50 protein-coding genes (1 of these 50 only partly in view) are annotated in these 57,671 nt (G+C 31.8%); 26 read left to right on the top strand and 24 right to left on the bottom strand.

The genetic code is table 11. From position 1 onward, the window contains the following. Window positions 1-1,038, bottom strand: partial view of a phosphoribosylformylglycinamidine synthase gene (gene purL, locus H3T96_RS07560; protein WP_144091966.1) — the beginning only. The gene continues 2,865 nt to the left of window position 1, outside the view; 1,038 of the gene's 3,903 nt are visible here — the first part of the coding sequence; the start codon lies at window positions 1,036-1,038; its stop codon lies beyond the left edge, outside the window. A gap of 710 nt (window positions 1,039-1,748) precedes the next feature. Between purL and H3T96_RS07555 the strand changes: the two genes are divergently transcribed. The 3 genes from H3T96_RS07555 to H3T96_RS07545 all read left to right on the top strand — a co-directional run bounded on the left by H3T96_RS07555 (window position 1,749) and on the right by H3T96_RS07545 (window position 6,937). Beyond that, entirely contained in the window at window positions 1,749-4,769 is a 3,021-nt protein-coding gene (locus H3T96_RS07555; protein ID WP_144091967.1) for a DUF2339 domain-containing protein, read from the top strand. 149 nt (window positions 4,770-4,918) lie between these two features. Next, window positions 4,919-6,313, top strand: coding sequence for a DUF3999 family protein (locus tag H3T96_RS07550; RefSeq protein ID WP_144091968.1), 1,395 nt, complete (start codon window positions 4,919-4,921; stop codon window positions 6,311-6,313). Between the two features lie 105 nt (window positions 6,314-6,418). Beyond that, window positions 6,419-6,937, top strand: coding sequence for an endonuclease V (locus H3T96_RS07545; protein WP_144091969.1), 519 nt, complete (start codon window positions 6,419-6,421; stop codon window positions 6,935-6,937). A 58-nt stretch (window positions 6,938-6,995) separates the two neighbouring features. On the opposite strand, the gene glnS is transcribed toward H3T96_RS07545, so the two are convergent. The 4 genes from glnS to H3T96_RS07525 form a co-directional block, all read right to left on the bottom strand. Continuing rightward, complete coding sequence (gene glnS / locus H3T96_RS07540) at window positions 6,996-8,672, bottom strand: glutamine--tRNA ligase (RefSeq protein ID WP_039125995.1); 1,677 nt, start codon at window positions 8,670-8,672, stop codon at window positions 6,996-6,998. Window positions 8,673-8,910: 238 nt separating this feature from the next. Next, complete coding sequence (locus H3T96_RS07535; RefSeq protein WP_144091970.1) at window positions 8,911-10,122, bottom strand: MFS transporter; 1,212 nt, start codon at window positions 10,120-10,122, stop codon at window positions 8,911-8,913. A 122-nt stretch (window positions 10,123-10,244) separates the two neighbouring features. Next, window positions 10,245-11,588 carry an ATP-binding protein gene (locus H3T96_RS07530; protein WP_144091971.1) on the bottom strand — a complete coding sequence of 448 codons (1,344 nt, stop codon included), beginning with the start codon at window positions 11,586-11,588 and terminating at the stop codon, window positions 10,245-10,247. Beyond that, window positions 11,585-12,313 (bottom strand): winged helix-turn-helix domain-containing protein, encoded by a 729-nt coding sequence (locus H3T96_RS07525; protein WP_086326337.1) that lies wholly within the window; start codon window positions 12,311-12,313, stop codon window positions 11,585-11,587. Before H3T96_RS07525 ends, H3T96_RS07530 begins: the two co-directional genes overlap by 4 nt. 158 nt (window positions 12,314-12,471) lie before the next feature. Between H3T96_RS07525 and H3T96_RS07520 the strand changes: the two genes are divergently transcribed. Genes H3T96_RS07520 through H3T96_RS07505 form a run of 4 tightly spaced genes read left to right on the top strand, consistent with a single transcriptional unit; the run spans window position 12,472 to window position 14,808 of the window. Continuing rightward, a complete protein-coding gene (locus H3T96_RS07520) occupies window positions 12,472-13,179 on the top strand; it encodes an MtnX-like HAD-IB family phosphatase (protein WP_144091972.1) in 708 nt (235 codons plus the stop codon). Between the two features lie 36 nt (window positions 13,180-13,215). Beyond that, window positions 13,216-14,049 carry a carboxylesterase gene (locus tag H3T96_RS07515; RefSeq protein WP_198248625.1) on the top strand — a complete coding sequence of 278 codons (834 nt, stop codon included), beginning with the start codon at window positions 13,216-13,218 and terminating at the stop codon, window positions 14,047-14,049. Beyond that, window positions 14,049-14,405 carry an EamA family transporter gene (locus H3T96_RS07510; protein WP_039125989.1) on the top strand — a complete coding sequence of 119 codons (357 nt, stop codon included), beginning with the start codon at window positions 14,049-14,051 and terminating at the stop codon, window positions 14,403-14,405. Before H3T96_RS07515 ends, H3T96_RS07510 begins: the two co-directional genes overlap by 1 nt. A gap of 1 nt (window position 14,406) precedes the next feature. After that, entirely contained in the window at window positions 14,407-14,808 is a 402-nt protein-coding gene (locus H3T96_RS07505; RefSeq protein WP_144091973.1) for a multidrug efflux SMR transporter, read from the top strand. A gap of 80 nt (window positions 14,809-14,888) precedes the next feature. Here H3T96_RS07505 and H3T96_RS07500 read toward each other — a convergent pair whose 3' ends face one another. The 3 genes from H3T96_RS07500 to H3T96_RS07490 form a co-directional block, all read right to left on the bottom strand. Continuing rightward, window positions 14,889-15,761, bottom strand: coding sequence for an arginase family protein (locus H3T96_RS07500; protein WP_086326335.1), 873 nt, complete (start codon window positions 15,759-15,761; stop codon window positions 14,889-14,891). Beyond that, window positions 15,758-16,807 carry a GNAT family N-acetyltransferase gene (locus tag H3T96_RS07495; protein WP_086326334.1) on the bottom strand — a complete coding sequence of 350 codons (1,050 nt, stop codon included), beginning with the start codon at window positions 16,805-16,807 and terminating at the stop codon, window positions 15,758-15,760. The genes H3T96_RS07500 and H3T96_RS07495 overlap by 4 nt, the downstream gene beginning before the upstream one ends. A 235-nt stretch (window positions 16,808-17,042) precedes the next feature. Beyond that, window positions 17,043-18,452, bottom strand: coding sequence for an aspartate aminotransferase family protein (locus H3T96_RS07490; protein ID WP_086326333.1), 1,410 nt, complete (start codon window positions 18,450-18,452; stop codon window positions 17,043-17,045). Window positions 18,453-18,617: 165 nt separating this feature from the next. Here H3T96_RS07490 and H3T96_RS07485 point away from each other — a divergent pair, with 165 nt between their 5' ends. From H3T96_RS07485 to gyrB, 7 genes are all read left to right on the top strand, one after another. Beyond that, window positions 18,618-19,367: a MipA/OmpV family protein gene (locus tag H3T96_RS07485; protein WP_144091974.1), complete on the top strand. Its 750-nt coding sequence runs from the start codon at window positions 18,618-18,620 to the stop codon at window positions 19,365-19,367. 125 nt (window positions 19,368-19,492) lie between these two features. Continuing rightward, window positions 19,493-20,401, top strand: coding sequence for a recombination-associated protein RdgC (locus H3T96_RS07480; RefSeq protein WP_039125985.1), 909 nt, complete (start codon window positions 19,493-19,495; stop codon window positions 20,399-20,401). 191 nt (window positions 20,402-20,592) lie between these two features. Then, window positions 20,593-21,699, top strand: coding sequence for a porin OmpA (ompA, locus tag H3T96_RS07475; protein WP_039125984.1), 1,107 nt, complete (start codon window positions 20,593-20,595; stop codon window positions 21,697-21,699). Window positions 21,700-21,855: 156 nt separating this feature from the next. Continuing rightward, window positions 21,856-23,214 carry a chromosomal replication initiator protein DnaA gene (gene dnaA / locus H3T96_RS07470; protein WP_039125983.1) on the top strand — a complete coding sequence of 453 codons (1,359 nt, stop codon included), beginning with the start codon at window positions 21,856-21,858 and terminating at the stop codon, window positions 23,212-23,214. 16 nt (window positions 23,215-23,230) lie between these two features. Then, window positions 23,231-24,334 carry a DNA polymerase III subunit beta gene (gene dnaN, locus H3T96_RS07465; protein WP_039125981.1) on the top strand — a complete coding sequence of 368 codons (1,104 nt, stop codon included), beginning with the start codon at window positions 23,231-23,233 and terminating at the stop codon, window positions 24,332-24,334. 49 nt (window positions 24,335-24,383) lie between these two features. After that, complete coding sequence (gene recF / locus H3T96_RS07460) at window positions 24,384-25,457, top strand: DNA replication/repair protein RecF (protein WP_144091975.1); 1,074 nt, start codon at window positions 24,384-24,386, stop codon at window positions 25,455-25,457. A 42-nt stretch (window positions 25,458-25,499) separates the two neighbouring features. Beyond that, window positions 25,500-27,911 carry a DNA topoisomerase (ATP-hydrolyzing) subunit B gene (gyrB, locus tag H3T96_RS07455; protein WP_144091976.1) on the top strand — a complete coding sequence of 804 codons (2,412 nt, stop codon included), beginning with the start codon at window positions 25,500-25,502 and terminating at the stop codon, window positions 27,909-27,911. A gap of 134 nt (window positions 27,912-28,045) precedes the next feature. Here gyrB and H3T96_RS07450 read toward each other — a convergent pair whose 3' ends face one another. The 3 genes from H3T96_RS07450 to H3T96_RS07440 are packed head-to-tail and all read right to left on the bottom strand — an operon-like array spanning window position 28,046 to window position 29,120. Next, window positions 28,046-28,699: a hypothetical protein gene (locus H3T96_RS07450; RefSeq protein ID WP_144091977.1), complete on the bottom strand. Its 654-nt coding sequence runs from the start codon at window positions 28,697-28,699 to the stop codon at window positions 28,046-28,048. Continuing rightward, complete coding sequence (locus H3T96_RS07445) at window positions 28,696-28,929, bottom strand: hypothetical protein (protein WP_144091978.1); 234 nt, start codon at window positions 28,927-28,929, stop codon at window positions 28,696-28,698. The genes H3T96_RS07450 and H3T96_RS07445 overlap by 4 nt, the downstream gene beginning before the upstream one ends. Before the next feature lie 29 nt (window positions 28,930-28,958). Next, a complete protein-coding gene (locus H3T96_RS07440; protein WP_144091979.1) occupies window positions 28,959-29,120 on the bottom strand; it encodes a helix-turn-helix domain-containing protein in 162 nt (53 codons plus the stop codon). Between the two features lie 139 nt (window positions 29,121-29,259). On the opposite strand from H3T96_RS07440, the gene H3T96_RS07435 reads away from it, so the two are divergent. The 11 genes from H3T96_RS07435 (at window position 29,260) to H3T96_RS07385 (ending at window position 36,970) form a co-directional block, all read left to right on the top strand. Then, entirely contained in the window at window positions 29,260-29,460 is a 201-nt protein-coding gene (locus H3T96_RS07435) for a DNA-binding protein (protein WP_144091980.1), read from the top strand. 213 nt (window positions 29,461-29,673) lie between these two features. After that, window positions 29,674-29,976, top strand: a complete 303-nt coding sequence (locus H3T96_RS07430; protein ID WP_144091981.1) for a hypothetical protein — start codon at window positions 29,674-29,676, stop codon at window positions 29,974-29,976. A 337-nt stretch (window positions 29,977-30,313) separates the two neighbouring features. Continuing rightward, entirely contained in the window at window positions 30,314-30,895 is a 582-nt protein-coding gene (locus H3T96_RS07425; protein WP_144091982.1) for a hypothetical protein, read from the top strand. Between the two features lie 155 nt (window positions 30,896-31,050). Further along, the gene (locus H3T96_RS07420) at window positions 31,051-31,443 is read left to right on the top strand and encodes a DDE-type integrase/transposase/recombinase (protein ID WP_144091983.1); all 393 of its coding nucleotides are present in this window, start codon (window positions 31,051-31,053) and stop codon (window positions 31,441-31,443) included. Between the two features lie 7 nt (window positions 31,444-31,450). Continuing rightward, window positions 31,451-31,684 carry a hypothetical protein gene (locus H3T96_RS07415; RefSeq protein WP_144091984.1) on the top strand — a complete coding sequence of 78 codons (234 nt, stop codon included), beginning with the start codon at window positions 31,451-31,453 and terminating at the stop codon, window positions 31,682-31,684. Continuing rightward, the gene (locus H3T96_RS07410; RefSeq protein WP_144091985.1) at window positions 31,671-32,219 is read left to right on the top strand and encodes a Mu transposase C-terminal domain-containing protein; all 549 of its coding nucleotides are present in this window, start codon (window positions 31,671-31,673) and stop codon (window positions 32,217-32,219) included. The genes H3T96_RS07415 and H3T96_RS07410 overlap by 14 nt, the downstream gene beginning before the upstream one ends. 10 nt (window positions 32,220-32,229) lie before the next feature. Further along, window positions 32,230-33,162, top strand: a complete 933-nt coding sequence (locus H3T96_RS07405; RefSeq protein WP_186279251.1) for a TniB family NTP-binding protein — start codon at window positions 32,230-32,232, stop codon at window positions 33,160-33,162. Between the two features lie 6 nt (window positions 33,163-33,168). Beyond that, window positions 33,169-34,461, top strand: coding sequence for a TniQ family protein (locus H3T96_RS07400; RefSeq protein WP_144091987.1), 1,293 nt, complete (start codon window positions 33,169-33,171; stop codon window positions 34,459-34,461). A gap of 161 nt (window positions 34,462-34,622) precedes the next feature. Continuing rightward, complete coding sequence (locus H3T96_RS07395; RefSeq protein WP_144091988.1) at window positions 34,623-35,117, top strand: hypothetical protein; 495 nt, start codon at window positions 34,623-34,625, stop codon at window positions 35,115-35,117. 31 nt (window positions 35,118-35,148) lie between these two features. Continuing rightward, window positions 35,149-35,841 carry a hypothetical protein gene (locus H3T96_RS07390; RefSeq protein WP_144091989.1) on the top strand — a complete coding sequence of 231 codons (693 nt, stop codon included), beginning with the start codon at window positions 35,149-35,151 and terminating at the stop codon, window positions 35,839-35,841. After that, complete coding sequence (locus H3T96_RS07385) at window positions 35,828-36,970, top strand: DUF262 domain-containing protein (protein ID WP_144091990.1); 1,143 nt, start codon at window positions 35,828-35,830, stop codon at window positions 36,968-36,970. The genes H3T96_RS07390 and H3T96_RS07385 overlap by 14 nt, the downstream gene beginning before the upstream one ends. Before the next feature lie 124 nt (window positions 36,971-37,094). Here the strand turns inward: H3T96_RS07385 and H3T96_RS07380 are convergent, their stop codons facing one another. Then, window positions 37,095-37,469 (bottom strand): hypothetical protein, encoded by a 375-nt coding sequence (locus H3T96_RS07380; protein ID WP_144091991.1) that lies wholly within the window; start codon window positions 37,467-37,469, stop codon window positions 37,095-37,097. 90 nt (window positions 37,470-37,559) lie between these two features. Between H3T96_RS07380 and H3T96_RS07375 the strand changes: the two genes are divergently transcribed. Beyond that, on the top strand, window positions 37,560-39,137 hold the full coding sequence (locus tag H3T96_RS07375; RefSeq protein WP_144091992.1) for a DNA cytosine methyltransferase: 1,578 nt from the start codon (window positions 37,560-37,562) through the stop codon (window positions 39,135-39,137). Window positions 39,138-39,425: 288 nt separating this feature from the next. On the opposite strand, the gene H3T96_RS07370 is transcribed toward H3T96_RS07375, so the two are convergent. The 12 genes from H3T96_RS07370 to H3T96_RS07315 form a co-directional block, all read right to left on the bottom strand. After that, the gene (locus tag H3T96_RS07370) at window positions 39,426-40,898 is read right to left on the bottom strand and encodes a VWA domain-containing protein (protein ID WP_144091993.1); all 1,473 of its coding nucleotides are present in this window, start codon (window positions 40,896-40,898) and stop codon (window positions 39,426-39,428) included. A gap of 118 nt (window positions 40,899-41,016) precedes the next feature. Further along, on the bottom strand, window positions 41,017-42,357 hold the full coding sequence (locus H3T96_RS07365) for a VWA domain-containing protein (RefSeq protein ID WP_144091994.1): 1,341 nt from the start codon (window positions 42,355-42,357) through the stop codon (window positions 41,017-41,019). Window positions 42,358-42,417: 60 nt separating this feature from the next. Continuing rightward, entirely contained in the window at window positions 42,418-42,900 is a 483-nt protein-coding gene (locus tag H3T96_RS07360; RefSeq protein WP_144091995.1) for a hypothetical protein, read from the bottom strand. A gap of 2 nt (window positions 42,901-42,902) precedes the next feature. Next, on the bottom strand, window positions 42,903-43,595 hold the full coding sequence (locus H3T96_RS07355; protein WP_086326301.1) for a hypothetical protein: 693 nt from the start codon (window positions 43,593-43,595) through the stop codon (window positions 42,903-42,905). Beyond that, window positions 43,595-45,217, bottom strand: coding sequence for an SUMF1/EgtB/PvdO family nonheme iron enzyme (locus tag H3T96_RS07350; protein WP_198248624.1), 1,623 nt, complete (start codon window positions 45,215-45,217; stop codon window positions 43,595-43,597). The genes H3T96_RS07355 and H3T96_RS07350 overlap by 1 nt, the downstream gene beginning before the upstream one ends. Continuing rightward, complete coding sequence (locus H3T96_RS07345) at window positions 45,174-46,397, bottom strand: ABC transporter permease (RefSeq protein ID WP_086326300.1); 1,224 nt, start codon at window positions 46,395-46,397, stop codon at window positions 45,174-45,176. The genes H3T96_RS07350 and H3T96_RS07345 overlap by 44 nt, the downstream gene beginning before the upstream one ends. Window positions 46,398-46,399: 2 nt before the next feature. Continuing rightward, window positions 46,400-47,116 carry an ABC transporter ATP-binding protein gene (locus tag H3T96_RS07340; RefSeq protein WP_144091996.1) on the bottom strand — a complete coding sequence of 239 codons (717 nt, stop codon included), beginning with the start codon at window positions 47,114-47,116 and terminating at the stop codon, window positions 46,400-46,402. 5 nt (window positions 47,117-47,121) lie between these two features. After that, the gene (locus H3T96_RS07335) at window positions 47,122-49,086 is read right to left on the bottom strand and encodes a vWA domain-containing protein (RefSeq protein ID WP_144091997.1); all 1,965 of its coding nucleotides are present in this window, start codon (window positions 49,084-49,086) and stop codon (window positions 47,122-47,124) included. 12 nt (window positions 49,087-49,098) lie between these two features. Further along, on the bottom strand, window positions 49,099-50,145 hold the full coding sequence (locus tag H3T96_RS07330) for a hypothetical protein (protein WP_144091998.1): 1,047 nt from the start codon (window positions 50,143-50,145) through the stop codon (window positions 49,099-49,101). A 131-nt stretch (window positions 50,146-50,276) separates the two neighbouring features. Continuing rightward, window positions 50,277-52,952 (bottom strand): putative virulence factor, encoded by a 2,676-nt coding sequence (locus H3T96_RS07325; protein WP_144091999.1) that lies wholly within the window; start codon window positions 52,950-52,952, stop codon window positions 50,277-50,279. Continuing rightward, window positions 52,949-55,975, bottom strand: a complete 3,027-nt coding sequence (locus H3T96_RS07320; protein WP_144092000.1) for a virulence factor SrfB — start codon at window positions 55,973-55,975, stop codon at window positions 52,949-52,951. The genes H3T96_RS07325 and H3T96_RS07320 overlap by 4 nt, the downstream gene beginning before the upstream one ends. 8 nt (window positions 55,976-55,983) lie before the next feature. Continuing rightward, the gene (locus tag H3T96_RS07315; RefSeq protein ID WP_144092001.1) at window positions 55,984-57,498 is read right to left on the bottom strand and encodes an SrfA family protein; all 1,515 of its coding nucleotides are present in this window, start codon (window positions 57,496-57,498) and stop codon (window positions 55,984-55,986) included. Window positions 57,499-57,671: the final 173 nt, after the last annotated feature.

The following is a 57,671-nucleotide window of genomic DNA, read 5'->3' as shown; positions in this document are numbered from 1 at the left end:
AATTCGTAAATTTGAAACGGAAAAACCAACTAATCCAGCTTTTGGTTTAGCGCCTTTTCCTGTTGCACCTTCGTCACGAATCTCCCCACCGCTACCCGTTGCTGCGCCCGGCCAAGGGGATATTGCTGTTGGGTGATTATGAGTTTCAACCTTCATTAAAATATCAGCATACTCCTGATGATAACTGTAAATTCGATTACCATAATCTGCAAAAAATCTGCCTACTTTAGAACCATCCATAACCGCAGCATTATCTTTATAAGCAGATGACACATAATCAGGTGTATTTTCAAAAGTGTTTTTGATCATTTTAAACAAAGATTTAGGTTGCTTAACACCATCAATAATCCAATCTGCATTAAAAATTTTATGTCGACAATGCTCTGAGTTTGCTTGAGCAAACATATACAGCTCAACATCTGTCGGATTACGATTTAATTTTTGAAAATTTTCAACTAAATACTCAATTTCATCAGATGCTAACGCTAAACCTAACTTAAGATTAGCCCTTTCCAGTGCTTGACGCCCTTGACCTAATAAATCCACAACAGTTACTGGCGCTGGTTCATCGACTTTAAATAATTGTTCAGCTTGATCAAAACTGGTTAATACGGTTTCCATCATACGATCATGAATCAACTCGGCAAATTTATCTTGCTGAGGCTGCGTCAAAGGCGAACTTGTTACAACATAATAAGCAATACCTCGCTCAATACGATGAATTTGAGTTAATCCACAATTGTGAGCAATATCAGTTGCTTTTGATGACCATGGGGAAATCGTACCGGCACGTGGGGTGACTAAAAAAAGTTGTTTGTTGGTATTACAATCTTTATCTATGTGAACAGATTTGGGACCATATTGTAATAACTTATCAAGTGTTAATTGTTGCTCAACTGTGAACTCACTAATTGAATCAATAAAATGGACAAATTGTGCTTCAAGGTTAATAACAGGAATGGATTTTTCATGACAAACAGATAGGATTTTACTAATACGAAATGCGGATAAAGCAGAAGAACCAGCTAAAATTTTCATACTAATTACTCTTTTTGAAACCAAAACAGGTAAAAAATAGAGCAATAGTATAAAAGAAACTGTACATTATGGCTATCTTAAAAACAGTTTATATTGAGTTGATAAAAAATATTAAATTACATAAATTTTTGATAAACACTGAATATAAAATATTAGAGAAATTCACAACATCATGTTTTAATTATTTTTATAAATAAACATTAACCCTTTATTCTACTTTATACATATTATTTAATTATACAGAACTAAACCCAAAGTAGTTGCAGTGTTAATCAACAAGATTCTATTTATATGTTAAATAAATTTCTACTAGACAAAGTTAGCCCTACCTAATTTACGACAAAGAAGTACACCTGTTTTGCTATTAGAAAATCTAACCTAAGTTACTCAATAAAAAAACATCGATTAATGAGAAAAAATACTTGATTTAAATGAAAATTTTTAGACAATCGAGAAAAAGAGGTTACTTTTGAAAAAGTGAAAATCGTAATCAAACATTGCAGATAATATTACTTGACCAGCTAAATAGATAGCACCATGATAGAAACTGATATCTAAAACACTACAAATTTAAAAAAATGATATCAAAATTAACTAAATATAAGTAAATTAATGCAAAAATATTAATTTGCTATAAAATAAAATACATATTACTGATAAAAACTATAAACAGTAATTATCATTTTTATGAATTATAAGGAAAATTTAAAGTGGAATTTATTGTTTTATTCCTCATTATTATCGCTCTGTTTATTGGAGTATTTGTTAATTTTTATAATTTAAAAGAACAAATTTGGGTATTACAAAATCAACTGACGGAATTACAAAAGCATCTTTTATCTTTTACGCAGCAACATTATGTATCAAATAAAGCTAATGTTGAAGAAGAAAGTTATACAGATCAAACATCTTCCAATCCTACAGTTAATAACAATCTTGATCCCCAAAACAAAAACAATTCTATTGAAATTAAACAAAGTACCGAAATAACTCAATCAATGATTAATACTCATTGTGATGAAACAGAAAACTTTTCGGAATCATTAATACCAGAAATAGAAGTAAAACAGCCTTTAAGTCACTGCCATCAAGAATCAACATTCTCAACTTTAGCATTTAATGAAAAAAATGATCAAGCTTTAGATGACTTAGTTAATCAAACTAATTTAGAACCAATAGCTGAAAAAGTAGTGGGTGTTGAACACAATGAACAATACTATGAAAAACAAACAGTTACGGAACAAGTGTCATCAATACCTATAACCAACTCAGATAGTCAACCTGAAATTAAAGAGGTGTCACAAGATACATTTAATTCAAACCATAAACAATCAGACGACAATGAAATCAATATCGGTTATGTTTTTTTCAATTGGTTAATTAAAGGTAATATCATTGCGAAAGTTGCAATTGTGATCCTGTTTTTAGGATTATCTTATCTATTTAAATATAGTATTGAGCATAACTACATGTCACCTGAAATCAGAATTTTAGGTGCCGTAATATTAGGTATTGGATTATTAGCTGCTGGATGGAAATTACGCTTAAAACGCCAAATTTATGCCCTTATTCTACAGGGAGGGGGGATTGCTGTTTTATATCTTACTATTTTTGCGGCTTTCAAGTTATATGAATTAGTTCCAGTTTTATTTACATTTGCTATTTTAGTTGTTATATGTTCTACCAGTATTTTATTTGCAATATTACAAAGAGCGATGAGCTTGGCAATTATTGCTTGTGTTGGGGGATATGTAACACCAATTTTATTATCTAACGGTTCTGGTAACCATATTGCATTATTTAGTTATTATTTAATGATTTCAGCAGCAATATTGGTAATCAGTATCACACAATCTTGGAGAAGTCTTAATTTATTAGGATTTTTATTTACTTTTGTCATCTCGTTAGTTTGGGGAATAAATAATTTTACCTCAGAATTTTATATTGAATGTCAAATATTTATATTTGCTAATTTAGTTATCTACGGGATTTTAGCTGTATTATTATCAGTCCGAAGCATACGTAGAGAAGAGTATCAAAATATAATTGATTTGCTGTTACTGTTTGGTGCACCATTATGTGGGTTTGGATTACAATATGCTATTACTCAACGGTGGGAATTTGGTCCTGCATTTTCATCATTAGGATTTGGATTATTCTATCTCGTTGGTGCCTATATTATTTTACATAAATGGAAATCACTAGCTAAAACAATATCATTATTTTGGCTAGCTATTGGGATTTCATTTATTACATTATCTATCCCACTTGCACTTAGCGCCAATTGGACCGCTTTATTATGGATGTTTGAAGGAACAGCCATTACTTGGATTACGCTATCTCAAAAATATTACCGAACAGCTTTATTTGGTGTATTAATCACGTTACTAGGTATCATTTCGGTATTGATATCTTTAGCATATAATCAAATAACCCCAATATTATTCACTTTACTTTCAGGAATAAGCAGTATTATTTTATTTATTAATGCTTGTTTGTGGCATTACTATGGACAAAAAACTGAAATAACTAGAGTGATAAAATTATCTTATTTATCTATTTCTATTATTAGTTGGATATTATGGATTTTATTGAGTGTTCCACTATTTTTAGATCAAACCCCTTTTGAAATTTCATTAATTTTATTATGTGAAACTGCTTCACTATGGTTATGGTATTTCATAGGTAGAAAAATTAATTGGAGTATTATATGTAATGGGATGTTATTACTCTGGATTGCACTGATTATAAGCTTATATAAAAGTGAGAGCGCCTCATGTTATTATTTATCCGACTATTGGATTTGCAGTTTAGCTTGGATCACAACGTTCATAAGCTGTTATGTTTATTTATATAAAATAAATTCAGCAAAAATTAATAATAGTCTAGTAAATAATAACCGTCTAATTTTACTACATATTAGTCTGTTTTGGATGCTATTATACTGGTTACTTCAAGAATTAATTCATATATTCAATGCTTTACCATGGGGATATGAAGTCATAAAATGGAGTTTAATGGCAACCATCGCATGTAGTATTATTTTACTGTTTTATTTTCTTATTAAACGCCAATATATTACTTCATTCTTATTAATAAAAAGTTATTGGGCTGTAGGCTTACTTCCCCTAATTGGATACATTGCATACTATTTGGTTGCGGGTCTAAGCATGAGTGGTCAAATTATCTATTGGAGTTATATTCCAATTATTAATCCACTTGAAGAAAGTGCTATTTTTAGCTTACTCATGTTTAGCGTTTGGATAAAATTAATGACAAATTATGTGCAATTTGACAATAAAACAACTGATTTTGTTAGCTGGAACATTCCATTACCTAATTGGGTTTTAATATCGTTAGCAACCTTAACATTTCTTTGGGGTAATAGTGTCGTATTGCGCTGTTTGAGTCAAATATTTGATATCACTTGGAACACACATACTTTGTGGCACAATAATATTGTACAAATGACCGCATCGCTTCTCTGGATGCTAAGCGCTGTAATTTTAATCGCCATTGGACACCGTTATTCTTTTCGTAAAATATGGTATAGCGGACAGTTAATTCAAATCACCGTAATTATTAAACTAATATTTGTTGATATACAAGAAACTGATGGTTTATTACGTGCATTTGCATTTATTGGCATAGCATTATTAATGTTATTAATCGGTTACTTAGCACCTATACCGCCAAAACAAAGTGATGAAAATATAGCCATAAAAAATTAAAAAATGATATAAAAAGATTAAAAATACAATTTAACTTAATGACTTTAAGTGATTATTTTGAAAAATTCAGGAAAAATAAAATTGATTTGTTCGCAGTTAAAAGAAAATTAAGTTCCTAAATAATTATTTATATTAATGGATAGAAAATTATGAAGAAAATCTTATTCAGCTCCCTTTTGCTAATAAGTGGATTGTGTCAAGCAACTGATCAAACTAATCAATATGCTTATGGCGCTATAATAGAAATTAGCGATAATACTAGCATGTATAATCGAATAGACTTGACCAGTGAAGTTTATACTCAAACATTATCAAACACATTAGATGATGTACGCGTTTTCAATCATAAAGGTCAACTAGTGCCTTTTGCCTTAGTGAATGTTTATCAACAATATGATGAAAATGACACCTTTCCTGTCACTGTATACTCATTAGATAATACTCAACAATCTTATAAAAAAGAGGAACAACAAAATAAGCCTCCAATAGATCAATACAGTATTAATATCAATAATAAAAATGTGCAAATTTACCTTGATAACACGAGTAAACAGGAGGAATATAGTGCAACCTACTTGTTACAAATCCCTAATGAAATTAAGTTAGAACAACCATTCAGTCGTTTATCTATTGATTTTGATACATCCAAAAATCTAAATTGGCAAGCAACAGCTAACCTACTTTATAGTAATGATTTAAAAAAATGGCAAACTGCAATTAATGACATTCCTATAATGTCCTTGACCGATAACAACAATAATCAATCATTAAAAGTTAATACTATCGATTTACCGTCCGGTATTAATTTCAAATCTAACTATTGGATTTTACGATTAAAATCCGATAAGAAAATAGTTCCTAGTATTAAAGGAGTTGAATTTACGTCAAGAAAACAAATGCCAACAAAGGCTCTTTATCCTATTAATTTCGATTTAATTTCTGCAAATGAGCAAGAGGCTATTTATCAGTTACCAACATCACTACCAATAAAAGAACTCTCAATTAAACTAAAAAATGAGCGAACTGTCTTACCTGCAAGTATCTATTATAAAATTAGTGATAATGATAAAACGTGGCATAAACTTGATGATTATATTTTTCGGCGTATAAATGATGATAAAGGTCAATCAATTAAAATTGATAATTCAGTACTAAATATTAAACAGCTAAAAATCAAAGCAATTAATGCTTCTTTAAATGATGCTCCTCTCGTGACTGCTTATCGCTATCGAATGAGTGTTATTTTCAACAGTGCCAATAATGGACCTTTCATTCTTGCTTGGGGGTCAGCCAATGCTCAACCCGCTTCATTAAGCGAAAAAGCACTACTTAATGACTCAATATCCCCTCAAAATGTGCCTGAAGCTTATTTAGGTGATAATGTCAAGTTAGGTAACAAAAAAGTATTATCTAAAACAGAAAATGTTTCAACTAAATCACCTATATTATTAAAATTGTTAATTTGGGGTGTTTTAATTGCAGGTTCAATATTTTTAATGTTTTTAGCTTTGAAATTATTAAAAGAAATGAAAAAGGTAGAATAATAAAAAAGATTGTATTATCAGATTTGATAAAACCATATTAACATTTTGATATTGTAAAATATCAATACTATTGATTTATAAAATAACTTAGGGAAAATAAGATAAATGATTCTTGCAATTGATGTTTATTATATAAATAACCAAGCAAAATCTGTAGGTATTTTATTTAATAATTGGACCGATAATAAATCGGATATTGAAAAAATCATTATTGACTATCAAAATAATGTTGCCCCCTATCAATCAGGTCAGTTTTATCAACGAGAGCTACCTTGCATAATGTCACTTTTAAATAAAATTGATTTAAGTAAGATTACCACTATTGTTATTGATGGATATGTACACTTGAATAACGGTAAGATAGGGTTAGGAGGCTATTTATATAATACTTTAGATAAGAAAATACCCGTTATTGGAGTAGCTAAAAAGCCCTTTTATGAAAATAATGAATATTTAATTGAAGTAGCTCGAGGGCAAAGTAAGCATCCTTTATATGTCACCGCGTTAGGTATATCATTAGAAGAGGCTGCGGAAAATATAAAATTAATGGCAGGTAAATATAGGATACCCGATTTGCTTAACTATTTAGATCAACAAACAAAGTTATTTAAATTTGAAGATTAAAGATAAAATTATTGATAATTCGCCGATCTAAATCGGCGAATATCATACATATTATAGCTTAAGCATCGTTCCAGCTATCTCTCAAACCCACAGTTCGATTAAATACCAAATTATCATCTGAGGCATATTTGCTGTCTAAACAAAAATATCCTTCACGTTCAAATTGAAAAGCCTTACCTACCTCTGCATATTGTAAACTTGGTTCAACAAAACCTTTTTTGATCAATAAAGAATTAGGATTAATGGTTGATAAAAAGTCATCAGCCGATCCAGGATTTGGCGTATTAAACAAACGATCATAAAGACGAATTTCAGCTGGCTTAGCAAATTTAGCCGACACCCAATGAATCACCCCTTTAACTTTACGCCCATCTTCAGGATTTTTATTTAACGTAGCTGGATCGTAAGTACAGTAAATAGTTTGGATATTACCTTCTGCATCTTTTTCAACGCGATCTGCACGAATCACATAAGCATTACGCAAACGAACTTCTTTTCCTAAAACTAAACGTTTATAATTTTTGTTAGCTTCTTCTCTAAAATCAGCCCGATCGATATAAATTTCACGAGTAAAAGTTACTTCACGATTGCCTAACTCTGGACGATTAGGATGATTTGGCATGCTTAATACTTCATCAATTGTTTCTGAAAAGTTTTCAATTATCACTTTAATAGGATCAAGCACAGCCATAGCACGTGGCGCATTTTCATTAAGATCTTCACGAATACAAAACTCAAGCGTGCTCATCTCAACAGTATTTTCTTGCTTTGTTACGCCAATGCGACGACAAAATTCACGAATTGAAGCGGGTGTATACCCACGACGACGTAGACCTGAAACAGTAGGCATACGTGGATCATTCCAACCATCAACAATCTTTTCTGTGACTAACAGTGTCAATTTACGTTTAGAAGTTATTGCATATTCTAAATTTAAACGTGAAAACTCATACTGATGCGGCCGTGCTTCAATGGTGATATTATCCAATACCCAATCATATAAACGACGGTTATCTTGGAACTCAAGTGTACAGAGAGAATGAGTAATGTTTTCAATCGCATCAGAAATACAATGGGTAAAGTCATACATTGGATAGATACACCACTTATTACCTGTTTGGTGATGCTCTGCAAATTTAATGCGATATAAAACAGGATCTCGCATAACGATGAATGGGGATGCCATATCAATTTTAGCGCGTAAACAAGCTTTCCCTTCTGCAAATTTACCTTCTTTCATTTGTTTAAAAAGCACTAAATTTTCATCAACACTACGGTCACGGTAGGGACTATTTTTACCAGGTTGGGTTAGAGTTCCTCGATATTCGCGGATTTCATCAGCTGATAATTCATCAACATAAGCAAGACCTTTTTCGATAAGCTCAATAGCATACTCATATAAACGGTCGAAATAATCAGATGAATAACAAATTTCACCATCCCATTCAAAACCTAACCAGCGCACATCTTCTTTAATTGACTCAACATATTCAATATCTTCTTTAGCTGGATTAGTATCATCAAAACGTAAATTACATTTACCTTGATAATCTTGAGCAAGACCAAAGTTTAAACATATTGATTTAGCATGGCCTATATGTAAATAACCATTTGGTTCCGGTGGAAAACGAGTATGCGTTGTTTTATATTTTCCTGCTGCAAGATCTGCATCAATAATTTGGCGAATAAAATTTGTTGGACGATTATCAGTCTCAGCCGGTAGTGAACCGCTCATAAAAAAACCTCTGATTATATATTTCAACGACGAATTTAAAAATTTGTTCGATCACTTTTTATCATTTTGACCAAAGAATATAACAAATTTTTTGTTTTTCGGAAATGGAAAAAACAGACTTTTTATATTGATAAAACAATATGTTTTATTACAATTTATGCATATCTGTGATTTCTGATAAGATAACCTGCAAGTAACGATGATTAAAAATAGATAATATCATTACGATATGTTAAATTTAGTTAGCAGTTTGTCTTTCTCTGACAAATAGCATTGCGGTTATTCCAACCATTGTAATAACTGCCGCTAAGTAAAAACCACTATTTAAACTTCCTGTTTTATCGGCAATCAAACCTGTAAAATAAGGAGCACAAATCGATGCAGTCATGCCAAAAAAATTATACAGTCCAAATGCAGTACTTAATGATACTTTAGGAGCATTATCAGCAACTAAAGCTATTAGTACGGGATTTAAACTAATTTTACCAATAAAACCATATAATACAAGCACTGCAATAAGTTCAATATAAGAATGACAATACACTATTGAAAAAATTGCAATTAGTGATAATGGCATCATAAATAATATTACAGGTTTGCGACGACCTAATTTATCAGAAATATAACTACACAATATTGTCCCAATAATTGAGACCCAAGGCACAATTGATGCAATTTGTGAGGCTTCTATTTTGTTCATGCCCTTTTCTACTTCAAGATAATTTGGCAACCAAGTAATAATAACAAAGAAACCATAAATAGAACAAAAGATGGTGATGTAAGCTAAAACAAGATTACGATTTTTAAAAAGTTGAGAAAAATTAGTTTTTTGAGAACTTGGTATTTCAACTAAAGCACTTCCTTTTTCTTTAATACAAAAAATCATTAAAAGAGTAACCATTACTATTGGAATTGCAACCATCACAAACGGTATTTTCCATGAAGTATTGAAAACCGAAATCATCACACTTGAAAGATAATATCCCATCGCGATACCAAATGACATACCGCTACCAATAATTGCACTACCTAATGTTATCCATTTTTTGGGGATTGCCTCGGTAGATAAGGCATATTGTGGTCCATAATAACATCCTTGTGCCGCACCGGCTAATATCCAAAGTATAAGGAAAATTGAGAATGAAGACGCAAAATATATACAAGCTATAAAGATAGCATAGAGAAAAAATCCTGTAACTAAAACACGCTTACGACCTATTCTATCACCAAAAACGCCTGATGGTATTTGAAACAATGTATAAGCAAGAAAAAACAAGCTCATAATGCCCCCAGTTTGTGCTTTAGTTAAACCAAACTGAGTTTGTAACTCACCTACTAAAGGACTTAAAACAGATCGTCCAGCATAAATAACAATCCAACCCAAAAAGAAAATAACAACTAATCTAACCCAATAAGATTTAGAAGTTGAATGCTTTGAGTAATCGATCATAATATTTACCTCACAGTTCAATAGAGTAAATATTATCTTATGATAGTTTCCAATAAATATATTACAGGAGCTTCACAATTATGATTATTTTTAATAATAACGCATTAATTATAAAAAAATAATTAAGGATAGTTAGACTTCAATGAGACCACAAACCGTGCTCCACCAAGAGGGCTGGTAACAACAAAAGCATTACCATCATGAAATTCTGCCATTAATTTGACATAAGCTAACCCTAAACCATAACCACCTGTTGAAAGTGTTCGACTGGTATCAAGTCTAGCAAAGGGCATAAAAATCTTTTCACGCGCTTCAAAAGGGATTCCTGGACCATCGTCATCAATCTCAATTACCACGCCATTTTTTTGTTTTTTAATATTTAATAATGCTTTATGTGTTGCATATTTAAATGCATTAAGGAGTAAATTTTTAACAATTGTTTCTGCTAAACTAGTATCAATTATAGCTAAAACATCTTCAGTGTTGCACACCAACTTAAATCCTTTTGGTTTAAATAATTCTAAAGATTGACAAACTTTTTCGCCCCATTGTTTTAATGAAATTTGAGTTAAATTTAAATCAATACTATTTTGTTGCATTTTAAAGTAATTTAAGCTGGCACTAATTAAAGTTTCGAGTTCGTTAATATCATCACTCATCCCTTTTTGTAAAAGCAATTTTTCTTGTTTATCATTCGATTCTTCAAGCATACCAAGTGCAAATCGCATACGAGCAAGAGGAGTACGTAACTCATGCGCCATGGCATGAGAAATAGTTTGATTAGTACTCACTAAATGTTCTATATGTGTTCCCATATTATTTAGTACATTTGCTAGTGGTTTAAATAACCAACCTTTGACGTTTTTAGTTCTAGCTTTCAAATTGCCCTGCCCAAGCTGTTCTGCTGTTTGTCTTATGTTTACCAAATCTTTCCAAACTGCACTAAAAGCGAAATAAATTAGGATAAAAAAGATGATTGCACTAAATAGCGCCCAAATGATTATAAAAACAGTTAATGACATAATGTTAGACTGTAAAATATCGCCCATTATGATTGGACCTAACTGTAATAAATTGCCATCATTTAAATCAATATAGACAACTTCCTTATCACTATCATAGGAAAAACCAAGATTTTTTAATTCTTGAAAAACTGAATGCGGTAAAACTGTATTGATTGGTAAAATTTCTATTGGGTAGCTAAAATAAGGTTGTAACTCGTCAACAACTTCTTGCAAAGGGCGGTTTTTATTTTCGTTAATTCTCATACGAATTAAGTTTACAGTACCACGTTGTGACTCACGAAATACAACATGATCTTCGGGCATATCGGTTAGCGAAGAAGGTAAAGAATCAAACACCAATAAAGCACTATAGGCAATAATACATTGCAAAAAGAGTAAAATAACCAGATAAAATACAATTCGTCGATTAAAAAATAATGGTTTGGCTAATAAATGGCTCAATGACTTTCCCCTTCACGCATAAATAGATAACCTTTTCCTCGAACTGTTTTAATTCGTGATGGATTATCAGGATCATCAAATAATTTACGGCGGAGTCTCGATATACGGGAATCAATTGAACGATCGCTACCGTCAAAATCAATACCACGAACTTGAGAAAAAATATCATCCCTAGTTAGTATGTTTCCGGCATTATTGGCCAACAACCATAGAAGATCAAATTCAGCTGTAGTTAAATCTATCTCATGTTCTTGTAACACAACTTTCCTATTTTCGCCATCTATCACTAAATTATCAAAAATAAGAGTTTTATTATTTAGGGGCACAACCAATTCTTTGCCATTATCTTTTTCATTTTCTATCTGTTTTCTACGTAACAGGGCGCGTATTCGAGCAAGCAACAACCTTGGTTCAACTGGTTTAGCCAAATAGTCATCAGCACCAAGTTCAAGTCCTACAATTTCATCAATGTTATCTTCACTGGCCGTCATGATTAAAATATAATTGGTGAACCACCCACGTATATCACGACAAATATCAAAACCTGATTTTTGTGGTAACATGACATCTAATATAACTAAATCTGGGTTGAGTTGATGAATTTTCTCTTCTGCCCCTTCACCACTATTATGCCAATCAACGGCATATCCTTGCCGAACAAGATATACTTGTATGAGATTGGCTAATCTTGGGTCATCTTCAATGATTAATATGTGTTCGCTCATTATATGTTCTCATTACTATAGCTTATACCACGTGAAATTTTATTATACAGATAATATCCCATTCGTTACAAAATATATACAAAGAGCCTACAAAATTTAAAACTGCTTTATGAGAAAATTTGGGATTCTCTTTATAATTAGACTATTTTGATTTTAAAATGAATACTTTTTCACCAATTGCTAACCGTCTTTTTTATCCATCTTATACTCAGCATCAAACCCATATTGTTTTATGTGATTTTGATGGAACTATCAGTATTAAAGATGTAACCGATACTTTACTGAGTTATTTCGGTCAAGATGGTTGTGATGAGCTTGAAGAATTGTGGGTTAATGGTAAAATTGGTTCACAAGAGTGCATGAGCAAACAAATTGCTTTAATGGATGCGAGTTTAGAGGAAGTTAATCAAGTTCTCTCCAAAATTGAAATTGACCCAATGTTTAAATCGTTTATTGATTATACTGAAAAAAATAATATCCCTGTTCATGTGGTCAGTGATGGGTTAGATTACTCAATTCAGTTTATATTAAAGCATCATGGTATTGAGCATTTACCCATTTTTGCCAACCAGTTACTTCATGATAATGTTCGTAGTTGGCGACTTGAATTTCCTTATTCCAATAAGGATTGTATTAAACAAAGTGGTAACTGCAAATGCAATCATGTTAAACAACAGCAATTTTTCCCCAAAATACTTTATGTAGGAGATGGTACCTCAGACTACTGTGTATCACATAATGTTGATTATGTTTTTGCCAAAGACAAGCTTGTTGACTACTGTAAAAAAAATAAGATTGCGCACTGTGCTATCAATAGTTTTACTGATGTAACCAAAGCGTTAGAGCAAGCACAATCATTCTTTTAATTCCCATTATGAGAATAGAATAATAAAGGAATAATAATGAGTACAATGCAAGATTTATCTTATTTTTTACCTGGTAATAAAAATGGTGTACTACTAATTCATGGTTTAACGGGTACACCTAATGAAATGCGAATTTTAGCTAATGGTTTACATAAAGCTGGATTTACCGTTTATGCAATTCAACTTGCTGGTCATTGTGGTACCGAAGCGGATCTTTGTAAAACATCTTGGCAAGATTGGTACCAAAGCGTAAAAGACGGTGCTGATTACTTAGCTCAACATGTGGATAACGTTTTTGTTGCTGGATTATCAATGGGCGCACTATTAGCACTTAAACTAACTGCTGACAGGCCAGAACAGATTAAGGGTGTTGGCGTTTTAGCACCAACTTTTTGTTATGATGGCTGGAGTATACCTCTATGGGCAAAAAAAACTTTCTGTTTTTTGGTATTTTATAAAAAAATAGGAATTTTCCAAAAAGTTTCTTTTATTGAAAAGCCACCTTACGGAATTAAGGATAAACGAATTCGAGCCGTCATATCTGAAAAAATGTTAAGCGGAGATGCAGCTTCAGCAGGACTTGCAGGAAACCCATTTCCAGCACTAGCCGAAATGCAACTACTTGCCAAGAATGTGAAAGCACAGCTACCTAAAGTTGTTTCACCGTGTTTAATTATGCATTCAGGTAATGATGATGTTGCCGATATTGAAACTAATGCAAAACTAGTTGAAAAAAACGTTTCTGGGCCGAAAAAATTAGTGATCTTAAATGACAGTTATCATTTGATAACAATTGATAGGCAACGTCGAGAAGTAATTAAAGAGTGCGTTACATTCTTCAATAACATAGCAGAAGGGATAGAGGCATAATGTCACCGCTAGTAATCATACTTTGGGTTAGTAACATCTGTTTTGATACTTTAGGGCAAATCGCTTTTAAATTCGCGGCCACCTCATCAAGTAATCGTGACGGTTGGTATTATTGGCTTAATTTGGCAAAAAATCATTGGATTTGGATTGGCATTATATCTTATGTCGTCGAATTTCTATTATGGTTAGCATTTTTAACCTTAGTTCCTCTTTCACAAGGTATATTGCTGGCATCATTTAATATTATTACTATTATGCTTGTTGGACGCATTATTTTCAAAGAGCTACTTACCTTTTATCGTTTAATTGGCATGCTATTAATTACAGCTGGTGTCATTTCTGTAGGAATGTCTTAATATGGCGAAATTCTATATTATTGGTTTTTCAGTATTACTTTTTTTTGATACTATTGCACAATGCAGCTTTAAATTAACGGCTATCCATGCACAACCGCTGGAAATGAGTATTGATTGGTTAGTACGTGTTTTTACTAATCATTGGATTTATATCTCAATTGCGGGATATATTTTTACTTTTTTTACTTGGATGACGCTATTAAAAAAAGCACCAGTCGGTCCAGCATTTGCCGCGTCTCACTTTGAGCTAGTAACAGTAATGATTGCATCAATCTGGTTATTTCATGAACCTATTACATTATTCAAATTAATTGGTGCAATTTTAATTGTTTCAGGTATTTTGTTTTTAGCACTAGCAGAAAGCAAATTATCTAAAGAGAATTCTTCTAATCATGATTCTTAGATTTTGTTCAAATCATTGGAAAAGTGGGTCTGAGTTTTTTACTCAGACACCTATATTTCCTTAAACTTTTTCACAATCGCTTATCCTGAAAGAGCTTTTAATAACGTCAGATTAAGCTGATGCTGTTCTTGCTGCCAATTGGAAAGATCATCAGCTGATATTGCTGGTTGTTTATCTAGTGAACTAAGAAAACGTTTAAACCAATTTGACGATCTCCATATAGAAAGTTCACCTGTAATATCACTACCAATAAGCCGTGGTTTTATTGATGTGATAGTATCAAGGATATGATAAGTTTGTAGTTTACCTTGATCCCAATTGGTATGTACAACTTCCTCACTCAATACATCTTTATCAATTGATAAATAAACAGGTTGTACATTATAATATTGTTCTGAAAGGAAACTAGCAATGAGATCATCTGGGGTTGTAAAATGGCGAAAAGCATGACTTAAGCCAATTTTTCTTGCCCAAGCAACATTGACATCTAAACTCCAATAAGTCAATTTTTTATGAAATAACGGCGACCATCTATTTTCCCAAAAATGAGAAAGACTAATATCGTGAGATGAAATACCTAATACATGTACATGGCTAACAAAAGGTAAACTTGCCACATAACTAATCCAAGAACCACAATGTATACCAAATAAATAACGCATATTATCTGGATGATTATCAAAAACAACAACTTGAATAGGATTGCTAGACGAATACTCTTTAGCTAAACGTTCAATCAATAATAATGAAACATGATGAAAGTCACCACTCCCCATTAATACCGTTCCATATTTATCAGGTAGAGATTGTTGTAACACATTTTCAAATTGGAAGAATTTTTTCTCAGTACAGCCAAAGCGAATGGCATCTTGCCATTCAGTTACATCGATTGTTCTAGCATTATTTATTTTACCTATACTATTATCGAAATTGAGTATAATAGGACAAGTCATGCTACTTTCTCCTTATCGCTTTCAAAGTAACCGATAAATTTACGTAATATTACACGTAATAGTGGATTACGAATATGTACCAAATGTTTAGTAAAAGTGAATTTAGCACCCAATGATGCTTTCACTTCAGGATCTGTCCAGCCTGCAATATAATAATTAAATCCTTGTTGCAACGCATATTCAAGATTGACAAACCAACTTACAAAGTAAAGATTTAGTTTTCGTGCTTGTGGATAAACCATGCCGATATATTTATCAACCAGCTTATTATTTACTTCAAAACAGATATTATAACCAATAAATTCGCCATTATGATGATAAGTGAAGATATGGGCTTTAGCTGCTTTGCTTTGTAACAATTGAATAAAAAACGGTTTAGTTAATAAATCAAAATGTACTTCGCTTTGCTCATAAACATTTAGATAGAGTTGATAATATTCATCTTGAACGGCTTGATTAAAAAAGCATTCATCTCCACTATGTAAAACATTAATGTCTAATTTTTCCCGTGATTTTAGTTTTCTTCTAAAATTTTTTCGACGACTATATGAAAAACGCGAAAAAAACTCGTTCATATCGGTAAAATCAATAGGTAACCAAGCCAATGCTTGTCCTTCCATTTCGATATAACCTTGTTCTTTTAACGCTGCAATAAGCTGCTTAGAATAGTGATTATCGTGTTCACTTAATAACGGAGATGCTAAAGGAAGATCTTTAACAACCATAAAAGAATATTGTTTTGCATAAGCTTCTTTAAGATGTTTAGCTAATTGATTAGCATCAATCTTATCTGTTAATAATGCATATTCCGAAACAGTTGTCCCAACAAAACAGGTTTTTGGCTTTAACCAGCTTTGCCATTTTTTAAAAAAAGGAATTTTTTGAATTTTATATTTAAAATCATCATCTGCAGTAGTAAGTAAATCAAACTTGCCAGAAAAAATAGGCACGCCATCATCACTTAACCATACTGAAAAATCCTGTGGTGGATAACTTAAAAAACTGTCTATTAATTCATTTTTTTCTAACTGATTGATGTATTTCATAAATTTAATAAATGATTGGCTATAAAATGCAACTTGCCAACAAAGGTTAGCAGGAAGAATAGAGTTAAACTATTAAAGTTCTTTTTTTGCTCGTGTGATTAATTGATAAAGTAATTCAATACTTTGATCAATTTCCTGACGAGAATATATAATGGTGGATCAAAAGTAATAACATTTTAGGTTGTAAAACGCAACCTACCAACAAAAGTTGGTAGGAGTTATAGAACCTAAACGATTAAAGTTCTTTCTTTGCTCGTGTGATTAATTGATCTAGTAATTCAATACCTTGATCGATTTCCTGACGAGAAATATGTAATGATGGAGCAAAAGTGATAACATTTTTGTAGTAACCACCAATATCAAGCACTAGACCCATTTTAGTTCCTTTCCAGTCAAGATCACCTGACATACCGATATCAACCATCTTATCAACTAATGCTTTATTTGCTGTAAAGCCATCTTCGGTACAAATTTCTGCTCGAAGCGCTAAACCTAAACCATCAACTTCACCAATTTCTTTGTGTTTTTTCTCTAAAGTTTTTAAACCTTCAAGGAAATAAGCACCACTGTCCATAACCATCTTTTCATAATCTGTTTCAGAGGTCATTTTTAACACTTCAAGACCAACAGCTGTACCAAGAGGATTTGAGGCAAAAGTAGAGTGAGTTGAGCCCACAGGGAATACTTGAGGATTAATTAATTCTTCACGTGCCCATAATCCACCTAATGGATTAAGACCATTAGTTAATGCTTTCGCAAATACTACTACGTCAGGTTTAACATCAAAATGTTCTATTGACCATAATTTACCTGTACGATAGAAGCCCATTTGGATCTCATCAACTACTAATAAAATACCATATTGATCTAAAACTTTTTTAAGACCTTTAAAGTAATTACGTGGAGGAACAATATATCCACCTGTTGCTTGTAAAGGTTCTGCATAAAATGCCGCATATTCAGCCTGTCCAACTTTAGGATCCCAAACACCGTGGTATTCGGTTTCGAATAAGCGTGCAAATTCAGCAACTAAATGCTCACCATATTCTTCCGCGGTCATTCCTTTTGGACGACGGAAAGGGTATGGAAATGGTACAAACATCGCACGATCACCAAAATGACCATAACGACGACGATAACGATAGCTTGATGTGATTGAAGATGCGCCCAATGTACGACCATGATAACCGCCTTGGAAAGCAAACATTAATGATTTACCACCTGAAGCATTACGTACCAATTTTAATGAGTCTTCAATACATTGTGAACCGCCAACATTAAAATGAACTCGCCCTTCGTAACCAAAACGTTTTTCCATACCTTGAGCAATCGTTTTAGCTAATTCAATTTTGGTTGGATGTAAGTATTGGCTTGCACATTGAGGTAAGGTATCAATTTGTTTTTTAAGGGCATTATTTAAACGTTCATTGGCATAACCAAAATTACATGCAGAATACCACATTTGTAAGTCAAGGAAAGCTTTACCCTCTTTGTCGTACATATAACTACCTTCACAACCATCAAAAATTTTTGGTGGTTCAACATAATGTACTGTGTCACCGAAAGAACAATATTTTGCTTCATCCGCCAATAATGTTGCATCATCAGGACGGCTATTAATCATTTCTAAATTTGGTTTACTCATAACTTATCTCACTAATCGATATTCAAACATGATAAAATGTGGCATTATTATTAATGAAATTCATTTGTTACAATGTACGATTAATGTATTGATTGTGTGACCATGGGTTCAGATGAATAATACTCAATTAGATGATAGCGTTATTACTTTCATAGATATAAAAAAATGAAAAAAACACTTTGTGCAATTTCTATTTTACCAATAACTACTTTACTCACTATACCTACAGTATTCGCCAATCCAACATCTATCGGATTAGGTATTGGTTGGGTAAATTCTCCATATAAAAGTTATAGTTCAAAATTTTATCCTATTCCACATATTGATTATGATAATGATCTATTTTTTATCGATGATTTATCAGTAGGTATTTATGCATATAATACAGATAATCAAAGCCTATCTATTGGAGTACGTTACTTATCTAATGAATTTAAACCACATGATTCCAATAATCATCAATTAAAACTTCTTGATAGCCGTCACTCAACCTTATTGGCAGAAATTGAATACTCTATAGATACCAATTTTGGAAGTTTTTCAAGTAGTATAGGGGCTGATATATTAAATGAAAGTAATAGTTTATTAGCCAATGCTGATTATAGTATTCCTTATATGCAAGGTAACTTAGTAATTGTTCCAACTATAGGTATAAACTGGGCAAACAGCAAACATAACGATTATTATTATGGTATTTCTCATAAAGAATCGTCACGTTCAAAATTACATTACTTTAATGCTGACAGTTCATTCACCCCTTACGCTGAAATAGGAATGCAATATTCATTAACTGATAATATTTCTACATTTGGTAGTTTACATATTGATAAATTAACTGGTGATGCTGCAGACAGTCCAATGGTTGACAATAGTACAGTAACATCTATTTATATGGGTATATCTTATAAATTCTAATTTTAGAAAAAGGCTAAATTTCAGATCAATAATAAACAATCACTGTTTTACAGTTTATAAGCAGTTAATAAAAACTAAACATGGTAAAATAACAACCATAAACACACTTTAGGAATGATAAATACATGCTCTGGTTTAAAAATGCCATTATTTACCAATTGAATAATGACAGTTTATTCAACAAAGATACTATTGAAAAAGCAATTAAATCTCACCTGTTTACACCATGCGGTAACTTAGACACAACAAAAATGGGTTGGGTTTCACCTTATAATGATAATAATCAAAATGATTTTATTGTCGATATGCAAGGACATTTATTATTACGTATAAAAAAAGAAACCAAAATATTACCCGCGCCCGTCATTAAACAAACTTTATTAGAAAAAATTGATAAACAAGAGCAAGCTTTGAGTAGGAAACTTACAAAAAACGAGAAAGCTAACTTAAAAGATGAAGTTATGATTGACTTAATGCCAAGGGCTTTTAGTAAATATAATCATTATTGGCTTTGGATTGATACTGAAAACAAACGTATTGTTGTTGATTGTAGTAGTTTTAAACAAGCTGAAGATATTCTAGCGATTTTACGTAAAGAACTTGGTGCATTAGCATTAACACCACTATCAATTGACAAACCGCTTGAACAGATTATGACCACATGGGTTAAAGAAAAGCTTGATTTTTCACCTTTTATATTAGGTGACCAAGCTGAACTTAAAGATCCACTTGAAGGTAACGGAATTATTAGTTGCAAAAATCAAGAAATCACAAGCGATGAAATGCGGGTTCATTTTGATTCTGGTAAATGGATTACTAAAATGAAAATTGTCGATGAAAGAGGCATTAACTTTATCGTCAATTCTGACCTAACATTTAAACGAATTAAATTTGATTCTACTATACTAGATGAAAACGAAGATATAAGCTCAGATGAATTTGATAAACGACTTGAAGCTGATTTTTTTATTATGTCAAAAGTGTTATCAAATACAATTAATGATTTTTCTATAGTGATTAACAAAATATTTTGATAGCATTGTTTAAATTTTTTGAACGCAATGTCATTAGATGTAGATTTGTATATAAGATATGCTATAATCAACTAAGATTATGTGTAACATAATTAATACAACAATAAGTAATTATTCTTTTATTTAAAGTGAAATTTAAACAAAAGGAAACTAAACATCGTCTATAACAACATTAAAGTTGAGGCAAAAAAATGAAAAAAACAACTCTAGCTCTAGCAATCGCAGTTGCAAGCTTAACAGCTACTGCAGCTAATGCAGCATATGAAGATAACACTTTTTATACAGGTGCTAAATTAGGTTGGTCTGAACTCTACAGATTAGATGCAAATAAAATCCGTGAAAACTCAAACGTTGGTGTTAGCACTTCTGATCGTAGCAATATTGGCGGCGGTGCTTTTCTTGGTTTCCAAGCAAATCCTTATTTAGCATTTGAATTGGGCTATGATTGGTTAGGTTCTGCTAAATATAAACAAAGTTACAATAGTCAAGGAACACACCGTGATCTAGGTCACAGCAAAGTGTCGGCACAAGGTGTTTCTTTAACCGGTAAATTAAGCTATCCAATATCATTCATCTCTGATGACCTTGATATTTATGGTCGTGCAGGTGGAATGGTAACTATTGCTAAATGGAAAAATAGCGGTTCAGTTAAAGATTATTACGGACATGGTGGTACAAAAACTGATTTATCTCCTGTTTATGCATTAGGTCTTGACTATCGCTTTGATGAAGACTTCTCTACTCGTTTAGAATATCAATATGTTCAACATATTCACACTAAAACGAATGCATCACCAGACGCAGGCTTGTTAACTTTAGGTATTACTTACCGTTTAGGTTCACCAACTGTAACACCACCACCAGAAGTTGAAGTTAAAACACAAGAAAACCGTTATGTATTAAATGAAGATGTATTATTTGCTTATGCGAAGTCAGACTTAAAAGCTGAAGGTCGTCAAGCATTAGACAACTTACTAACATCTCTTGTTAAAATTAACCCAACTCAAAGTGCTATCGTTGTAATTGGTCATACAGACCGTATCGGTTCAGATACCTATAATCAAAAACTTTCTGAACAACGCGCACATTCAGTAATGAAATATCTAGTAGAAAAAGGTGTTCCAGCTGATTTAATCAGTGCTCGTGGTGTAGGTAAAACACAACCAGTTACAGGTACTAAATGTGATGGACTTCGTGGCGCTAACTTAAAAGCATGTTTAGCACCAGATCGTCGTGTTGAAATTGAAGTTAAAGCACGTAACATTCAAGAAGTTAAAGTTATTAATACAACACATTAATTATTACTTCTACTGAAAAAACCCGGTTAAACCGGGTTTTTTTATCTATGTAATTTTTATTCATTAAATTATATAGTCGCTTCTATCTATAAATAATCCACAAAAAAGATTATAATTACAAAAGCATTGTTAGTAATTTAAATTAAAGGAGTTGCTGTGCCTACCGCTATTTGGCAAGATTGTCTTTCTCAATTACAAGAAGAGCTTCCGACAACTGAATTTAATTTATGGATTCGACCATTGCAAGCGGAAATGGTTGATAATAAACTCTATATTTATGCTCCTAATAGATTTGTTTTAGATTGGGTCAGAAATAAATATTTAACAACAATATCTCAATTACTAAATAAACATTTTAATAATGATTCTTTGAAATTACATCTTGAAGTTGGTTCAACTCTTTCAACGGATAAAAAAGTCAAAAATGAACAACCAAAAGCAGAACTGGTTCCTGCTTGGAAAATGACTAAAGAAAGTAATAATAATCACGCTTATCATTCTGGTATTAATCATAAACACACATTTAATAGCTTTGTTGAAGGTAAGTCTAATCAACTTGCAGTTGCTGCTGCCAAACAAGTTGCACAGAATCCAGGAAAAGCTTATAACCCATTGTTTTTATATGGCTCAACTGGGTTGGGTAAAACCCATTTATTGCATGCTGTTGGTAATCAAATAATTGAAGAAAAAGATAATGCAAAAGTTGTTTATATGCATTCAGAACGTTTTGTACAAGATATGGTAAAAGCCTTGCAAAATAATGCGATTGAAGAGTTTAAAAACTATTATCGTTCTGTTGATGCATTGCTTATTGATGACATACAATTTTTTGCTAATAAAGAACGTTCACAAGAAGAATTTTTTCATACTTTTAATTCACTTCTAGAAGGTAACCAACAAATAATATTAACCTCAGATCGTTATCCCAAAGAGATAAATGGCGTGGAAGATCGCTTAAAATCACGTTTTGGCTGGGGATTAACAATAGCAATAGAGCCACCAGAACTTGAAACACGTGTGGCAATTTTAATGAAAAAAGCTGAAGAAAATAATATTAAGCTATTAGAAGAGGTTGCTTTTTTTATTGCTAAACGTCTACGTTCCAATGTACGTGAATTAGAAGGCGCGCTTAATCGCGTTATTGCTAATGCTAATTTTACTGGTAAATCTATTACTATTGATTTTGTAAAAGATGCTCTAAAAGATTTACTTGCTTTGCAAGAAAAACTTGTAACTATTGAAAATATACAAAAAACAGTTGCTGAATATTATAAGATCAAAGTATCTGATTTGTTATCAAAACGTCGTTCAAGATCCGTTGCAAGACCTCGTCAAGTTGCAATGGCATTAGCGAAAGAGTTAACAAACAAAAGTCTTCCTGAAATTGGTGATGGATTTGGAGGGAGAGATCATACAACAGTATTACATGCATGCCGTAAAATCGCAGAATTAAAAGAAGAAAACAATGATATTAAAGAAGATTATTCTAATTTAATTCGAACATTATCAACCTAAAAAAAGAATCAACATTATGAAATTTATTATTGATCGCGAAAAACTTATCAAACCATTGCAACTTGTTAGCGCACCGCTCAGTAGTCGTCCAACGCTACCAATTTTAGGTAATTTATTATTACAAGTAAGTGATAATGTTTTATCAATGACAAGTACAGATCTAGAAATTGAGATGATTTCTCATTTACCTTTGATCGAGGCAAATGAGCCTGGTGCAACAACGGTTCCCGCGAAAAAATTTCTCGATATTTGTCGTAATTTGCCTAGTAATGCTCAAATTTCAATAACGGTTGACGATAATCGATTAATCATTCAATCTGGTCGAAGTAAATTTTCTTTAACGACATTACCTGCTAGTGATTTTCCTAATCTTGAAAATTGGCAAAGTGACATTGATCTTTCCGTTCCACAAAAAACCATAAAACGACTTATTGATGCAGTTCAATTCTCAATGGCTAATCAAGATGTAAGATATTATTTAAATGGTATGTTATTTGAAATTGAGGATGGTTTATTAAAATCAGTTGCAACTGATGGTCACCGCTTAGCATTTTGTGCTCAACCTATTGGACAAAATATTTCTGCTGCTTGTTCGGTAATTCTTCCAAGAAAAGGTGTAATTGAACTTGCAAAACTTGTTGGTGATAATGAGGAACCGATTAATATACAAATTGGAAATAATAATTTACGTGTTAATCTTGGTGATTTCACTTTTACATCAAAATTGATTGATGGAAGATTTCCAGACTATAAACGAGTACTACCTCGTAATCCGGACAAACCTCTAGAAGTATCATGTGATGAATTAAGAAATGCCCTATCTCGGGTAGCAATTTTATCTAATGAAAAATTCCGCGGAATAAGATTGTATGTACATAACAATCAAATAAAAATCACAGCAAATAATCCAGAACAAGAAGAAGCTGAAGAATTAATTGATGTAAAATATAAATCAGCAGAACTTGAAATTGGCTTTAATGTAACCTATTTATTAGATATATTAAACACATTAAAATGCGATAGCGTACAGCTTTTATTAACTGATGCAACATCAAGTGTTCAGATCGAAGATATTAATGATCAATCAGCCATTTATGTTGTTATGCCAATGCGTTTATAATCAAATCTCATCTAGCTTCTGGTAACAACCAGAAGCTTTATTCATTAATATGACAATTTCACAAATCAAAATTCATCATTTCCGTAATATTGATTATGCTGAGTTATCATTATCTCATCATTTCAACTACATTATAGGTGATAACGGTAGTGGCAAAACCAGTCTACTTGAAGCCATTTATATGCTTGGACATGGTCGTGCATTTAGACACATTCAATCCAATCGAATTATACAACATGAACAACCAGAATTAGTTTTATTCAGCCAAATTAAATCAATCAATCAGCAAACCCGAACAATTGGTCTTGCAAAAAATCGTAATAATGATAATAAAATAAAAATTGATGGTGATGATGGTTTCCGATTAACTGATTTAGCTAAACTTTTACCGATCCAATTAATCACACCTGAAGGTTTTGATTTACTTACTGGAGGTCCAAAATATCGACGTTCGTTTATTGATTGGGGCTGCTTTCATCATTATCCCGAATTTGTTCATCTTTGGAACAATTTAAAACGTTTATTAAAACAACGTAATGCTTTACTAAAACAATGTGATAACTATAATCAATTACTACCTTGGGATAAAGAACTTTCCCCTATCGCTGAAAAAATAAGTCAGATTAGAGCGGATTATTCTCAAAATATTTTCCCTGAGATTATTCATACTTGCCAAGATTTTCTACCTGAATATCAAATTAATTGCCAATATTATCAAGGTTGGGAACATGGTATTGAATATTCCGAAATATTACGTAAACAATATGAAAGAGACAAATTTATTAATTACACTTCGGTTGGTCCTCATAAAGCAGATATTCGATTACGTGTCGATAATATTCCTGTTGAAGATCTGTTATCTCGGGGGCAGCTAAAATTATTAATGTGCGCGTTACGTCTTTCTCAAGGTGAGTACTATTCAAAACAAAACTCACAACCTTGTGTTTATTTGATTGATGATTTCGCTTCAGAATTAGATAATAACAAACGAGAATTATTAGCAAAGCGTCTAAAATTAGCTAATTCACAAGTATTTATTACTGCAGTAAGTCAAGATCAGATTACCCATATGATCAATGAAAATGATAAGATTTTTCACATAAAATCTGGTATAATTTCTTAGATATACAGAACGATATAAACAATCAAACAAGTCGAGAAATTCATGTCTAATTCTTACGATTCTTCTAGTATTAAAGTACTCAAAGGGCTTGATGCTGTCCGAAAACGTCCAGGAATGTATATTGGTGATACAGATGATGGAACAGGACTTCACCATATGGTTTTTGAAGTAGTCGATAATGCCATAGACGAAGCATTAGCTGGTTATTGTCACCATATTGAAGTAACTATTCATCCTGATAACTCTGTTTCTGTGCGAGATGATGGTCGAGGTATTCCAACTGGTATTCATGAAGAAGAAGGAATTTCAGCCGCTGAAGTTATCATGACCGTGTTGCATGCTGGTGGTAAATTTGATGATAATTCTTATAAAGTTTCTGGTGGTTTACATGGTGTAGGTGTTTCGGTTGTTAATGCCTTATCAGACAAATTAGAATTAATTATTTACCGCGATGGAAAAATTCATCGCCAAGTCTATAACCTTGGTGTGCCGCAAGAGCCACTTAAAGTCATTGGTGAAACAACGGAATCAGGTACCTATGTTCGTTTTTGGCCAAGTCCAGAAACCTTTACCAATATTGAATTTATCTACGAAATTTTAGCTAAACGCTTACGAGAACTCTCATTTTTAAATTCAGGCGTATCGATAAGACTACTTGATGAGCGCACTGGTAAAAGCGAACATTATCATTATGAAGGTGGGATTAAAGCGTTTGTTGAATACTTAAACAAAAATAAAAACCCTATTCATCCTAAAATTTTCTATTTTAGTACCGAAAAAGACGGTATTGGCGTTGAAATAGCATTACAGTGGAACGATGGATATCAGGAAAACATCTATTGTTTTACTAATAATATTCCACAGAGAGATGGCGGCACCCACTTAGCTGGTTTTCGTGGTGCCATGACTAGAACACTTAACAATTATATGGAAGCGGAAGGGTACAGTAAAAAAGCGAAAATCAGCGCGACAGGCGATGATGCTCGTGAAGGTTTAATTGCAGTAGTATCTGTAAAAGTTCCAGACCCTAAATTTTCATCACAAACTAAAGATAAGTTGGTTTCATCAGAAGTTAAATCAGCGGTGGAATCTACTATGGGTGAAAAATTAGCTGAATACTTACTTGAAAACCCATCAGATGCCAAAATTGTTGTTGGTAAAATCATTGATGCAGCAAGAGCCCGTGAAGCTGCACGTAAAGCACGTGAAATGACACGCCGTAAAGGCGCCTTAGATTTAGGGGGATTACCTGGTAAGCTGGCTGATTGCCAAGAAAAAGATCCCGCTCTTTCAGAACTCTACTTAGTGGAAGGGGATTCTGCTGGTGGCTCGGCTAAACAAGGTCGTAACCGTAAAAATCAAGCTATTTTACCGCTTAAAGGTAAAATTCTAAATGTTGAAAAAGCGCGTTTTGATAAAATGCTGTCTTCCCAAGAAGTAGCGACACTAATTACTGCTCTGGGTTGTGGAATTGGTCGTGACGAATATAATCCTGATAAAATGCGTTATCATAGTATCATTATTATGACCGATGCTGACGTCGATGGTTCACACATTCGTACGTTGCTATTAACGTTCTTTTATCGTCAAATGCCAGAAATTATTGAACGTGGTTATGTTTACATTGCTCAACCACCTTTATATAAAGTAAAAAAAGGCAAACAAGAACAATATATTAAAGATGATGAGGCGATGACTCAATTTCAAATTGCTTTAGCTCTTGAAGATGCATCATTACATGTAAATGATCATGCACCAGCATTAGCTGGGGAAGCATTGGAAAAGCTCATTGCTGAATATCAAAAAGTCGAGAAGTTAATTACTAAAATGGAACGACGATACCCTAAAGCGCTGCTTTCTGAAATGGTTTATCATGAAGTATTAGATGAAAATATACTAAAAGACCAACAGCAAGCGGAAAATTGGGCAAAAACCATTGTAGAAAAATTATCAAGTAAAGAACAACACGGCAGTAGCTATGGTTATTCAGCTCCTTTTAATGAAAAAACACAATTATATGTACCAATCATAAAAGTAAGAACACATGGCGTTGATACTAATTATGCATTAGACCAAGTCTTTATTCATAGTAATGAATATCGCAATATCTGCCACTTAGGAGCACAATTAAAAGATCTACTTGAAGAGAGTGCATTTATTCAACGAGGTGAGCGTAAACAGCCTGTTAATTCTTTTGAAGAAGCTGTTGATTGGCTAATTCGCGAATCTCGTCGAGGACTCACTATTCAGCGCTATAAAGGTCTAGGAGAAATGAATCCGGAACAACTATGGGAAACAACGATGGATCCAACTAGTCGCCGGATGTTACAAGTGACGATCAAAGATGCTATAGAGGCTGATCAACTGTTCACCACATTAATGGGTGATGAAGTTGAACCTCGTCGATTATTTATCGAAGAAAATGCGTTAAAAGCAGCTAATTTAGATTTTTAAAATTGTTTTTTCAATAAAAATAACTTAAAAAAACCAGTGTCGGATCCGGTAATAAGTGAAATAAATCCGGAGTATGTGAAATAAAATCCGGTAATTACTGAAATATCAAACCAGACTCAATGTCTGGTTTTTTCTTAGGTCACATTAATATCGAAATAATTTCGACGTTTTATTATATTGTTAGCATCAAAAATAATTGCTTTATAAGTTATAATGTAAAACTTAATTGATACATATAGAATTATTCCAAACACTATTCCTAAAATAAATTTATAAGATAATGATTGAATAGAGTATAAAAATAAAAAAATATATACAAAAAATAAACAAACCAAATAAGAGCTAATTAAAAAAAAGAAAGCGGTATCTATAAGCGATCTTTGGTTATTATAGCCAATAGTCCGCGTTTTATAATTAATACAAAACCCGTGTAATAATAATATATTATCCTTTTTGTTTAACTGTAATTGTTCAACTACTAGATCAATCCAAGCTATTTTTTTGAGGTCAAGTATGATAGCTCCATAGTGAGGTGCTAAATATAAAGCTTTATAAATTTTCGTCAGCAAAATAGGTTGCCTTTTAAAGAGCTGAGTAAAAACGAAGAAGAATAAATTATAAATATGGAAGATAAATCGATAACTTAGAACAATATATTTTACAGATAATAAAGAATAATTTTCCTTATCAAAAAAGATTACGTTTTTATGAATATTTTTAGGAAGTAGTTCTTCGCCTTTTAAATATTTATCCAATTTATCTAAAAAAATTTTCTTTCGATTATTCATATGATTTGCTTGATTAAATTAGTGATTAATTCTTTAGGTTTAAAAGAAAATTCTTTTTTATTAGGTGATAAATTTAGTTGCCTTAACATAATTGCAATTAATTTTACTTTCTCTTCATTACTGAAGGTATCACCTAATTTTAGTTCTAGTAGATCTAGTGCATCAGCTATCTCTTTTAAGTATTCAGGTGGCTGAGAATTTAAATTATCAACTTCAACAGCATCAAGCATTAAATAGGAAATATCGAATCCTATATCTTTTAATAAATAAATTTTACAGGAGGAGATGATTTCCCTTTTTCATATTGGATAATTGTTAAAGGACGAACCCCTGCTTTGTTCGCTAACTCTTCTTGAGTAAGGCACAGTCGAATTCTTTCATTACGCAGTCTCTCACCGAAACGCTCAGATAAAGGGAGCATTGTTACTACCAAATAATTAAAATTTAATATATGTTATCAACATTTAATCATAAATTAATATATTTAATAACATATATTTGATTTTTTTATCTATTTTATAACATACTTAAAATTATATAATTTATAGAATGGTATTCTTATGACTGCAAAGACAATTGAACAAATAAAAAAAGAATTCTTATTTTCAGGAATGACAATATCTCAGTGGTCAAAGGTTCACGGTTATCCTTATCATTCCGTTCAACAAGTTCTATCTGGAAAATCAAACTGCTCTAGAGGAAAAACACATGAAATTGCAGTGCTTCTAGGGCTTAAAGAGGGAGAAATAGTAAAAAATTAGCCAATATTAAAACAAAACGGGACTTGTTAGCCCCGAAATGTAAAAGGTAAAAACCTTTGCGTGCAAATAAAGTATCTCCTTTCTCATTTCTAAAGTCAAGCAAGTCATTCTCACAACAAGATAGATAGTCACAATTATTACCATAATAGGTAAGGAGTTACTATATCTTTTAAAAGAACTGCGATATCGTCTGATATCTGGCAGATAGGATGCTTGTCATCTCAATTTAATTACAACGAGCAACATAATCGAGTTAGAGAACCTATTACTCGCTCGATAGGACTGGTTCGAGGTCAGTTTCCTTCGAAAAAGATGTCTCGAATGATTGCTTGGGAATCACAATTAGAGCGAAGAGCTTGTTACCTATTTGAGTTTTCATCAGCGATTAAATCATTTAGAGAACAACCGATAACATTTACGCTTAAAATTGGGGATAAAATTAAAAAATATACACCTGATTTTGAACTAATGTTCACCAATAATCAGATTTGGTACGTTGAAGTTAAACCATTTTAAAAATTATCTAGTCTGGAAAATCAGCAACGTTATCAAGCCGCATCATCTCAACTTAGAAAAATAGATTATAAATTTATTGTTCTCACTGAGAAAGAGCTGATTAATCCCATTTTAGAACATAATCTTCTAATTTTAAGAAGTTATTTAAACGAAGATATCTCATTAAATACGATATTCGAAGCTAAAAAAAGGCTACAGGCACAGTCGACTATCACCCTTGGCCAACTAAAAGAAATATTTGCTCCCACAATATCAATGGGGCTTATTGCTCAAGGATTTATTTCGACCAACTTTTTTGTACCAATTTCATCAGATTCAATCCTTATGGAGGTAAATCATGAAAATCGACTATTTTCATATCGATACTATGATGATTTTAGATAATGTGACTTATCGTATTTCAAGAATTACGGAAAATAATCAATGCGTGTTAGAAAAGCTTGCTGACTTATCATTAACTCAAAAAAGTAAAGATGAGTTATTACGATTATATCAAGCGAGAAATTTAGCATTTCGTAGTGATATTAATCGTAATCAAAAAAATCAAAATATGTTTTATCCCGATGATAACCAAATTTTTCATGAGTATTATTGTTATATTCAAGCAGCTCAAAGAAAACTTGGTAACAAACCAACAACAGTCGGTCTACAAGAAATTATTGATTTAGATTCAAGTGGAAAAACAGCTAATCATAAGAAACCTTCAGCCATAACCCTTTATCGATGGTGGTCTAAATGGGTTAATAGTGGATATGATAGCAATGCTTTTCAAAATAAAAAAAGAGGCCCGATATTTTCTACTTCATTTAATAATCCTGTTGTTGAGCGTATATTTGATGAAGTAGTCGATACCGTCTATCTTACAAGACAAAATAATTCCATTAAAAAAACTATGATACGTTTCGGTTCCTTATTCTAGAAAATAATAAAAAAAGTATTAAAACCATTAAATGCCCTTCTCGTTCTCAATTTTATGAAAAAATTAATCGATTAGATAAAAAACTTATCATTTCTTCTCGAAAAGGGAAAAGGGTCGCTCAGCAATACTTTCGTCAAACAGGACAAGGAGTGGCTGTGACTCACATTCTAGAACGAGTTGAGGTTGATCATATCATTTTAGATATTATGGTTTTTAATGAAAACACCAAACAAGTTGATGGCAGACCAACACTAACAGCCTTGATTGATGTTTATTCTCGAATGATTCTAGGGATAGAAATTGGCTTTGAACCACCTTCTCAACTATCTGTTATGCGAGCTCTCAAAAATTCCATATTACCTAAAAATATTAAACGAGAAGAAAAATTAGATAAACATGATTGGCCAGCTTATGGTATTCCCATTACCTTTGTATGTGACAATGGCATGGAGTTTCATGCAAAAGATTTGCGTAGGATGTGCGCAGAGCTCAATATTGAACTAATCTTCTGTCCTAAACAACAACCACACTATAAAGTGTCATATTGAGCGATTTATGGGAACATTAAATCGTCAGGTATGTCATTTAATTCAAGGAACAACATTTTCTAACATTACAATGCGTGGGGATTATAATTCTGTAGATTCAGCAACCATCACATTATCAGAATTAAAACAATTGGTTGAGCAGTGGATAACCACTGATTATATTCAATCTCCTCATAAAGGAAGGTATTTATACAACACCAATAAAAAAATGGCAAGAAAGACTACCTATGTTACCACCTAGATTACCTGAAAGTACAGAGTATTTAAATTTTATATCAACCATTGAATTTGAGCGGTTACTTTCTCATGAAAGGATCCAATTTGAACATCTCTTTTATAATTCGCATGAAATTAAAACATTACGAGTATTATATGGAGAACAACGGAAAATTAAATGCCGATACGATCCAGAAAACTTAGGAAATATCTGGGTTCAAGAGTCTCAAAAAAAACACTATATCAAAGTACCTTGTATCCAATTTGACTATGCTCAACACACAACACTTTTTCAGCATAAACAGGTATTACAAGAAAAAAATCAAATACGAAAAGATAGTCATCATGAATCAGAGTTACTGGAATCTCGACACGCTCTTTATTCAAAGATACAGAGCATTAATAAAAAACAACCCATTAAAAAGCGAGTTTCAGCCCGATCACTTAATGAACAACATATTTCATTTTCTAGAGATACAAAAAAAGATTCAACAATTGAGCATAATATTAATTTAATTGATGTACGACTTGACGAGCATTATGATTTTGAGGTCGTTTAAGATGATAAAAATGAATAAAAAAACCTACTATTCAAGCATTAAAAAACTAAACTCAGGGGTTATTTACCACGACGAATTTCGTTTAGTTTTTGAACAAATTAAAGAAGCTTATAACATGAAGCAAGAAATCGGTATTCCCACTCATATTATTTGTACTGGAGAATCGGGAACAGGAAAATCAACGTTAAAAAGACAAATAGAAAAAGAATTTCCTCCATATTTAATTAAAGATAGAAAAATTATTCCAATTCTAGTTGTCGATACGCCAGCTATTCCGACAATAAAGAGCTTATCTGAAGCCGTATTAATTGAACTGAATGATCCTCTTTTTAAGAGCGGCTCCGCTATGGAGAAAACGCAGCGAATTTTACTTTATCTCAAACAATTTAATGTCAATCTTATTATCTTCGATGAGTTACAACACTTTATTAATCAAGGTAAAGAAAAAGGATTGTCCAAAGCATCCGATTGGCTAAAAATGATTATTGACCATTCTAACGCATCAATTGTACTAATGGGATTAACTCGTAGTGAATATTTGCTAACAATTAATGAACAGTTGCATAGACGATTTAGTTCAAGAATAGCCCTACCACCATTTTCAATCAATAATATGAAAAGTATAAAGATATTTTCAACTGTACTTTCAGTGATTGAGAAAAATATTGATTTCCCTTATAGCTTTACTGTTAAAAAATCATCAAATATTTCAGCTTTCTATTATGCAACTAATGGCATCATCAGCTATATCATTAAATTGTATGAAGGCGCTATCGAATATGCTTTTAAAAATAAATTAGAAACAATTGATCGACTATGCTTTGAATATGCATTTACTTATAAAATCTGGAATCTCGGTGTTAACGAATTTAATCCCTTTCATCCTAAATTTAATAACCAACGTTTAGATAGACCTAATATGCCTTTTTATAAAGTGAGGTAACGATAAATGCAAAAAATAGATGAAGCTCCGTATTATAAACACGCTAATTTTTTGAATCAGCAATATAGACTAATTAAACCGCTTATTTATAGTCGATGTTATTATAATGAGTGGCCCTTGTCTTATATTAATCGATTATCGGTTATGAACGGATATAGTAAAATAAATTGGTTAGTACAAGATGAATTAAACAGCCCTATCAAAAATAAAATCAGCAATTTATTAGCGTATAGATTAGCTTATAAAAACGGCTGGTCTATTCCCTCTTTCTTCTTAAAAGGTGTTCGAACTCTTTCTGCAAATTTGAAATACATCAATACTCATACATTACGAATTTGTCCACTATGCTTAAAACTTGCTCTATATATTCGATATGAATGGATGTTTTTATTCTCAAGTACATGCTTAATTCATAATGTTTTGTTACAAGATTTTTGTCCTGATTGTGGCAAACAAAATGATCATGTAAGCGTTTATCATAATAAATGTGAGTGTGGTAAAAAAATAACTGAATTTTCATTGCAGTTAGCAAGTGAACAATGTTACCTGATACAAAGAGTGATTGAAAATAAAAAAACAAATCATAAAACAATAGATAAACTTAATCATATTAATAAGTTAAAAATAGTATATTTTATTTTTTTAATTATTTCGCCCAAAAATATTCAATTTGCAGAAAAACAGAGTATTACTATGCGGGATAATATTATTATCTCTGAACGACTAGCTCATACATTATTCGGTGGCAAAGAGGGATTTTGGTATTTTTTAAATCATTTTATCCACTCGATTGATAAATACTCTAAAAAGTTAATGCCTTTTTATCGTCAATTTAATCGGTGCTTTAAGTTTGATTTATTTTCTGAATATAAACGTTACCTTTATGAGTTCATTAATTTATATTGGCGAAATCATATTGCGGATAAAAACACGTTGTTCTCAAAATCAATATTGGCTAATCATGCATGGCCCTCTATTTCAAAAGTTAAAGATCAATTTAAACTTACCGAATCACTGATTATTAAAGCTACCGCAAAAGGATTTATTCGTTCGGAAACTATCTATAATGAACAATATTTTATGGAGCATCATAAACCTAGATATTATCGTTTATATTATAAGCCAGATATCATCAAACAATTACCTATGTTACAAGGCACAATTTCATTCAATAAAGTTTGCCTTTTATTAGGAACCACTAAAAGACAACTCAATAGTTTAATAAAAAATAATCATTTCAACTTCACTATTGCGCCAGAGGAGGCTTATCGGTATTTAGAAGAAAATATAATAGTTTAACTCATATAGTTGAAAAAAATGCCAACGCTATTGAAAATAGAGTCTCAAAAGGAAACGCATGGTTATTTTTACAATCAGAAATTGAGGATTATTTACAGCGTATTTTAAAACATGCATTACATTCTGCCGATTTAAAAGATTCGTTAGCTTTACCTGATGCGATGAGAGTTATTGGTAATAGAATAAAAGAAGCATATAACGAAGTCATTAGCGCAATGATAAATCAAGAGTTACCTACAGTTATGCTAGATATCGATAGACCGACACTAAGGGATATCCATATTCCAACAAAAGCACTCATTAGTTGGGTTAATCAAAAAACGAAGCAACATACTTATATGACTATTCCTGAAATGGCAAAAAAGTTAACTATTAGTCAGCAATTTGCTTACGAGTTAGTTAATCATCAACTTATGCCATATACTATAATTAAACGCAATAATACTCGGTGGATCACAGAAGACAATATCAAAACATTCAATAAAAATTATATTATTTTATCTAAACTTGCTAAAGAAAAAGGAATATCTTCAAAAAAACTAATGGCTAAATTAGAAAATATGTCAGATGTATATAAAAAGTTAACGCTAGGATTAAAACAAGTTATGTACAAAAAAACATCCTACATATATATTTCAAATTTTGCTATACTATAGAACCAAAGGGATCAAGGCAATATTTATGCTAATGGTAAACCAAGAAATCACCAATAGAAAAAACACCTTCTTTAAAGATTTATCTTCTACAAGAAATGATATGGAATGGCTAATACATAAACATCTTATTCGTACCCCTGCATATATTTTTTTAGATAATCAAGATAAAGAGCAAAAACTAGCTGAAATATTAAAAAATTACTTCAATATTAACTATAAGGATTTTATCATAGTCGGTTCTGCTCAACTTGGTTTTAGTTTAAATCCCCAAAAAAATTATAGAGACTTTAACGAGTCGTCGGATATTGATATAGCGATTATCAATCAGAATTTATTCATAGAGCTAAAACAGGAACTTTATAACTTTACTGATGGTCTCAATAATTGTTGGAAAGGAACACACTTCCATTCAAATCCCAGAGAATATACTTTTCTTGATAACAATTCTACACCACCAAAAAAGTATGTGATTCATGAAAATCAATTTAAATATTACAAATATTTATCTCAAGGATGGTTTAGAGCTGATTTTAAACCTAACGAGTTTGAAATATGCCGTAACAATAAAAAATTTAGTGACTTTAATAAAGAAATAAAAAAAGTATTTTCTAGAAAAATTGGACTAGCAATTTATGAGAATTGGTTTTTTTTTCTTGACTATCAAAGCAGAAATTTAACTAAATTAAAACTTAAAACAGAGGTTGAACCTAATGTTGCAAACTGAAAATCAACAAATAAAATTGGATGCCAGTGTTCCTGCAAATAATTATAAAATTATAGAAATTTATAATAAAGTCAAAAAAGATGAATGGGATGTTAGGCCTAGTTTTCAAAGGAAACTGGTCTGGAAAAAACAGCATAAAATTAATTTTATTGAAACAATTTTATTAAATTACCCATTTCCTGAAATTTATATAGCGCCAGGTGAAATGGATTCTGAAACGTTAAAATTTAGTGATATTGTCGTCGATGGTCAACAGAGAACCACGACAATTGTTAATTATATTGAAGCTAAGGACATTTTTGCCCAAAAGATAAAAAAACTAAAATCATTTAAAGAACTATCTGATATCGAAAAAAGAGATTTTTTAAATTTTGAAGTTTCAATTAGATATTTAAAAAATGCAAACCCCGAACAAATTAAAAATATTTTTCAACGAATTAATAGTTCCGAATACTCTCTAAATCAAATAGAAAAAAGTCATGCACAATATGGAGATAGTGAGTTTATATTATTTGCAAAACAGATAATTGAAAAAAAATGTGATATTGATTATTCAATTATTGAGTATAAATTAGATGAAGATAATCAAAAATTATTACACGATTTTTTTGTAAAAAAATCAAATATTTTTAATGATAATGATATTGATAGAATGCTAGCTTTACAATATATAATTACCTTGCTTTCTACATTTTTAGAAAATGGGGTATATTTCAATAGGGTAAGTAAAAACGAATTTTACATTCAAGAATATAACGGTGAATTCCCAAATGCCTTTGAATATGAACAAAAATTAGTTGAGATTATCCAATTTATTGAAAGTATACGCTTAAGTAGTAATTCAATGTGGTTTACTAAATCAAATATATTTACACTTATCATTGAGTTATATAAATTCAATCTGAATACAAATCAACCATTAGATTCGATAAACCTTGTAGCTCTAAAGTCCAAATTAGATGATTTTGAAAAAAACTATTATGAGTATTTGAGAGACAAAGAAAACTATAAAGAAAAAACACCTGGTGATATATTATATTTTGAAGCATCACGTCAAGGTGTTAACGATGCTGAACCTCGAGCAAATAGAGGAAAAGTAATAGAAGCTTTTATCCACGATTCTTGTTAAAAAATATTTGTATCTGGTTAAAGTTAAAGTTCAACTAGATACAAATAGTATGTTCACTTATCCATATTAAGTCTAATAATGCTTGAAAAAATTATTATTAATAGCTCGATGACTTTAGTGATTATTAATCAATTTTGGTCCATTCATCATACTTATCTTGTTGATCAGGAAAAATGATGATCTCATAAAGATTATCAAGAGTTACGCCAATAAAAAAATTATCCCCGGGTTTACAGTCATTTATATATTTATCATAATATAAACGATATTCATGTCGACTTGAACCAGATCTTGAATTATACCAGGTAAGATGTATAGGTTTAGGGGGGGTATTCACAATTGAAAATGAAGCTGAAATACTAAGTTTTTGGTCATCAAGAATTTTACCAAAAAGACTTTCTAACTTACTGACGCCATGTAACTCATGCTGATTAGATTTATGTAAATTTACATCAGATTGTGTTAACGTTTTAATAAACGATTCTTTATATTTTTTCACTATTTTATCCTTAATTTTATATATACCCTGGACTATTTTATTTATTTGACGTAATATAGCTATAAATATTTATGTTGATACTTATAAATTGTGAAATATATTGAACTATTTTCAGGGTGTGGTGGTTTATCTCTAGGTTTACAATCTGTTGGATTTGAGCTAATTATGGCAAATGAACTATCACCAATGGCTGCTGAAACCTATGCTTATAATTTTTTTAATGAAGACTTAACCAAAAATAAATCTCCAATACATACCCTATGGCTATCGAGTAATTTTCCTCTGGATGAAATGGGAAAAAGGTTGAGAGAAGATCCTAGATCTTTTCCTTCAATTAATACTAAAAATAGATATTCTGAATTAAATGAAAATATTGATTTAAATAAAACTCTTATTGTTGGAAACATCAGAGAGCTTAATATTTTCTTAGAAAAAAACTCACAATTAATAGAAAAAATAAAAAGTCATGATATCGATCTTATTGCAGGCGGACCACCTTGTCAAAGTTTCAGTCTAGCGGGTTTACGTGAGAAAGATCACGACAGAAATACATTGCCGATAGAGTTTGCAGATTTTGTCAAAAAAATAAACCCCAAAATTGTTTTACTGGAAAATGTCAGTGGTATCCTTAGTCCTTTTGTAACTAAAGATGATAAAACAAAAAAATATCATGCATGGTTTGAAGTATCTAAAGTTTTTGTTAAGCAAAAATATCTACCTCTATGTTTGGTTGTTAATGCGAAATATACAGGCGTCCCACAAAATCGCCCTAGATTTATTCTTATTGGAGTCAGAATAGACTATTATAATACTATTGAGAAAAATTTAAATGATACTGAAAAACAACTTTTCCAATCTGCGAAAAAACTCATAAGCAATAGTGATACTAATTTAGAAACAATAGATTACAGCCATTTAAAATGTTGGGATGTTGAAAAGGATTTTTCAAAATTTATAGGCAGCTTTTTAAATCCTCTAGTAAGTTTTACTGATAATTTTCATTCAGTTAAAGATGCAATTGATGACTTAAAATCTCAAGGAGAAGAAAAAAAGATATCCCCTTATATCAAATATATTAATAGTAAACTAAAGATTAAAAGACAGGGAAAAGCAAACAAGATTTCAAATAATGAAAGACGTAATCATAAACTATTAACTAAGCAGAGGTTTAGATTATATCAAGTTATTGAAACAATAAGTAAAGACTCTAAAAAAGAAGTTATGGATCTTCTTAAGCAACAAATCAAAATACTTAGTAATACAGCTAAAAAAGAGATAATTAAACAAGAATTGCTTACTAACGAAGGAATATTGAAATCCAATTTTGATAAAAAAAATATTATAAATTATATTGTGAAATTGAAAACAAAAAAAAATACCCAAAGAGCTTTAATAGAAGATCAGCCAGCATTTACAACATTATCTATACCTGATGATATATGTCATTATGATAAAAATGAATTGAGAACATTAACTGTTCGTGAAATGGCTAGAATACAATCATTTCCTGATAACTTTATTTTTCGATCTAAAGTGACTACAGGCGGAGAATATAGAAAATTTGAGGTACCACAATATACTCAGGTTGGTAACGCAGTCCCTCCTCTTTTAGGGGAAGCATTAGGTAAAGTAATAAAAAATATTTTAACAATACATAATAATTCTTAGAAGATCTATTTTCCTATTTTATATGATATTGAATCATCAAAATCTACCAAAATAGAAAACATCAAGAATTTTATTAATTACAGGATTTATACCTGCCCATATCGCAAATTATCGGATTTTTAGTAAATATAAAAATCCGATAATAATTGAAAGTCCTTGATATAGTTGATACGTTCATTTCATTAATTCCCGGATCCGACAACCAGACAACTGTCTGGTTTTTTTTAACAATTAATATCATTCTTTTACCACCTTATTCACTATATTGAATTGATTAAATAAAATAATTTATTGACACACAGGCCTGTCTACTTTCAGATCTGAAACGGCTTTATTCATCTGCTTAATCATATCTTTTGAACTTTGAGCTATATAAACTTTTCCTCCAGTCATATTAGCAACACAATCAATTTTATGTTCACCTGCAATATCTACAATATTAATTTTTAGCTTTGGTTTTTTTGTAGCAATATAATTTGCTAATGTACAGATATTATTCTTAGAACAGTTATCTTCACCATCACTAATAATTAAAATATAATCTTCACGTTTAACACCATCAAGCATGTTACTTGCTTTCTCTAAACCACTATAAAGTGGCGTTCCTCCACCACCAGCAGCCGATGGATTAAGTCTATTTATATTATTTTTTAAAATATTACGGCTGGAATAATCATAAAATTGCGTAGCATGTGCTGCTGGACAATGATTTAAAGTTACAAGCGAAATGTCGATATTAGGTTGTATTTTATCAATACTTGATAAAGCTACTTTTTTACTTGTCGACAAACGACTTGGTAAACGAGTCATCTTCTTATAATATTTAATTTTTTCTTGTTCTGACATATAACTTGGATAACCGTAACCTAAATATTGAAAGAACTGCTCTACTTCGGATGGTGGTTCAGCTAGCGTTGCAATCATGGATAAAGAGTTATCAAACACAATAATCATTCTTGATGGGTTAGGATTATTCTTTATCTCTTCTTTAGTAATACAATTCGGAGGATTTTTGACTTTTGGCACTGGTTTAGGTGCATTTTCTATCTTGATATCTTGCTTTTTATCTTCAATTGGTAACTCTTTTGGCTCTAAATTCTCAACAAATTTAGGTTCTTCTTTAGAAGATTCAGCAATTGGTTCTGGCTCTGGTTTATTTACCAATATAGGAGGAATAATGATAATTTGAGGTATCGTTTCTGCTATTTTATCCTTATTAAATGGATAAAAACAGAACAGCAAAGCACCTAATGCGGCTAATAATAATAAAGATAACAATAATACATGCCACCATCTCCAGAAAGTTTTTGGAGAAATGACTGGCTCTGTAATGGCTGATTTAGGTAAAACAGGCTCATCAAGGCTATAAATTATTACGGGGTCATCATTAATAACAAAAATTTCATTACTTAAACTTTTGATCCGAGGTAACCATAATGAAATTATTTTTTGCTGTTCTTCATCCAATACAATTGTTTTGATAGATGTTTCAACATCATTTATTCGAGTTTGTAACGTTTCCGTTATCTTTTGTTTTAATGACTCATCTGCAATACTATCAACTGGAATAGGTTGACCTTCAAGGTTTGTGTACCAAGCTAAATATTGATTATTATCTATTAACTTCGGTACCGCAAAAATCGAAAAAGTCCGTTCGGTCAAATAAGGTTTTAGTAACGATAATATTAAATTATATTGATCTAATAAAATGAGTTTTGATGGATTGTTGTCATCGACTTTAACTCGAGTTATACGTTGCATTGTTAACCCACGTCCTTATTTCTAATTATTTTCAGACTATCATACAAATCTAGTGTGAAGCCTATTTATATCATTATTTTTTAATTAATTTCTATAAGAAATATTTTTTAACTTAATATCATTCACAGATAGGTTTAGTAATATTCAAGTCAGAAACAGCATTATTCATTTGATTAACAATTTCTGTCGGATTTTGTGCGATATAAACTTTACCACCTGTGCTTTTCGCTACACAGTCAATTTTATGTTGCCCAGCAATATCAACAATATTAATTTTTAAACGAGGCTGTTTAGCTGCAATTTTACTAGCTAATGTACAAATATTACTTTTAGTACAATTATCTTCACCATCACTAATTATTAAAATATAATCATCGCGATTTACACCATCAAGCATTTTACTCGCTTGCTGTACACCACTGTATAATGGCGTAGCACTATTATATTCTAATGGATTGAGTTTATTAATCTTATTTTTTAGTTTTTCGCGGCTGGCATGATCATAAAATGAAGTCGTTTGTGCAACAGGGCAACTGGTTAATGTAACGAGAGCAATATTAATATCTTGTTGTATTTTATCAATAGTCGACAATGCGACTTTTTTACTACTTGATAAACGATTAGGTAACCTTGTCATTCTCGCTTCATAAGCATCAGCTTCTTTTTCTGTCATCATACTAAAATCACTTGCTAAGTACTGATCAATAGCTGATTTTGACTCCATTAACGTTAATGTCATTGAAGCCGAATTATCAAATATCATCACCATTTTCGATGCATTATTGTTTTTTATCACATCTTCTTTAGGAATACAGTTTCTAGCAACAGGAGCCGGTTCTGGTTCGGGTTCGGGTTTCTTAACCAATACTGGCGGTATAATAGTTAATTTAGGTATTTCGTCTACTATATTGGCTTTATTGAAAGGATACAAAAAGTATAACAAGGATCCTAATGCTGCAAATAAAAGAGCTAATATCAGAAAATGCCACCAACGCCAAAATTTTTTCATCGGTATAGTTGAAAGCGCAACAACAGGTGGTGGTAAGATAGGATCTTCAAACGTATTTATAATCACTGGTTCACCATTAACAATATAGATTTGGTTACCTAAACTTTTAATTCTTGGTAACCAAGATGAAACCAACGCTTGTTGATCCTCATTCAACTGCAAAGATTTAATGGTTAATTCAATGTCGCAAATTCGTGTTTGTAATTTTTCTGATATTTGCTTTTTTAATACTTCATCAGCAATACTATTTAGAAAAACAGGTTGCCCCTGAAGATCTGTATACCACCCCAAATACTGGTTGTCATCAATTAATTTGGGCGTAGCTAAAATTGAAAAGGTTCGTTCAGTTAAATGTGGTTTTAATAACGTTAACAAAGAATTATACTGATCCAATAAAGACATTTTTTGAAAATCATTATGATCAATCTTAATCCTTATTATTCGCTGCATTTGTTATTAATTCCTTACATTTAACATTTCTTATCAATATTTAATTAAGCATCAGTATGTTTATATATTCAATGCTTTTTGTAATTTTTGAAGTTTCATATTTAATTTATCGAGTTCAACTTGTTTTTCAATTTCTGACTTATTTGATTGATTAACTTGCTTAAATTGTTGTTGTATGTCATTAACTTGTTTTTGTAAATCATCACGATCTTTAGCTTTTTCTTTAATTTCATTAGTCAATTTCATTAAGTCTTGTTTAAGTTTGTTTTGCTGAGCTTGTTTTTGCTTAAGACTTAAAGTTGTGTCATTTTTTTGTTTTTCTATATTGGCATAAATTTCTTTAAACTGCTGGTTAGCTTTTTGCTCATTTTCAAGAATTTTCTTCTTTTGATCAATACGTGTCTGGTAATTGCCAGAATAGTTACAGCTTATTTTATCCATAATACCCAAATTAGTATTTCTTGGATCGCATTGTTCTGGGGTCGTTGAACAACCTACTAGTGAAACTAAAGACAAAAGTGAAATAATAGATATTTTTTTCATAATTAACTGACCTTCACAGCTGAACGTTGTTTAGTAACTAAATTAATTTGTTTTTCAAGTGCTGAAATTTGTTTATGTAATTGACCAATTTCTTTATCTAATCTTGTTACATTTACACCTGATTGTTGTTCTTGTACAGAAAGATTAACCCAATCATTTTCAACTTTTTTAATTCGGTTTAATTTATCATTCAGATAAGCAATGTTTGCATCAATTTGAGTTAAATTTTTCTGAGCTTGTTTTTTATTCACATTATCATTTTTTATTTGTTCATTTAATGTATGAAGGGTAGCTAAATTTTTATCCAAAACATTCTTTGCATTTTGTGTAATTGATTGAACTTCTAGTGTGTTTTGTTGAAGATCTTGAATGTAAGCATCAATACGCATCTCAGCATCAGCATACTCTGCGCGTTTAGTATCCAAATAATAATTTCCTCCCATCATTACACCACAACCAATAGCTGCTGAAGCAAGGCACGTGCGCGCTTTTTCACCTAACAACAAACAACCAACTCCCATAATACCTACACCTATAGCACAAGCTTGCCAAGCGGATTTACTGAAAAATTGAGCGGTATTACCTTTAGTTAAAGCAGGATCGGCATTTCTAGTACTTACACCACCTGATGAGGATTGGCAACCAGTTAAAATTATCGATATGCATAAAGCTAATGTTCCTATTACTTTGTTCATTATTTTTTTCCTTTTATCTCATCACAAGACTGTAACCAAGTTGTTCTATCAACCTTTCCTGACACAATGTATTGATTAATATGCTGTAAATAAAGTTTTAAGTAATCACTCATGTTGGCTTTACCACTGTTTTCCAAAATAAATTGTGTGGGCTGGGCTTGCTCATTAATGATATTTTTTTCATAATTTGATGCAGTAGTAACGATAGTATCGGCATAATATTTTAAAATAAAGTCTCTTGCATTTTTTGATTCATTGAGTACCTGTTTTAAATTATTGAGCTTAACTTTTGAACACATATTATCATCAGGCAATGTTTCTGTTTCATCTGGATCGCAAATTTCATTAGTCATTGCATTATACAAGTTATTATTGTATTCAAATTTACTGTTTAAATCTGAAACATTGGCGCACAAAAACGCACCTAATTGTAATGCTGACTGTATAGAACGATTTCGTTGTTCATCTCTAGCTTGATTTGCACTACGTAACAACGTATTGAGTTGATTCAATTCTTTTTTTGTTTTTTCATCATCAACTTTTTTAGTAATTTTCTCAAGTTCATTAACAACGTTACCATTTGCTGAACTTGTTGTTTCATTTCCAAGTTCACTCCATTGTTTATCTAAAACTTTAACAGCCTCACTTGAATTCATGATTGAAGTTGTATAAACCAAACGAAATCCAACATCCTGACTCTTGTAAGCACCTTTATCATCATAATAAGGTTTTTCAGTACGAAATGCTGTAGTTATTGACGACTCAGGAGTTAAATAACTGCCACCACGAACAATCATTCCACCTTCTTGCCCATGATAACGATCTAACTTATTCATACGAAAAGAGTCAAACATCATTTCATTTGCATTACCCAAAATATCATAAATATCCAGCGGATTAGGCTGTAATCTACCTATAAGTTGTAGTTTACCATTGGCAGATTTTGCTCCTGAAAACCAAGCGTAATTTTCTAAGTTAGCTGTCATTGGAAAGTGGTTTTCACGAAATTCAGATTCAGTTACTTTTGTACCACCTCGTGCTGCATATTCCCATTCAGTATTATTAGGTAAGCGAAAATACCCATGTGGAATCTTGTTTAATTTGGTTTTTGTCTGATTTTCAATTAACCATCGGTTATATTTATCAGTAAATGCAATAGCATCAAACCAACTAATATTTGTCACTGGAAATATAAGTGAAATTTTTGCTGAAGGGCAAGTATCATTCATCACAGCTTGATATTGCAATGCTGTTACTTCATATTTACCTATCAGATAATATCGTTCTTTACCGTTATCTGAAAAACTACCCGAAATATAATTTGGAGTTGCATATTCAGCAAAACCAAGCTCTTTTTGGTTGCTACCCAGAATAACTTTGATATCATCTAGTGGTTTATTGGTAGGTGTATAAACTTTCTTCATCACCAAGCTACCATCACATGGCATTGGTAAAATAACATCATCGTTCGATGGTTTAGGATTATAAAAACTAGTATCCCATGGCTCAGCATAGCTGATGAAAGGAAATAAACTCATGCCTATAGATATTAATAAACAAAAAATATTTTTTTTAGTATTAAACTTCTCGTAAACTTTCAGCTGGCTGGATTTTAATGGCACGTTGACCTCCTATAACCACAACAATACATGCAATAAACATGGTCAGCATAAATGCTACAACCAGATGCCGAAATTGTAATCGACTTACAATAGGTTGTGAAATTAAATTTTCACCTAAAACACTATTAAACGCATGATTTCCTAATAAAAATAGAATAATAGATACAAAAAATGCCAAGCAACTCAATATTACAGCTTGGTTAATCAAATAAAGCATAATATTTTTTGATTGAAAACCAAGCAAACGCATAAAAGCAATATCTTTACGCTTACGTTCAATGTTAGATAAAAATGAACCAGTAAATGATAAAATACAACCAAAACCTGCAGTAATAGCAATTACACTAAAAATAAAACTAAATACCCGATCAATTGCTTTTATATTTTCAATTGCATTAGATTGAGTACGCGTTTCAATATGCTTTTCTCGTAATTTAAAAGATAACGGCGCCACACTATCTAGTGAATTAGCATAAATACGGGCTCGTGCAAATGAAGTATGGTTTGGAGGATTAAGTTTCCCGACTTGAGTTGCAAAAAGGTCACTTTGATAACCATCATAAAAATTTTCCATAGCAATCAATAAATTTAACGAAACAAAAGCAGCTGTTCGGCTATAACGATTTTCTGGAATAATGCCAATAACGTCTAATTCAGTTACACCTTTTTCGAATTTACCATCAAGTTGTCTTGTAATAATTAGTTTTATCCGGCTACCAACAGTAACTTGCATTTTTTCCGCCGATAAAGCACTTAGTAAAACTTTATTTTCATTATCAATTGTAGGTAGATCGTTTGTAAGTGGATCTCCACTAGCCGTTGGTATGATCTCAGCGTTACTTACAAAATGGCTTGAATCTTTTATTAAATCGGCCTGAGTATTAAGCGAGCGAGTTAATGGGATGACAAAAGCTGTTTCTGGTTGCGCTCTTATCCAATCAAACATTGCATCATCAAGATTTAAATTTCCTACAATTTTTACTTCCAAATTTTGTGGATCATTAAGTAATTGCTGACGAAGCTGTGAAACGACCCCATACTTTAAACTAAATAATAATAATAATGGTGTAATAACAGATATAACCGATGCAATGATGCAAAATGAAACTTTTTTGTCATACCATAAATCAGCAAATGACAAACGAATAATCAGCAACCATTTAGATATTACTTTAGCCATTTTTACTGCCTATCATGTAAAGGTAAAAATTCTGATGAATGTGAGGAGACTAACTTAGCAGATAAAGTGAATAAACCTTTAGTTGAAATACGTTGCCAGTCATGAGTAACTATTATAGCTGCAATATTATCTTGTTTTGCCTGTTCAATAATTAAATCAAAAAGTAAATTCGCATTATAAGGATCGAGAGCAGAGGTTGGTTCATCTGCAAGTAGTAATGCTGGTTTATGGATAATTGAACGAATAAAAGAAGCTCGTTGACGCTCACCAATCGATAATTGTTTAGGATATTTATTTAGCAAATGAGAAATACCTAGTTTATCTATCAAATATTCTAACCGTGCATTATCAACATTTTTTTGTAATAATTTAATTGGCAATAAAATATTATCATATATCTTCAAAAAAGGCAGTAAACCACCAGTTTGCAACATAAATCCTAAATATTGAGCACGTATATTGGCTAATTGATTTATATCATTGTTATTAATCCATTTAGCAATATCAAGATCGTTATTATCTAAAAAAAGTTTAAAGCCATCTACCTTATCTGGTTTAAGAATCATACCAATCATTTCAAGCAAAGTACTTTTTCCCGATCCACTGTCTCCTTGAATCACAACAACATCCCCTGCTCTTAATTTCAATTCAGGTAAACAGACTCTAAAAGAAGATTTACCCGTTAATCGAGAAATTTCAAGTTGTTTTATTACTAACATTTGCTTTACGGTAACATTTCTAATGGAATAGGATAAACATTATCTCGTGGATCACTTCCTTCAGCTAATGAAATCCAACGATCAACATCGGCATTACATTTTTGGTAATAACGAACTTTACTATTTAAATTTCGAATAAATTTTTCTTGCTCTAAACCACTCATACTCTTCCAAGTATCTTGATCAAGACCTGTGACATCACTTTTATATGGAATATTATCCAAATATTCACCTAATAAACCTAAATCGGCAATTTTAGTCACTGACTCTGATTTTAATTTATTTGGATCTTGTCCCATAGCCGCAGCAACAGAACGCAACTGCGAAAACATATCATCAGCAGAGATCAATCCATCATTAGCCGCATTAGCTATTTTACTGACAATATCACTTAAATCACTTAATTGGGATTTAGTCAATAAAATGCGAGGTTCAGCTGTCGGTATCGTTGGTTTAACAAAATCCTTATCAGCAATCCACCCTTTGAAAACTGAAGGTGCTTTCGTACCATTAGTATCACCTAGGTAAGCAAGTTGCATCGCCTTACTTAATAGCAATGCATCTTTTAACATATTGGAGCTATCATCTTTAGCGTTAATTGCATTACCTACTGATGCTTCGCCTTTATACGCTAGTTTAACTTGTTCAGACAGAGCTTTAGCTAACAAGTCCACTTTCCGACCAAATTCATTCACATCACCGGCATTAACAGGATAATAAAGTGATTTATGGATATAATCATTATAAGTTAGATCTGAATACTGAGTTGCCGCAACTTGGTGATCTTTTTCACCACTTGGTGTTTTTAAATGTAATGCATAAATAGCAACACCCTTATGTTGAGCTTCAAGTCTTAACTGCGCAGCATCCATTCCAGTACTGGAAAGTTTATCATCACCAGGAATAGCACTAGCATCAGTGATCAAAATCATATAACGTGCACCAAAGCTATTCCAATTAATATCATTTAATGCTTTTGCAATACCAGCATAAGAATCTTCAGCAAAATAAGCAGTAGAAACTGTCGCCTGTTTGAGCGATGAACTTAACTGCATAAAATCTTCTCTATTTTGTACCTTGTTAGGATCAACAAAAATCTTTGTTAAAAACTCTAACTTATCCGATGTTTGTAAACTTGAACGGAATGAAACTAGACCAAATTTTACTTGTTGTTGTAAATTTTCCTTTTCTATATGTCGATATACTTGTTCAACCGCTTCTTTAGTTCTTGAAATATAAGGATCCATTGAAATAGTCGAATCTATAACAAATACTATCGCAGCTTTGAATGGCGCTACCTGATTGATGTCACTATCAGAACTTTGTACATTAGATTGAGCATTATTATTTTTTACCAAATCATCTTGCTTACTCACTGATGCAACTTCTAAAATACGCTCATAAAATCCTTTACCATTCATTACCTCTTCACCTTGTAAAATAGGTAATAAATAAAAATTTGTTTTAAAATCAACATACTCTTTTGGTTCTTGAGCAACAATTTCAGGGACTGATTTATTGTTTTTAAGTGCCTCTCTAATCGGTTTTAACAAAGTTTCAGGTTGATTTGCATCAACAAGAGTCGTAAGTGAGGCTTTATCTTTAAAAAATAAGAGTGAATCACGATCAACAGGGTTAGTAAAGACTAATGTCATTTGCATGTTCCAAGCAATAGCACATGCATTATTAATCCAACCTATGGTTTTTCCATAAGAATCTGGACCAACACTAAGCCATTGTTGATTATTATCCGTTTTACGCTCATAAACATAATAACGAGAAAAGGCAGGCACTGATTGACCAGTAGAATCCTTAATATCTTTTTTTAACTCACAAGTTGGAGTACTAAGAACTCGCTGGTAAAGTGTTGTTTTACCCTCTTGCTTTAATGGTTCTATAGCCGAACTAACCAAAGATAAACAAGTAAAACTAAATCCGATAATTAATGTTGAAATTACTTTTCTTTTCATACTTGCACCTTATTATTTTTGCAATTCAGCTAGACGCTCTTTAGCCAAGGCGTTATTAGGATCATTATTTAATGTAGTTTCATACCAATAAATCGCCGTTTCCTTATCTGCTTTAAAGCAAGAGTTGTTATGATAAAATTTTTCATCATATTCTTTGGCATAAAGTAAGGCAATTTTAGCATTTAATAAGGATTGATTCGCATATAACCGCTGAGCAATATTACATTTATTTGCTTGTTTTGCTTGATTGATTACCTCAATTAACACATCAGTATTCGGTTTTGACTGTAAACATTGTTGAATAAAGGTTAAATCATCACTTGTTACATTAGCGACATTACACTGACTATTGCCTTGTATTGAAGTATCTGAAGAACTTTTATCTTGAGAAAATAAGAAATACCATGCTAATGCACCAAGCCCACTTAAAATCAGTATTATTATAAAAATTAGGATAAATATCCTCAATTTACTTTTTGATTTAGTCGGTTCTGGAGTAGAGATGACTTCTTGTGTAATTGCTGGTTCTGGTATGACTTCTATCTCAACCTCAGACTCTGTCATTGCTTGATTTTCTTCTTTAACAGTTGGCAATTCAGATTGAGAATCTAAAGATTCGGTAGAATCTGATGCAACCGAATTCGAATTGACCTCATTTATCTCAATCGTATTTTGTTCAATAACCTGTGGTTGTTCTGTTTGAATATTCAAAGCAGAGGATGGAAATACTGTTTCACCAATATTAACTACTCCGCCATCTGTATGGCTTTCATTTTGTTTATCACGAATTTGAATAAGAAATCTAACACTGTTTTCTTGAGATAATAAAGAGTCAACTAGCCATTCATCAACATATCCAATTAATTGTTCATTATCTACTGACATATTATTCAATGAATGCCAATTTTTTTCTGGTCCCCACTGATTAAGACCGGATAAATAATAATTATCTTGGTTACGTTGAATCAATATATCAATATCAGCACTGCCATTCCATTTTTGTGCTAAAAATCTAGCAATACCTGGTTTATACCCTTCTAATTCAATTCTTAGTGCCATGATATCCTCTATTTCATAACTAAGAGTTTATCAATATAGATTGATAAACTTTTCATAATCCAAGGTAGCTTCATGCTACCTTATTTATTTAATGACGATAAAATGATTGTCACTTAATTTATTTAAAATAACTATTTTATTTGTGATTGTTTAAAGAACATTAAAATCTCACCAAGTCGAGAGTTTTGTTCTTGACTTATTTCACGCCCAGCATGATGCCCGACATTTTCTTGAGCAAGCATAGCAAATGCAATAAACCAATCAAATATAGCAAATTGAGAATAATTTTTAGTCTTATCATCAAGTACTGGTAGTGGATGTGATAATTGACTTGAAAATTGGCTCAATGGTGAAGAAAATATTGGTTTACCTTGATTGACTCGGCTCATTGGTATTTCAATAGATTGTCCTTGAACAAAACCGAGCCATGCAATGAAGTCTGCTAATAAAGTATGTATAGTGCTCACTTGTCTAGACTCTAGATCATCGCGTTTACTACCTGTATTTTCATTTTGCAATATTCGTTCAGTTAAACTTGCTTCAATTTTTAGACGATTTGCTGCAGTGATAAGCTCTTCGACAATAAAAGATAGTGATTTTTGCTCCAAACCAAAAAATTGTAAAATATGTTTATCTAAAACAATATTTCTTAAATACTCTAGCCATGTAGTAAATATTGTTTTAGCCAATTTACATTCAGTTGGTAAAATGGTTACTGGTTTTACATTAGATGAGAAATTATCATCGGAAAATAATTCAAAATCGGTATTCAATCCAAAATCGGTTGATATATCATTGCCCATATCATCATGAGCTTCGTTTTTAGATGTATCAGTACCTGTTTCACTAGTATGATAAAGTGCACGAATGGTTTGTTCAGGTAGTTCTAATACTTTAAGTAGTTCACCCAGTAATAAGGCTTTTCCCTGTAGTTCTTTAACAACATCAGCGATAATCTGTTTTTTCTTACCAAGTTCTTCATCATTATCTGCCTGATACCAAGTATCAAAACGCATATTAATAATATAATCAATTTTTTCATTGAGTTGTTCAACAATGCGTTGTTGTTTGATTTCAGTGATAGCAACTTGTTCTAAATATTGGCTAATTCTTCCGATACCACCATCATTTAATTTTAACATGGCATCCCATGCCTGATCAGGATCGTTAACATACTCTTTGACATCAGGATCTTCAACAAATGTATTTTTTAAAATTTGCATTTTTTCTTGATAAGTATCGTTGTAAGATAATTCAAGTTTTGTCTCTGCATCAGTATTTAAAAATGGTACATCAAAACCTGGTTTTCGTACTAAAAAAACATTGTTGAATTTATGTTCATTAAACCAATTTGTTAACCAATCATAGTTACCAAAACGTTCTAAAATGGTTTGTTGTAGTAATCCACCTTTACCCCAACTATTTTTAAGATTATCTTCTGATAAAGTTAGTGAGTTGCTAATACGTTTATCGAACATGGTAATAGCCCATAATAGACCAGCTTTTTTAGTCGCTCTTTTTTCTGCTGACTCTCCTTGGGTCTTATCTATCCAACGTTCAAGAACGGGACCAACGTCGTTAACATCAGATTGTTTATCTGATGGGGTACAAACAACAAGAACATTCATTTCTTGATTATCAGTATATTTTTCGAAAAGATAAGCAACCTTACCCCGTAATAAAAGTTGAGCAATAGGATTACCTTCTTTAACATCTGAAATAGAAGTTAAATTTAATCGTCCCCGATATCCTGGGAAATCAAGCAAATCAACTTTTTCAAACGTAGGCACACGCGTTTGATTTACTAATGGAAAAGTTAATTCAGCGGTTAAAAAAGCAAGTTGAGCTAGAGAAATCGAGGCTGGTACACCATTTTGAGGAGTAATAGTTACTGATGAATCTCGGTCAGTATTTAATCGATCAAGGATGTCGACATTCATAATACTGTCAATTTGCGACTTAGTACCATTATTATCTTTAACTAATACTGAAATTGGCGCATATACTGTACTAACATAATTTAAGCTAGCTAATGTTGTCGCTAATTGTATATAGACTGCCGTAATTTCACTGATACCGCCCCATAAAACTGAAAAAAGTGCACTACGTTCAGAAGTTTTAAGATACGGTAGCAAATACATTGCTTTTTCCCAATAACCACCTTTTAATCCTTCAAGCGAATTACCAAAATTTTCAGCTAGATAATCATATAAATCAACAATATCATCTTCAGTAATACCACCGGTATATTCATCTTGCTTTTTACTTTCAATATTTTGAATCAGCTGATTTAATGATGAAAATTCGATTTTATTACTGATTCTTTGTTGATCAAAATCTTTAAAATAAGCATTAATTAAAATTTTAACAATTTCAATTTCTTGAAAGAGTTTTAGTTCTAAAGGATAATTTGCAATACCTCCTTTAGCTATTCGGCTAAAACGAGTCACCAGACCCGTTGCCTCTTTACCACTTCCGACAGGATTAACATGATCAATAAAATCTAAAATTTCATTATCAACAACGGTTTCAAGTTTACCATTTTGACCTGCTGCCAATGCTGAAATTAGATAAGATTTTCCTGCCTGCGATAAACCAAAAAAACCAACTGCAACAGATTTACTTGATACATCACCTAACTTTTTTGCACTATTACGAAGACGACGAAGATCGAGAATTAAACTATCAGCTTCATTATTCAGACGTTTAGATGAGTTACGCGTTTGATCCACCCATTCAATGGCCTTTGCAGATGCTTGATAAACCTGTTCCCAAGATTTAGGTAGTTGTTCGTTTAAATTTTTCATCGTTTTATTATTCCACTATCAAGCCAATATTGTGTGCTAATTAAACCTGAATTTACCATTGTATTTAAATTTAGCTTTATATCCTTAGTTTTGTTGCAAGCACGTCCATCTGAAGCTTTAACATCTTTAATATAGAAATTCTCAACCATTTTTTGTTGGTTTTTTATTCCTAATGTTACTTCTAAAACTACACCTTCCGTACTGAGTCTTTTGGCAACATCGCTATTTTCAATCGTTAAGATATAAATTGGTGATGCAGGCCAACGATCAATTTCTAATTGTTTAAAGCCGAGTCTGGTTGTCCCTCGGATCTCAAATGAGATATCAGGAAAATCATAATCAGGATCATCTAAATCAATATCTCGATAATAAATATTTTCATCTTTTATCATATTTAAATTATCAAGCAGACCAATGTATTTAACCGTTGAATATAAATCGATATTTGATGATCTAAAATAAAAATTAGATAGTCTTAAATTCTTACTTAAAAAACAGAGCATTGCCCCAACAGCTGCTGTTGTTTTTGGATCATCAATTCGTTCTTGTTTATGAAACGGATACCACCCTCCCGTATAATAGCCATGTAATGGCAAAATTCTTCCTGAAGGTATTGATAAGCGGGAACGGAAATAACTTTGAACTCCAGATAGGCGTGATGGACGACCCGTTAGCAACAATACGTCACATTGATAACAACTGATAATTTCAGATAATGCATCAAATGTCTTACAGATATTATAATAATCACCACGAATGAATAAGTAATGAATACGTTTCAAATTAATCTCTATACTGAGATCAAGCACTGAAAATGTTGGATTATTTAAAGCTCGCCTAATCGGTTCATTAATAAAATTCAAAACATGATCAGTCATAGATGTATGCTGTAATAACTCACTGAAAGTTGTGTTATACACATGTTGATCTGCATGAAGTGGATCGTAAAGCTCATATTGCTTTAACACTTGTAATCCAATTGGCGTAAATAACTGTAAGTTGAGCTGTTGGCGTAATACAGCATCTTGAATAGAAAGTTGCTGTGAACCAATAATCGTTGATAAAATTGGATTTGGATCGGTTAAACCTGCTTTCTTTAAACCATTGGTTAATGAGGTCAATACAACATCTTGAATGATATCAAGTAAAATATCATCCCCAGCAACTTTAAATCCATCACGAAAACGTTGAATAGGAACAATATAAGTATTACTACCATTTGTTTGCTTACTGCTACCATAATCAAGCTTATAGTCATTAATAACTAGGTCAGTTGTACCACCGCCAATATCAACAGTTGCGATTGTCAGTTTTTGCTTATTAACTTTATCAGGACGAACTATTGATGCAATAAATTCTTCACTGCGTCCATTATAATTATTTTGTGTTTCATTAAACAGATAAACAATTTGACCGCAGGTTGCTTCATCCCATTGAATATAAACTTCAGGAATATTTGGCCAAATACTATTTAATTGATCACGGTTACTAAAATCAATATTACTATCTGAATTATCCCAACCAAGACTTTTCCAAACAAGTCCTATAGCTTGATAAACACAACTTTTAAAAATTGCCTGTTCAGGTTTAGGCATTGCAGGTGGAATAGTTAAAATGATAGAACGCAAATTACGGGGAGTTTTAGCATGTTCAAGTTTATTACGTTGAGCAACACTATTTATTTGCATTAAAGCATGCATTAAAACTTCACATAGCATGAATGTCATTAATGAACTACGCGAGTATTTGGGATGGAACACTGGCATTTTGCGGTCATATTCTTCTTCAATATCATTACTTAAAATGTGTAGTGCTTCACCATATTCATTAATTAAACTTGAAAAGGGTTCCGCTGTCGCAAACGGTTCATGATCACTTTTTACATAATGAGAATTAAAGCGCCAACCTTGTTCATATTTATCTTTATCCCATAAATAACGTTTTGGACTTGAAAGTCCTGTTGCTCCCTCATTACCTTCACGTCGGCTTGCAAGACGGCTAGCCTCTTTACCTACTCGTACGATACTTGGCCAGCGAAAAGTATCTCGCCTCCCACTTTGTAAAGAAAAATGTTCCTTACCAAAGAAAGTTTGAGCAAATTCAACTCGACTTTCAAAAGGTTCATTGTAAATATGTTCTGGTTGGGTAAGATCTCGAATTTCAAGCTCATAACGATGATTTAAACTATCTTTATCTTGAATATGATCCTCGATTAAGATCCCGCAAGTTCGACTGTTTCCAACATCAAGAATCATATCGACAGGAATTGATTTGACAACATCATTTTTATCGTTTGATACTATTTTGATTGTTGGTAGCTGTATTGAATCTGCGAGCAAATTAAGAATATTCAGATAATGACCATAATAAGCTTTATTACTTATTTCTAATTCAATATCATCTTTGTGTATTTTTAGCCGTTCAGGCTGAGGAGCTAACTCTTGGAACAAGTCAATTAACCAACTTGTTATCCATTTTAGTTCTAGATACCAAGAAACCTGATCTGAGCGATGTGCCAGACTGAATACTGAACCTGTTTTTACATCATTTTCAGTAGGTGCTAAGTAAACAACGTCTTGCATGTTTGCAAAGATTTTAGTATCAAATGCAAAAGTTATACGATGTGTATTGCCATCAGGATCTTCTCCTTCTGGAACGCTAACAATCCTTACGCGACTCCAATTATGAGGTCCTTTATCAAATCGTTCAGGCGGTATTGATCTCAAAACAGGAACAGGCAACCAAATACCATCATACAATTTTAATGATTGGTCAACACTAATCTCTTGTGTAGGGGTTACAGCAAAAGAGAGATTATCTGGTACAAAAAATTTACCATTATTACTATCTTCAATTAATCTAACTAGCGCCCCACTTTCAGAAGGATCAATAAAACTACCATTAATTTTACTGCGCCATTGATTATCTTTCCAATCTATTTTTAGTGCAAAATCAAGAAATTGAATTCCACTATTCATTATCAGTGTAACTTCTTGACCATAATTGCGTGTTTCTGGAAGCATATACAACCTTATTGTTTTTTCATCGTAATTGGGAACGAAGTTCCGTTATCATAAATTCCCTGGCAATCAGCTTGATTATTGTTGCCTGATTTACACTGAATCTTAGGTAATTGATATTTGCTATTATCACTACAAATAGCTTGGTTATTACTACCAATACTTAAATTAGCATTTTGAATACCACTATCAACTTGACCAACGCATTTAACGCCATCACTACGAGTAACGGTAACTTGGCCATTTCCATCTTTAAGTTCATAACTCAATTGTAATGGTTTACCTGTAGCCTTATCTTGAATTCCTCCACTAACAGACCATTGCCCATCCAAAAATTTAGTGGAACCTTGCTTTATTTGATCTGGAGATAATGTTAAGTTATCTACCTTATCCGGATTTATATTAGTATCAGAATTATTATCTTTATTTGACTCTTGAGGTATTTGACCTTTATTATCCTCATCTTTTGAGCCATTCAAATTATCTTTTTTATCAGTCTCAGCTGTGTTAGGAACACCAGCTTTGTCATCTTTATTATTTAAGGCGTCTGGAATTTGATTAATATCACCATTATTATTTTCAATATTGTTTGGTATTGCATTTGGATCAACAGTATTAAGAGCATCCCCTAGAACTTCAGTGTTAATAGGTACACCATTAGCATCAACTAAATTTTTTGAACTATTTTTGATGCCATTAATAACATTAATTTGTCTATCAATTACTTGATCTTTCGTTTTTACTTCTTTTACATCTTGTTTTTGATCTGCTGGCAAAAGTTGATTAATATTATTTTCCTTTGCTATTTCATGATTAATCGAAACGTCCACATTTTGTCGACACCCCCGTAACCCAAGTATTGCCAATAAAAGCAATAATAAAAGCAACAAACCAAGCAACCACGCCCACCAACGTTTCCACCATGGTTTTTTAATTACCTCTGGTTCACTTACTGTTGATGCTAAAGGGGTTGGTTGTTGTATAGATTTCAAACAATTAAATGGTGAATTATTTTGCGGTGTTTGTGGATAAACAAATCCCCAAAAGGTAATCACTGGTTTACCGTTAACAATATAAACAAATTGATTACTAGGAAAACGTATTGCCATCAAATTTGGTTCAGTGCTATCAATATTATTTTTTGGATCATAAATCAGACGACTAAAAAGTAATTGATCACCCGCTAAATTTGGATTGTTCGCAAGTTGTTTACCCAAATTGATAACTTTGTTTTCGAATTCTTTGAGTAAAATCAATGCTTCTTCTTGCTCTGATTCACTGGCAGAGGTCCAAGGAACAATATCATACTGTCCATCAGATTGAGTTGAATCAAAAGGAATATACCAATCAATAATATTACCTTGATCATTGCGTTGTGGAATAGCTAAATAATCAGCATACTGTTTACCTAACTTTACTCTAAACATTTCACGAATTTGGGCAGCAACTAAATAAGCGGCTTTACCGTCATGCCCCAGCATTTTGAAATCTTTTATATCACCACTTCGCAGTAAAGTATTTACCATATATTCCTTCTTATTAATTGTATTTATATTGTTATTATTTTTTTTATAATTGTATCAATTTTAACAAAAAAATTTATTATTGTAATTGTTAAACTCACCGATATTATGTCTTTTATATTTGAATGTTAATTAAAGCTTTATATATTTATTACAGAAAATAATACATTAATAAG

This window comes from Gilliamella sp. W8136, from assembly GCF_016101285.1.
Taxonomy (GTDB): domain Bacteria; phylum Pseudomonadota; class Gammaproteobacteria; order Enterobacterales; family Orbaceae; genus Gilliamella; species Gilliamella apicola_N.
This window is presented reverse-complemented; position numbering and strand designations above follow the sequence as displayed.

What these genes read in the sequence shown, in the direction of transcription:
- H3T96_RS07515 (WP_198248625.1), top strand. Translation starts at nt 13,216, where the DNA reads ATGAGTACAATGCAAGATTTATCTTATTTTTTACCTGGTAATAAAAAT.
- H3T96_RS07490 (WP_086326333.1), bottom strand. Translation starts at nt 18,452, where the DNA reads ATGAGTAAACCAAATTTAGAAATGATTAATAGCCGTCCTGATGATGCA.
- H3T96_RS07510 (WP_039125989.1), top strand. Translation starts at nt 14,049, where the DNA reads ATGTCACCGCTAGTAATCATACTTTGGGTTAGTAACATCTGTTTTGAT.
- H3T96_RS07550 (WP_144091968.1), top strand. Translation starts at nt 4,919, where the DNA reads ATGAAGAAAATCTTATTCAGCTCCCTTTTGCTAATAAGTGGATTGTGT.
- H3T96_RS07545 (WP_144091969.1), top strand. Translation starts at nt 6,419, where the DNA reads ATGATTCTTGCAATTGATGTTTATTATATAAATAACCAAGCAAAATCT.
- H3T96_RS07535 (WP_144091970.1), bottom strand. Translation starts at nt 10,122, where the DNA reads ATGATCGATTACTCAAAGCATTCAACTTCTAAATCTTATTGGGTTAGA.
- H3T96_RS07425 (WP_144091982.1), top strand. Translation starts at nt 30,314, where the DNA reads ATGAAAATCGACTATTTTCATATCGATACTATGATGATTTTAGATAAT.
- glnS (WP_039125995.1), bottom strand. Translation starts at nt 8,672, where the DNA reads ATGAGCGGTTCACTACCGGCTGAGACTGATAATCGTCCAACAAATTTT.
- H3T96_RS07365 (WP_144091994.1), bottom strand. Translation starts at nt 42,357, where the DNA reads ATGCAGCGAATAATAAGGATTAAGATTGATCATAATGATTTTCAAAAA.
- H3T96_RS07410 (WP_144091985.1), top strand. Translation starts at nt 31,671, where the DNA reads ATGTTACCACCTAGATTACCTGAAAGTACAGAGTATTTAAATTTTATA.
- H3T96_RS07435 (WP_144091980.1), top strand. Translation starts at nt 29,260, where the DNA reads ATGACTGCAAAGACAATTGAACAAATAAAAAAAGAATTCTTATTTTCA.
- H3T96_RS07500 (WP_086326335.1), bottom strand. Translation starts at nt 15,761, where the DNA reads ATGACTTGTCCTATTATACTCAATTTCGATAATAGTATAGGTAAAATA.
- H3T96_RS07505 (WP_144091973.1), top strand. Translation starts at nt 14,407, where the DNA reads ATGGCGAAATTCTATATTATTGGTTTTTCAGTATTACTTTTTTTTGAT.
- H3T96_RS07440 (WP_144091979.1), bottom strand. Translation starts at nt 29,120, where the DNA reads ATGCTCCCTTTATCTGAGCGTTTCGGTGAGAGACTGCGTAATGAAAGA.
- H3T96_RS07355 (WP_086326301.1), bottom strand. Translation starts at nt 43,595, where the DNA reads ATGAACAAAGTAATAGGAACATTAGCTTTATGCATATCGATAATTTTA.
- H3T96_RS07370 (WP_144091993.1), bottom strand. Translation starts at nt 40,898, where the DNA reads ATGCAACGTATAACTCGAGTTAAAGTCGATGACAACAATCCATCAAAA.
- dnaN (WP_039125981.1), top strand. Translation starts at nt 23,231, where the DNA reads ATGAAATTTATTATTGATCGCGAAAAACTTATCAAACCATTGCAACTT.
- H3T96_RS07345 (WP_086326300.1), bottom strand. Translation starts at nt 46,397, where the DNA reads ATGGCTAAAGTAATATCTAAATGGTTGCTGATTATTCGTTTGTCATTT.
- ompA (WP_039125984.1), top strand. Translation starts at nt 20,593, where the DNA reads ATGAAAAAAACAACTCTAGCTCTAGCAATCGCAGTTGCAAGCTTAACA.
- H3T96_RS07395 (WP_144091988.1), top strand. Translation starts at nt 34,623, where the DNA reads ATGAGAGTTATTGGTAATAGAATAAAAGAAGCATATAACGAAGTCATT.
- H3T96_RS07415 (WP_144091984.1), top strand. Translation starts at nt 31,451, where the DNA reads ATGGGAACATTAAATCGTCAGGTATGTCATTTAATTCAAGGAACAACA.
- H3T96_RS07340 (WP_144091996.1), bottom strand. Translation starts at nt 47,116, where the DNA reads ATGTTAGTAATAAAACAACTTGAAATTTCTCGATTAACGGGTAAATCT.
- H3T96_RS07335 (WP_144091997.1), bottom strand. Translation starts at nt 49,086, where the DNA reads ATGAAAAGAAAAGTAATTTCAACATTAATTATCGGATTTAGTTTTACT.
- H3T96_RS07315 (WP_144092001.1), bottom strand. Translation starts at nt 57,498, where the DNA reads ATGGTAAATACTTTACTGCGAAGTGGTGATATAAAAGATTTCAAAATG.
- H3T96_RS07525 (WP_086326337.1), bottom strand. Translation starts at nt 12,313, where the DNA reads ATGAGCGAACACATATTAATCATTGAAGATGACCCAAGATTAGCCAAT.
- gyrB (WP_144091976.1), top strand. Translation starts at nt 25,500, where the DNA reads ATGTCTAATTCTTACGATTCTTCTAGTATTAAAGTACTCAAAGGGCTT.
- H3T96_RS07495 (WP_086326334.1), bottom strand. Translation starts at nt 16,807, where the DNA reads ATGAAATACATCAATCAGTTAGAAAAAAATGAATTAATAGACAGTTTT.
- H3T96_RS07485 (WP_144091974.1), top strand. Translation starts at nt 18,618, where the DNA reads ATGAAAAAAACACTTTGTGCAATTTCTATTTTACCAATAACTACTTTA.
- H3T96_RS07450 (WP_144091977.1), bottom strand. Translation starts at nt 28,699, where the DNA reads ATGAATAATCGAAAGAAAATTTTTTTAGATAAATTGGATAAATATTTA.
- H3T96_RS07390 (WP_144091989.1), top strand. Translation starts at nt 35,149, where the DNA reads ATGGTAAACCAAGAAATCACCAATAGAAAAAACACCTTCTTTAAAGAT.
- H3T96_RS07480 (WP_039125985.1), top strand. Translation starts at nt 19,493, where the DNA reads ATGCTCTGGTTTAAAAATGCCATTATTTACCAATTGAATAATGACAGT.
- H3T96_RS07320 (WP_144092000.1), bottom strand. Translation starts at nt 55,975, where the DNA reads ATGCTTCCAGAAACACGCAATTATGGTCAAGAAGTTACACTGATAATG.
- H3T96_RS07325 (WP_144091999.1), bottom strand. Translation starts at nt 52,952, where the DNA reads ATGAAAAATTTAAACGAACAACTACCTAAATCTTGGGAACAGGTTTAT.
- H3T96_RS07520 (WP_144091972.1), top strand. Translation starts at nt 12,472, where the DNA reads ATGAATACTTTTTCACCAATTGCTAACCGTCTTTTTTATCCATCTTAT.
- H3T96_RS07330 (WP_144091998.1), bottom strand. Translation starts at nt 50,145, where the DNA reads ATGGCACTAAGAATTGAATTAGAAGGGTATAAACCAGGTATTGCTAGA.
- H3T96_RS07360 (WP_144091995.1), bottom strand. Translation starts at nt 42,900, where the DNA reads ATGAAAAAAATATCTATTATTTCACTTTTGTCTTTAGTTTCACTAGTA.
- H3T96_RS07385 (WP_144091990.1), top strand. Translation starts at nt 35,828, where the DNA reads ATGTTGCAAACTGAAAATCAACAAATAAAATTGGATGCCAGTGTTCCT.
- H3T96_RS07405 (WP_186279251.1), top strand. Translation starts at nt 32,230, where the DNA reads ATGAATAAAAAAACCTACTATTCAAGCATTAAAAAACTAAACTCAGGG.
- recF (WP_144091975.1), top strand. Translation starts at nt 24,384, where the DNA reads ATGACAATTTCACAAATCAAAATTCATCATTTCCGTAATATTGATTAT.
- H3T96_RS07400 (WP_144091987.1), top strand. Translation starts at nt 33,169, where the DNA reads ATGCAAAAAATAGATGAAGCTCCGTATTATAAACACGCTAATTTTTTG.
- H3T96_RS07445 (WP_144091978.1), bottom strand. Translation starts at nt 28,929, where the DNA reads ATGCTTGATGCTGTTGAAGTTGATAATTTAAATTCTCAGCCACCTGAA.